Origin of the sequence: Thermosporothrix hazakensis (assembly GCF_003253565.1) — a bacterium.
Lineage (GTDB): Bacteria > Chloroflexota > Ktedonobacteria > Ktedonobacterales > Ktedonobacteraceae > Thermosporothrix > Thermosporothrix hazakensis.
The window spans coordinates 57,672-106,264 of record NZ_QKUF01000016.1 but is presented as its reverse complement, the minus strand read 5'-3'; the positions used below and the strand labels follow the sequence as shown (position 1 = coordinate 106,264).

32 protein-coding genes (1 of these 32 only partly in view) are annotated in these 48,593 nt (G+C 50.7%); 13 read left to right on the top strand and 19 right to left on the bottom strand.

Annotated features, from left to right (window positions below; translation table 11 throughout):
* Positions 1-2,813: NACHT domain-containing protein (locus tag EI42_RS19980; protein ID WP_146505388.1), on the bottom strand; the 2,813-nt coding region annotated here is incomplete at its 3' end.
* 2 nt (positions 2,814-2,815) lie between these two features.
* Positions 2,816-3,235 carry a hypothetical protein gene (locus EI42_RS19975; RefSeq protein ID WP_111324407.1) on the bottom strand — a complete coding sequence of 140 codons (420 nt, stop codon included), beginning with the start codon at positions 3,233-3,235 and terminating at the stop codon, positions 2,816-2,818.
* A gap of 1,037 nt (positions 3,236-4,272) precedes the next feature.
* Between EI42_RS19975 and EI42_RS31990 the strand changes: the two genes are divergently transcribed.
* Positions 4,273-4,590 carry a hypothetical protein gene (locus EI42_RS31990; protein ID WP_137686437.1) on the top strand — a complete coding sequence of 106 codons (318 nt, stop codon included), beginning with the start codon at positions 4,273-4,275 and terminating at the stop codon, positions 4,588-4,590.
* Positions 4,591-4,770: 180 nt separating this feature from the next.
* Positions 4,771-5,004 (top strand): zinc-binding dehydrogenase, encoded by a 234-nt coding sequence (locus tag EI42_RS19965; protein WP_170142768.1) that lies wholly within the window; start codon positions 4,771-4,773, stop codon positions 5,002-5,004.
* Between the two features lie 197 nt (positions 5,005-5,201).
* Here EI42_RS19965 and EI42_RS33375 read toward each other — a convergent pair whose 3' ends face one another.
* On the bottom strand, positions 5,202-7,103 hold the full coding sequence (locus tag EI42_RS33375; RefSeq protein ID WP_211326266.1) for an alpha/beta fold hydrolase: 1,902 nt from the start codon (positions 7,101-7,103) through the stop codon (positions 5,202-5,204).
* Positions 7,104-7,210: 107 nt separating this feature from the next.
* On the opposite strand from EI42_RS33375, the gene EI42_RS19955 reads away from it, so the two are divergent.
* A complete protein-coding gene (locus EI42_RS19955) occupies positions 7,211-7,828 on the top strand; it encodes a TetR/AcrR family transcriptional regulator C-terminal domain-containing protein (protein WP_111324404.1) in 618 nt (205 codons plus the stop codon).
* A gap of 319 nt (positions 7,829-8,147) precedes the next feature.
* Positions 8,148-8,624 (top strand): DinB family protein, encoded by a 477-nt coding sequence (locus EI42_RS19950; protein ID WP_111324403.1) that lies wholly within the window; start codon positions 8,148-8,150, stop codon positions 8,622-8,624.
* 412 nt (positions 8,625-9,036) lie between these two features.
* Here the strand turns inward: EI42_RS19950 and EI42_RS19945 are convergent, their stop codons facing one another.
* Positions 9,037-10,047 (bottom strand): phosphotransferase enzyme family protein, encoded by a 1,011-nt coding sequence (locus EI42_RS19945; protein WP_111324402.1) that lies wholly within the window; start codon positions 10,045-10,047, stop codon positions 9,037-9,039.
* A gap of 400 nt (positions 10,048-10,447) precedes the next feature.
* Between EI42_RS19945 and EI42_RS19935 the strand changes: the two genes are divergently transcribed.
* Entirely contained in the window at positions 10,448-10,786 is a 339-nt protein-coding gene (locus EI42_RS19935; RefSeq protein WP_111324400.1) for a cytochrome P450, read from the top strand.
* Between the two features lie 405 nt (positions 10,787-11,191).
* Here EI42_RS19935 and EI42_RS19930 read toward each other — a convergent pair whose 3' ends face one another.
* A complete protein-coding gene (locus EI42_RS19930) occupies positions 11,192-11,683 on the bottom strand; it encodes a DinB family protein (RefSeq protein WP_111324399.1) in 492 nt (163 codons plus the stop codon).
* Positions 11,684-12,018: 335 nt separating this feature from the next.
* On the opposite strand from EI42_RS19930, the gene EI42_RS19925 reads away from it, so the two are divergent.
* From EI42_RS19925 to EI42_RS19915, 3 genes are all read left to right on the top strand, one after another.
* Positions 12,019-12,243 carry a hypothetical protein gene (locus EI42_RS19925; RefSeq protein WP_111324398.1) on the top strand — a complete coding sequence of 75 codons (225 nt, stop codon included), beginning with the start codon at positions 12,019-12,021 and terminating at the stop codon, positions 12,241-12,243.
* A gap of 158 nt (positions 12,244-12,401) precedes the next feature.
* Complete coding sequence (locus EI42_RS32675) at positions 12,402-12,890, top strand: hypothetical protein (RefSeq protein WP_111324397.1); 489 nt, start codon at positions 12,402-12,404, stop codon at positions 12,888-12,890.
* A complete protein-coding gene (locus tag EI42_RS19915; protein WP_211326265.1) occupies positions 12,856-13,389 on the top strand; it encodes a hypothetical protein in 534 nt (177 codons plus the stop codon). Before EI42_RS32675 ends, EI42_RS19915 begins: the two co-directional genes overlap by 35 nt.
* A 5-nt stretch (positions 13,390-13,394) precedes the next feature.
* Here EI42_RS19915 and EI42_RS19910 read toward each other — a convergent pair whose 3' ends face one another.
* A complete protein-coding gene (locus EI42_RS19910; protein WP_170142767.1) occupies positions 13,395-14,006 on the bottom strand; it encodes a TetR/AcrR family transcriptional regulator C-terminal domain-containing protein in 612 nt (203 codons plus the stop codon).
* A 960-nt stretch (positions 14,007-14,966) separates the two neighbouring features.
* Here EI42_RS19910 and EI42_RS19905 point away from each other — a divergent pair.
* Together EI42_RS19905 and EI42_RS19900 are read left to right on the top strand one after the other, a co-directional pair.
* Positions 14,967-15,863 carry a CPBP family intramembrane glutamic endopeptidase gene (locus EI42_RS19905; protein ID WP_111324394.1) on the top strand — a complete coding sequence of 299 codons (897 nt, stop codon included), beginning with the start codon at positions 14,967-14,969 and terminating at the stop codon, positions 15,861-15,863.
* A 148-nt stretch (positions 15,864-16,011) separates the two neighbouring features.
* Complete coding sequence (locus EI42_RS19900; protein ID WP_111324393.1) at positions 16,012-16,332, top strand: GNAT family N-acetyltransferase; 321 nt, start codon at positions 16,012-16,014, stop codon at positions 16,330-16,332.
* A 9-nt stretch (positions 16,333-16,341) separates the two neighbouring features.
* Here EI42_RS19900 and EI42_RS32670 read toward each other — a convergent pair whose 3' ends face one another.
* From EI42_RS32670 to ltaE, 3 genes are all read right to left on the bottom strand, one after another.
* On the bottom strand, positions 16,342-16,509 hold the full coding sequence (locus tag EI42_RS32670) for a hypothetical protein (protein ID WP_170142766.1): 168 nt from the start codon (positions 16,507-16,509) through the stop codon (positions 16,342-16,344).
* Positions 16,510-16,650: 141 nt separating this feature from the next.
* The gene (locus EI42_RS19895) at positions 16,651-18,063 is read right to left on the bottom strand and encodes a cytochrome P450 (protein WP_111324392.1); all 1,413 of its coding nucleotides are present in this window, start codon (positions 18,061-18,063) and stop codon (positions 16,651-16,653) included.
* 131 nt (positions 18,064-18,194) lie between these two features.
* Positions 18,195-19,298, bottom strand: coding sequence for a low-specificity L-threonine aldolase (gene ltaE, locus EI42_RS19890; RefSeq protein WP_111324391.1), 1,104 nt, complete (start codon positions 19,296-19,298; stop codon positions 18,195-18,197).
* Between the two features lie 921 nt (positions 19,299-20,219).
* Here ltaE and EI42_RS19880 point away from each other — a divergent pair.
* A complete protein-coding gene (locus EI42_RS19880; RefSeq protein WP_111324389.1) occupies positions 20,220-27,362 on the top strand; it encodes a non-ribosomal peptide synthetase in 7,143 nt (2,380 codons plus the stop codon).
* A gap of 62 nt (positions 27,363-27,424) precedes the next feature.
* Here the strand turns inward: EI42_RS19880 and EI42_RS19875 are convergent, their stop codons facing one another.
* From EI42_RS19875 to panD, 9 genes are all read right to left on the bottom strand, one after another.
* Positions 27,425-28,480, bottom strand: coding sequence for an HAD-IIIC family phosphatase (locus EI42_RS19875; protein ID WP_111324388.1), 1,056 nt, complete (start codon positions 28,478-28,480; stop codon positions 27,425-27,427).
* Between the two features lie 26 nt (positions 28,481-28,506).
* The gene (locus tag EI42_RS19870; protein ID WP_111324387.1) at positions 28,507-29,640 is read right to left on the bottom strand and encodes an acyl-CoA dehydrogenase family protein; all 1,134 of its coding nucleotides are present in this window, start codon (positions 29,638-29,640) and stop codon (positions 28,507-28,509) included.
* A gap of 4 nt (positions 29,641-29,644) precedes the next feature.
* Positions 29,645-29,893 (bottom strand): phosphopantetheine-binding protein, encoded by a 249-nt coding sequence (locus EI42_RS19865; RefSeq protein ID WP_111324386.1) that lies wholly within the window; start codon positions 29,891-29,893, stop codon positions 29,645-29,647.
* Between the two features lie 16 nt (positions 29,894-29,909).
* A complete protein-coding gene (locus EI42_RS19860) occupies positions 29,910-30,770 on the bottom strand; it encodes a 3-hydroxyacyl-CoA dehydrogenase family protein (RefSeq protein WP_111324385.1) in 861 nt (286 codons plus the stop codon).
* Between the two features lie 18 nt (positions 30,771-30,788).
* Positions 30,789-34,115 (bottom strand): non-ribosomal peptide synthetase, encoded by a 3,327-nt coding sequence (locus EI42_RS19855; RefSeq protein ID WP_170142765.1) that lies wholly within the window; start codon positions 34,113-34,115, stop codon positions 30,789-30,791.
* 18 nt (positions 34,116-34,133) lie between these two features.
* Complete coding sequence (locus tag EI42_RS19850) at positions 34,134-37,145, bottom strand: type I polyketide synthase (RefSeq protein WP_428843956.1); 3,012 nt, start codon at positions 37,143-37,145, stop codon at positions 34,134-34,136.
* Positions 37,146-37,230: 85 nt separating this feature from the next.
* Entirely contained in the window at positions 37,231-38,781 is a 1,551-nt protein-coding gene (locus EI42_RS19845) for an asparagine synthetase B family protein (RefSeq protein ID WP_111324382.1), read from the bottom strand.
* A 59-nt stretch (positions 38,782-38,840) separates the two neighbouring features.
* A complete protein-coding gene (locus EI42_RS19840; protein ID WP_111324381.1) occupies positions 38,841-40,001 on the bottom strand; it encodes a hypothetical protein in 1,161 nt (386 codons plus the stop codon).
* A gap of 65 nt (positions 40,002-40,066) precedes the next feature.
* A complete protein-coding gene (panD, locus tag EI42_RS19835; RefSeq protein ID WP_111324380.1) occupies positions 40,067-40,486 on the bottom strand; it encodes an aspartate 1-decarboxylase in 420 nt (139 codons plus the stop codon).
* 504 nt (positions 40,487-40,990) lie between these two features.
* On the opposite strand from panD, the gene EI42_RS19830 reads away from it, so the two are divergent.
* Positions 40,991-43,522, top strand: coding sequence for an FkbM family methyltransferase (locus EI42_RS19830; protein ID WP_137686435.1), 2,532 nt, complete (start codon positions 40,991-40,993; stop codon positions 43,520-43,522).
* Positions 43,523-43,578: 56 nt separating this feature from the next.
* Here the strand turns inward: EI42_RS19830 and EI42_RS19825 are convergent, their stop codons facing one another.
* Positions 43,579-44,343, bottom strand: coding sequence for a thioesterase II family protein (locus EI42_RS19825; RefSeq protein WP_111324378.1), 765 nt, complete (start codon positions 44,341-44,343; stop codon positions 43,579-43,581).
* Positions 44,344-45,188: 845 nt separating this feature from the next.
* Between EI42_RS19825 and EI42_RS19820 the strand changes: the two genes are divergently transcribed.
* On the top strand, positions 45,189-48,593 hold the 5' portion of the coding sequence (locus EI42_RS19820) for a type I polyketide synthase (protein ID WP_111324377.1). Its footprint extends 1,263 nt past the window's final position; only the first 3,405 of its 4,668 coding nucleotides appear in the window; its start codon is at positions 45,189-45,191; its stop codon lies beyond the right edge, outside the window.

Below are 48,593 nucleotides of genomic sequence, written 5' to 3'. Positions count from 1 at the left end.
CCATCCTCATCCTTGAGTAATGGCAATAACTTCTCTACCTCTACTCTATGCCCTATTACTTCTACCACTTTTCTCCTCACATGCCCATCCTCATCATTACAAGCCATTTCTATCCATGTATCCGGAATATCATCTCGTTCCCCTAAAAAAGGGATTACAAAACTTCTTTTCCCTTTATCAGTTGAGAAGAAAGCGTCTTCTAATAAGGAGAATGAGACACATTTTACTATTTCTATCAAGGAAACCGAAAAAAAATAGTCCATATATCGTTCAAGTAACACCCGAAATACCTGATCCGCTGCACCAAGTTGAAGCGAAGCGTGAGCTACAAACAAAAAAGAACTAACATTGTTCTGTATTGAAGGTTCCTGCAACAACTGCTGTAAAGAGTTCGTCCATGCGGATCGTACAGCTTCAGGGAGACGCTTTCCTCCCTGAAGAGCTGCGAGCAAATGGTCTTGTTTCCCTGTACGCCGCTGCTCGACAGCTTCCCACAACTCCTGCTTCCACTGCTGAAAAACTCTTTCCCCTATTGGAAGCAGAGGTGCAGGAAATGAAGCCAGTTCAATAAGCAGTTGAAGCGCCTGAAGCAGGCATAGGTTCCCGGGGTCTCCCTCTGGAGTCTCCTGCTGTTCAAGCAAGTCTTCTAACCAACGTTGGATTACCGCCAGACCCACTTTCTTATGCGCTTGCAGCAATGTGACCGCCAGCAATTTGAACACCTCGCTCCAGCGGCTATATGTGCGCTTTTCCTGGAGCAATTGCCATCCGGCCTCTCTGGCACGCGGATCACGGCTACAGAGCTGGCGGGACAATGCACGAGCAGCACAATATTCCTGGAAGGTCAGATGCCGAAAGCCATACGTCTTGTTCGCTACGCTCTCTACCACCCCCGATTGCAGCAGGTTTCTGGCAATCTGTCCAACTTCAGTATCAGAACAGCCCTGTACCTCGCGAAAGAACAGAAGCAGCTCTTCCAGTGTAAACACCCGACCACGAGACTGATGCACCCACAGTGCCAGCTCTTCTAATCGAAACAGAACCAGTTCCCGAATGATAGGATCAGCGTTTCGGCAGGCAAGGACCGCCTCGATAGCTTGCTGATACAATTGGGCTCGATTGGAGGGCAAGCTTCCGCTTCGCACATAGACCGCTGCTGCCAGACTGAGTAGTAAGGGGTTCTCACACCAGCTTGTGACCTGCATATCCTGTGCTAGCTGATGTAGAAAGGTGTCGATATCTGGAGGTGACTGGCGCTGAACCAGAAACACACGCTCCAGCTCAGGAAATAAGCGTCTGAGCAGTTCTTTCTGATGGTTCTCGTCGAGTGGCTGAAGCTCCCACTCGGCAAAACGTCCTTGCTGAAACTGTCCTCCCTTGTATTCCGTGAAACGGGAACCTACCAGCCAGAGGCCTCCTTGCCTGGCACTCTGGTGATTGATCCACGCGATGAGTCTGGTACGATCCTGCGCTTTCACCTCATCCAGTCCGTCCAGACACAGGCACGCTTGTCCTTCCTCAATCGCCTGCCACAGCACCTCTGCAAACTCCCGCTCTATTCCATACTCTTTCACCATTTCGTTGAGATACTCGGAGATGGAAAGATTGATGCGAGCAAGTTCTGATAACGAAATGAAAAGAGGCAGCGGAGCCGCGCTATCTTCAAGCGCTTTTTGGGCAAAAACAGAGATCAGATACTTGAGTGTTGTTGTCTTTCCACTGCCGGGCCCTCCCAGGACAATGAGCCGACCCGAAGTGCTTTTCTCTAACGCCTCTTCAATATGAGCGACCACCACATGCTGAACAGCGAGTTCCTTCTGTTTCTTCGCTACCTGCTCATCTTCGTCTGGCAAAAAGCGCCGCTCGTCTCGTGACAGATCCTCAGCAGATCGAGAACTCGGCAATAAACGGAGTGGTTGATACAATGCATGTAAGGAGAGGCCATCAGGTCCAAATGGCAGTCTCACGTTTTCGTAGAGACGCTTCACGTGTTCGAGGTAACGTTGACGAGCTTGACTCAGATCTCGCCGAGCAACTCTTTCCTTCTTAGGCGGATCGGTCAGCCAGATTTCCCAGTTCCCCCCCTTCTGCTCACCAAAGAGCCACGGCTCAGGCAACAACTCGTGAATGCCATGTTTCTCTTTCACCTCTTTCACCTCCTGCAACGCTTGCGGCATCCATGCCCAGATATCTTGCAGCGAGAGTGACATCTTATCTGGAGAGACGCAGGCAAAGTGAGTCGTACAGGCAGCCCGTATCGCCCAGGAGAGAAACCCCGACCCTCCATCTAAATGCTCCAATTCTAAAGCCCTCTCTCTGTGGGAACAGGCTGAAAGAATAAAGTGAGAACAGCCATGAAAGAGAGATTGCAATGCAGCGCGTTCGTCAGGAACATCTCGATATATTCCTTGATGTGCCGCCCCGGCCCAGCAACAATCCAAAATGAGCGCTTTCGAGCGAGCCGAACAATACTCGATATATTTCTTGATTGCAGCACATTCGATCGCCGTAGCAACCGGGTCATTGAGGTCTGTCCCATTGCACACCAGATAAAAATCACCTCCATAGAGACAACCATGACCAGCAAAGACCACAATCACTGTATCTTCCGACCGACACTGATCTAAAAACGTCTTGAGCCCGGAGAGCACCTGTTGGCGACTCTCCGCAATAATGGACTCCACCGCGATAAACTGACAACGTTCCCCGCGAAACACAGCAGCCAGGCGTTCCACATCTTGTTCAGCATAGGAGAGGCGGCAAGAAGCTGGACCATTGGCCCCTATGAGATAGGCAAAGCGTCTATGGGTCATGACTACTGCGTCTTCTCCTCCTCTGAAGCCGGTAGCGTTGGCATCGATACAGAGGGAGGTGGCGCGATCCAGGGACGCTGCTCACCCTTGCGAACAATAGTTTTACGCATGATTGTTTCCGTTCCATCAGGACTTCTCGTGACCGTCTCTTCGATCTCCCAGGTCTCTTCCCGGTTAGGAGGGGTGATTTGGTTCATCAAACGAATCAAGAGAGGGGTAAGGCTACCTGCCACTGCTGCTGTGACAAGCAAAACGGTGGTGAGATCCCGACTCCCGACAGGCGCAGCCGGATCAGCCTGCAAACGCATGCGAAGGTTTGGCACTTCTTGCTGAAGCTCCTCATAGAGATCAATTCCCTGGTCTTCAAGTAACTGCTGTGCTTCTTCAGAAAGCTCCAAAATGACGATCGTTGAGTCCTCCATCTTCCAGGATTCTCCTTTTGTGGTGTTCTACATAGCTTCTTTCTACTTTACTAAACGCATCGCGACCTGTCAATTAAAAGCAGAGAAAAACAGCCTTTTTTGAAGAGAAAAGACAAGGGAGCTATGAAGGAGGGAAGAAACAGAACCCGATACTATTGCACAATAGTCATCTCAGATTCTGTCGAGGAGAACGAGAGATGTTATTTTGTTTTTGCACAGCATTCCTCTGTCAGAAATAAGTCAGCGACCTTCCCTGCACTCCGAGGAGAAACTACCATATCTCTATTCAAATAGTATCTATTTACTTTACAAGTATAATGGTAAATATAGAATGTTGTGTAATACACATTTATATTACTTGTTCCATATACCTTTCACACGGAATGAATTTATATCGCTGCTTTTGTTCCGAAGAGGAATGGAGATAGCATGGAATGGAGCGTAAAAGGCGTGGCATTTTGACAGCGACAGGCACATAGGAGGCTTCGCACGCCTGCTTTTTTTTTACCATACTGATCTCTCATAGCAACGCGCAGAAGATATCATGGTTCTGTTCAAATCGCGTATTCGATTTTGGTGCTCTCTTACCTTACTCCTTCTTTTCGCAGGGATGTTTTCTCTCGAGTTCAATATTACTTCTGCCCATGCAGCATCTATTGTAGCAAAAGCGTATAAAGTGAAAGATGGGACGATATCAGGCACGCTCACGCCGCTAGCACATCCGAGTCACTTTCTAACCAGAGCGACTGTCTTCGCTATTGATGGGCTCTTAGAATCTGAGGGCGTTCAGTATTTTGTGTTGCATGGAGTCCAGGAGAAGCAGGGATATAGATAGCGCTTTTTGCTGCATGCCAACAAAGAGAAAAAAGTGAGAGTTGTGGAAGTTTTCGCGAATACTGAAACGCATACCCAACTTCTCGCCGTTGGTACCCCGCCTGACAGCAAAATTATTGACTCCTCCTCGATCGAAGAAAGGAGCCTTGAAGCAGAGTTTCTCTACGGCTCATCTTCGCCATGCAGCTCGGTCTGGAAATTTCATGACAACATGGTGGGACCCCATCGATATTGCAGTAAACTGGGTACAAGATACTATTTCTTTTAACTACAATGGGAGCGTGGTGACCTCTTATTCTGGTAGTGATAATCGTTGGTGGCTTTCCGAGACTGGTTGGTTTGAGGCAAGTCATCGCATTGGAGATTCCTACGGACCAGGAAAGAGTTCGGCAACTGTCTGGACGGAGTCTCATATGCAGAATAACACGTTTTGTCCCGGTCAGACAACCAATGTCTATTATCAGGATAATGCAGTCTATGGGAGATGGCACTATCTCAGGCGAAACGAATACCTGGGATGATGGAGGATGTGCTGATTGGCTGCACTATACGGCTGCGCTGTCTTAGTCTTGTGAGGAAAAGAAAACACTCAGTCTCATCAGGCGTCAGCAAACTGTCCCGATCAGTATTTTCAGTTTCCCACTTGCAAGCTGATCGGCTGAATGAAGAATCCTTGGACTTGTGCCCTGGGGAGTGTCAATATGCCAATGGTGCACCCTTCCGGGGAGCAGATGGCACAACTCACACAGATAGCGGAAGAGGGGAAACTGAAAACATACCTGGATGGTGTTTTCTCGCTTCAGGAAGCCGGGCGCGCCCATACTCTGATTGAGAGCGGCCATGTTCGGGGCAAGCTCGTCTCAGGAACAAGAGAGGCACAATGGTGGCCTCCCTGGAAAGGGGAAGCCACCCACTCTATCTGGCAATTCCCCTGATTTCAAGCAAAAACTCCGGGCATACCTGTACAAAGGAGCACAGAAAGCTCCGTCCTTTCAACGCTGTCTTTTCCCCACACGTTCCGTCTGAGAGAAGAGGGAAATGGCGGGAAGTGACATTCTGAGAGAGAATCACCCATCCAGAAGGTAAATCAACACATCAACTACTCGGCCGATCGAGCGAAGTAAATTGCTGTTTATCGCTTCATCGGCGCAGAGGGAACTGCGACGCTGTTCAGGAATGTTCTCACCTGTGTCAGCACACGCTCAGGTTGCTCTCTCTGAGGGTGGTGTCCGGCCTGCGGGATCAGCTCAAAACGAGCATTGGGCAACGACTGAGCATAAGCACGCCCGTAGTCTGGAGGAACAAAGGTATCATGCTCGCCCCAAAGACAGAGCACTGGAACGTTGACGCGTCTCAGGCGGCGACGCAATTTGGGATTCCATAGCCCGCTTGGTCCAACATAGGCACGTAATGCCTCAAGATTTGCTGGCCATCCGCGAGCCGCCTCTGCCTGATTGGCTGTGTGCGGACGCATCATGGGTTGTGGTAGCTTGTCTACCTTGATCCCTGCTGCATCAATCAGGATAAGGCCACCCAGGCGCGTGGTACTGCGTACTGCCAGTTCGGCTGCAATCCAGCCTCCAAACGAGCAACCAATAACGACCACATCGTGCAGGTCGAGCCGGTCAAGAAGATCAAGGTAGGTAAATGCGAGATCGTCAACACTATTAAACCACTCCGGGCGCGGTTCACCCTCAAACCCAGGATGGGTAGGAACAAAAACATGTGCCTGTTCTGCCAGTCCTTCAGCCAGCCCGGAGACACTTTGGGGTCCTGCTGCGCCATGCAAGATGAGGAGAGGGCGACCATTCCCCTGTTCGTCAACCCGTAGTATCAGGTCGTCGGCAAAAGCCTCCCGGCGTGTCCTGGAAGGAGCAGAAAGAGCGGCAGGTTTCTGATCCTGAAAAACAGGGGGAAGATGATCGGCTCCATCGGGAGCGATTGCCTTCCTCAGGCCCTCCTCAGCACCACGTGCCGCAATCTCTGCGCGAGCAAACATCGCTTTTTCATAGGTCATCACCGCCTCTTCCAGGCTCTTGCATTCGCTCATCGCACAAGCAAGCTCGGCCGCGTCGCGCATGGCAAGGTTTACCCCCTGACCAGAAAAAGGTGACATTAAATGCGCTGCATCACCCAGAAGCGTTACCCCCGGATGGAACGGCCAGCGATGACCAACAGGAAGCATAAAAAGCGGCCTGACTGCAAATTGGTCGTTACATTCCCGAATCAAAGCAAGCAGGCTCTCGTCATAATCGGCAAACTGGTTAAGAAGCCACTCACGCGCCATTTGAGGTTGCTCAGGGGTGAAACCGGTTGCTTTTTCCCATCCCAGAGGAATACGAAGGCATGCATACACACGGATGTGCCCATGACCGTTACGCTGTGCCATCAGTCCTTTGTTCGCGGCAGGAGCAAACATACCTCCGTGCCCTACCAGTTGAGCAACAGCAGGATGCTGCTGATCCACATCGTCCAGACCGAACTCAAGAAAGGTGACACCTGTATACGTAGGCGTGGCACTTGAAAGGAGCGGACGAACACGGGACCAGGCCCCATCCGCGCCAATCACCAGATCAAAGACCTCTGTTGTCCCATGCGCAAACTGTATCTCGTAGGTTCCGTCGCCCCCTTGTCGAACTGACCGGACTTCATGCCCCCAACGCACCACACCAGGCGTGAGCGAGTTCAGTAACATCGCTCTCAAGGCGGTTCGGTCAACTTCCGGTCTGTTCTGTGATCCCTCATCTGGCTTGATTTCAAAGAGGACCTTGCCTTCTTTGCTCAGGCGGCGCATCCCCTGGTCTTCATAGCGTGCAATACGCTGGAATGGTTCATCGAGCCCGGCAAGGTGGAGGGCCCACTGACCGCCTTCCGGATGAAGGTCAAGCGATCCTCCTTGAGGCCGTTCGTCCGGGTGTTTTTCACGCTCAAAGACGGTTACAGGAATATGACGGGTTTGTAGAATGCGTGCAAGTGTCAGGCCACCCGGGCCCGCACCGATAATGGCAATACGAGCAGAGCTGTTTGGAGTCATACAATGTTCCTTTCTCATCTAAAGGGATCTTCTCTACCAAAAATTGAACACCGTTCAACTTGAACACTGTTTAATTTACACCAGGATATGCTATACTGTCAAGTGGTATGAAGATTTGCCGAGAACAGATTATTACAATAGCCCTCTCTCTTCTTGATCGCGAGGGTTTGGAAGGGGTCACGCTCAGAAAAGTTGCTGCTCAACTTCATGTTCACGCGGGAGCACTCTACTGGCATGTGCAGAACAAACAGGAGTTGCTTGACGAGCTGGCAAATGCGCTGCTCTCTCCCTATTTCGTGCAATGGGAAGGACGAACTCCAGAGCAGCCATGGTCGAAGTGGTTGCAAGCAACCTGTGAGCATCTACGAGAGGCAATGCTTTCTCATCGCGAAGGGGCTCGCGTCATTGCAGGTGCTGGTTTAGGCCGGGCTGTCCAGTTAGCGCAGCTTATGGAGTTGATCGTTCAAAGCCTGATGAGCGCAGGCTTCTCTCTCCGTCAGGCCTTTCTCACCTGTTCTACAGCTCTCTCCTATGTCTATGGATTTGTAATCGAAGAACAGGCAGCACCAACCAATGCTTCTATAAAGCAAGCTCGTTCCTCAGAAGAGACGCTTATCTCGAAAATCCAACATGAGAAGCGGATTCACCATTATACAACAGAGATGGACTTTCGGGCAGGACTGGAGCTCATCCTTGAGGGAGCAAAACAACAGCTTCAGAAGTAAACGCAGAGACCCGATCGCTTCTCTCCCTGTTGAGTATAGAAAAGTGGCTGTTTTCAGAATGCTTTACCTATTACCATTATTGCCGGAGTGCTCGGGTTCGTCTCTGTCCGGCTCTTCACGCAGGACAGCCCGTGGCAGATGGTAATAAAGCTAGAGGAGTGGGTGAGGACTCCTGGTTTCAAAAAGAATGACCTGCGTCTCTCTCCCAGGACACGCAAGCCTCCTTGCGCGTCTGTACACGATAGGAAAACCTTCCCCTCTCGACGAGAAGAAAATGGCTATAGTATAATCAGGAGAAAAAAGAAGAGAGAGAAGCTCAATGAAGTCAAAGATCCCATCTCGCGAGGCGAGCCTCTTCTGTCACTCCATTTTGAGTTCGCTCGATCGTCTGGTCAAATGCCTTGATGGGCTAAATGAGAACCAACTGAACTGGCGTCCTCCTGCTCCTAATACCAACAGCCTGTATGCCCTGGTTGTTCACACCCTTGCACATACAGAAGAAAGTCTCCTCCTCACGCTGTTTGACCAACCAAGTCAGCGAGATCGCGAGCAAGAATTTCAGGCGAAAGGCCAGTCCGCAGATGCCTTGATCGCTCAGTGGCAGTCCTTGCGTGAACGATTGCAGCAGACACTCCTGAACCTTTCTGCTGATGACCTGGAACGAAAACATCTCCATCCTCGTCGTGGCTACATCACGGGACTCGATATTCTTCTTATTGTTGCAACCCATATAGCTGAACATGTAGGGCACGCGGAATTAACTCGTGACCTGGCACTTGCTTCAACGCTTCAATAAAACACCTTGAAGAATAGGACACCTGCTCTCTGCCTTAAGCTCTGCACCGACGCGTAAAGGAGGCCACAACCCCAATTCGCAGCACGCTTCGATGCGAGCAGGCGTCGATCCAGAGCTCAAGGCAGTTCTTCTGAGGCAAGCAGGTAAGAACGCAGCAGTCCGTTTCTCACATGGGTTTTGGGGCTCAAGGAGCAGACAGAATATCAGAAAGACTCTCGCGGGATCTGGAAGCGCTCACATATACCACCGGTCAGGATCGCTATGGAAGGCCAGGAGATGGAAGCACATCGCTCATATCTTACCTCCCTGAGGTGCCGGATGGGACACCTGCAAGTAGCCTGTGTGACCTTCACCAGGATGGCATGAGGGATTCCTGTCAGGCGAGCAGAATCAGAACAGTATGTGAGAATACTCAGGCACGCACCGGGAAGCGCCGTTCAAGCGCCTCTACGACGTGCCGCAGGAACTCCGGTCCCCAGTCACGAAGATCGAGCGTTGGCCAACTCAATACCCAGTTGACCAGATCGATCTGACGTACCAGTTCAAAGAGTTGAAGCTGCTCCTCGTAGTCGTGAGGAAGCGCGCGTATCGATTGATATCCCTCAAGAAATGCTGCACGCTGTACTGCCCACTCCGCCTCGGTCACATTCTCACGCTCCAACGCCTCGCTGAACGTGGGCGCCATATCAAACAGATAGTACCCCCAACCACAGTCTTGAAAATCGATCGCACGCACCTCATCCCGGTAAAACAGGTAATTATACTGATGCAGGTCGGAATGGATCATGCCAAAGACCTCGGGCCCCTCACCAAGTGCCTCCATTCGCAGCCTGATATGCTCGGATGCACACTGGAAGAGCGCCCGCTCCTTGCGCGAAAAGACCTCCTCAGCCCGCGACGTGCCCAATGGCGCCTGCGGACCGAACAGCCAGCCCCAGTTAAGCCGAGGCCGCGTAAAGCCAGGAGGCGGCTGGAAGCGGCGCGAGTGCTCATGCAGCCCTGCCATAAACTTCCCCACAGCCCGGAACTCCTTCGCGCCCAGGCTGGCCTCGCGAATCGTCCCCTCAACCCAGTGAAACAACACAATCACGCGCGGCCCGGGCACCGCATCACTCGTCACCTCGGTAAGCAGCTCGCCATCGCGGTTCGTCAGCGGCAAAGGCACAACAATCCCAAGATCACGATGCAGCGCCAGGAGCCAGTGCAGTTCAGAACGCAGCTCATCACGCGAGAGCTGCGCCGGGTCGTGGATGCGCAAGACAAAGCGGCCAGCCGGCACGTCGACCCGCACAATCGGAGTACTCACATTGTTCAATAATGTCAGTTTTGCCTGCTCGAATCCATAGCGGGTAAGCGCCTGTTGCGCCATAGCCCGGAGTCGGCGATAGCGTCCTTTATGTGTAAGAAGGGTATATGGTTTCATGTGCTCTTCCTCTTAAAATCTGAAGCAGCCTGAAAGCAAACTGACTCACCTCATCAGTGCTCTTCCCTGGCAACGTGAGCAGCACCGTGTCAGAAAGTCGTGCCCGCCATTTCAGTGCAGCCAGCACCATCCCCCCGCTTCGCTTGTCCTCGTTTTCCACAAAGGAAGCAGAGAAGGTGGTCATATACCTGATTTTTCTTTCACCTGGCTCCCTATAGTATACCTTGAAATGAGTATATTTTCGGAAAGCGATGCTGCAACACTGCACACTTTTTTCTCCCTTCCTGATCACGACTGCCCTTGAAAGACCAGAGAAGCAAGGCGCCGTATCCTGAGATCCAGTGACTCAAGAAACGGCTCAGGATCGCTGACATGCTCCAGGAGCCACCCATCCGTTACGATGGAATGCACAGCCCTATTACAGGCACATATTGCCCGCGCTGATGTAACCCTGAGCGGAACCACGATCCACACCGGTGAGGTGATGATGCTTGATATCCTTGCCGCAAACCGGGATGTGTCTGTTTTTCCTCATACACATGAGCTCAACTTTGATCGGGTGCCTAATCCGATGGTGACGTCTGGATGCGGCATTCACGCCTGTGTGGGGCAGCAGATCGCGCATATGGAACTGCGTGTGTTACGGTCGACGTTGCTGCGACGCCTGGCGGTTTCGCCTGAAGAAGTGCCCTGGAGGCTAAACGATTCGGCAACTTTTGGTTGGTTCATCTTCCCATGACCTGGGAATTCTTTTCTCTGTCTGTTACCTCTCTTGAGGATGGCATTTCGCTCCTTTTGGAGCGAGCTTACCATCCTCATGCGAACGTTTCTGCTCTCAAGCTCACTTAACATATGTTATGCGACACAGTGTGTCAGGCAAACGGTATCCGTCTATTGATTGCATAGAATCCCCTGGAACGATAGGCACCCCTGTTGACACTCCCCGCATCAAAGGCGAAGGATTTCAAACCGCTTGTCCGCCCTCGGCTTTCGAGAGCGCGTAGAGGCTATGAAAGGGCGGAGCTTTCTGAGCCATTTCCTGGTAAAGCTTCTCACACGCTTCTCGCCGACGTCACTTTTTCTGGCCGCTCACAATGCTGGAGGGGAACATGAGAGCTTGCTTCCCTCTATCCAGCTAGCAACCTCAGGCATGCTCCTGCTCGCGCCAGAGCTGAACGTTTTTGCGCATCTGCTCTATATGCACAAGCACATGCTCCGTATATGTTTGTAGCAGGTCATCCAGGCTGAGTATGCCACTCTCAGGATGCTGAACTGTGTTGCTCCAGGCGCTTTCTGGCAGGAGCGTGAGCAGTTGATAGGTCGTTTGGCGCAACAATCGGAAGAGATGAAGCACCTCTTCAGTATTCTGCTCATGATAATACAAACGTTCTGCATACCGATCCTGGTCATAAACACTGATGGGCGAGCCCGGTTCAGCAAGAGCGGTGCGAATACGGATAAAGCCATGCACTTCGGCGTCTGCGAGATGAATAAGAATCTCATGAATGCTCCATTCATGAGGAGCTGGCTTAAAGTGCCAGGAGTGGCGAGGAAATGTTTCCAGTGCCTGCTGAACCTCAGCATATGCCTGTGAATACCGCTGAAGAAGTGCCTGTCGCTCTTGTATCGTTGCCATGTGATTTTCTTGCCTTTCTCAAATTGTTTCTGACCTCTTCTCCCAGAAAAAAACAAACGGGCACGATATCCCCATAGGGGTGCACACCCTGCACACATCCTATCTCTTTCCCGATACCCCTGGCAAATGAACAGGACCACCGGATAGGGCCCTTCTTTACCGGCACACCTCACCAGACCTTTTCTTATCTCCTTCTCAAAGAACCACCTATCAGGAGGATGTTGCATTGCTGCCACCCGAATATACTGCAACAACAGTGCACACAAAGCATGGTACTCCACATGGTCATGTGGCTTCTGAAGTGGATACATACCTATTAAAGAAAGGCATTGGTTATGGCTCTAGTGTTTCTCATTCTCGGTCAGCTTTCGTTCATTCTAGGACTGGGAGTGTTTCTGAATACTCTGAGAGGAAGAACAGATAACTGGTTTAACGTGCTTGGCTTCCTTCCTCACGAATTCCAGCTCCCTGGAGGTGTCGTTCTCCTGCTGGTGGGGCTGACAGTGGCACTCATCAGCGGCTTAATTCTATGGAAATCGAAGAAACAGCGAGCAGCTTAGAGGCAAGGCCGGTAAAGCTGATGTAGTTGAGAGGCGAGAAAAGAAAAACCCGAGATATGTTTGCTGCCTCGGGTTTCTTTTTTCGACTCCAACAGAAATATGCTATACTTGGAGGTGTTGGGTAACACCATATCCCTCTTTTTCTGAAAGGATACTCCATGCCCAGATACATTCCTTATCAAATCAAGTGGTCTGAGCAGAATCAACGCTATGAGTTTCTGCTTGATGGCCTTGCGGATTCATGGGCCCTCAGGTCAGAATGGCTTGAGCAGATTCCGTCATTTTCCTTTCAGAGTCGCTCCGGGAGCCACTATACCGCACGCAAGGAAACAAAACAGCGAGGCGGTACCTATTGGTGCGGTTATCGTCGCACGCAAGAGAGAATCATAAAACGCTATATCGGCAAATGTAGCTATCTCTCTTTATCGCTCCTGGAAGACATCGCGCATAGTTTCGCGAAACCAAGTCGTCCAGCCTTGCTGTCCTCATCTGCCGAATCTCAATCATTCCCAAAGCTTGAAAGGCAAACAAACCGGCTTCGTGCCCCTTCCAGAACCACTCCTCGTCGAGCTTCCTTTCCTCTTCTCCTGTCCAAACTCTCACCACAGCTTGTTGAACGCTCGCGCCTGCTTACCCCGGCTCAATGAGGCTCTTTCGCATCCAATCACTCTGATTCAGGCGCCAGCAGGCTTTGGCCAAACGACCGCGGTCCTTCAATGGATGAACCGGCGCCACAGGACAGCCACAATAGCCTGGGTCTCGCTCGACACTCAGGATAACGACCTGCACCGCTTCTGGCGCTCTATCATTGCCGCATACCAGAGCCTGAATGAAAGCATAGGACGAGCCGCGTTAGCTCAACTTTCCGCCATTACACGCCCGCCTTTTGAACAGATCTCAATAGAGGTTATCCTGACACACTTCATCAATGATCTTGCCCAACAGAAGCAGGATGGTCTTCTCGTGAAGGACCACGTGAAACACATCCGTCAGAAGCTCGGGGTCAACAACCGCCTTCAGGCAAGCGAGATTGCACGCCGTCTCCACCTCAACACGCACCAGGCCGTTTTGCAAATACTCTCTCAATCCGCTTTTCTCAGAAAGAATGGTGCTCCTCTTTTTTATTGCAAGGGATGGAGCACATAAGCCTGCTATCTGTGCTGTTTCACTCCCTCAAGAATCAGTTCCAATCCAGCCAGAAAGTCCATATCAGCCGTGTAATTGTTGGCCTGATGCTCCTTCCAGGCAGTAGACAAAATCGAGCCACCTGACCCCTCGCACCTGTTTGCATCGTCATCGCCTGGTGCAGCCTGTTCTTCAATTACAAAGCCATAAACATAAGAGAGAATGGTATTACAGGTGATGAAGGCCAGGCGGGAAGGAAAACCCGCGACGAGCAGATTGTGAATGATCGCCTCCACCAGCCTCTTTAACGTAATGGCACGAGCAAACCCTGCTCCTGCAACCACCCGTGCGCCTTCACGATGTGCAAGCATCGCCTGCCGTAAACGCTGGCATACCTCTCGTAACCAGTCCTCCCAGTCCTGACCCGACGCCGGCTCTTCGTGCTGCGAGAACTGTTCGGATAACAGTCTGTTCGCCATCTCGTCAATCAAATCCTGTTTGTTGCGCACATGCCAGTAGAGAGCCCCGGTGTGAACATGCAGATCTGCGGCAACCTTCCTCAATGTGACCCCTTCCAGACCGTCCCGATCGAGCAGGGACAGGGCAGTTTCAATGATCTGTTCTCGGCATATTTTCATAACTTTCCTCTCCAAAAAACCCAGAACACAGCAAGCTCCAGAAAGTGCGCGGGCTGCCTGCTGGTTAGTACTCTGCCTATGATGCCTTGACATTATAGCATAGCATCGGGTAGAATTGGACAGTGTTCAATTGAACAGCATACAATTTTTATGTCCGTAATCTAATGGAGGTTTTTTTGATGACCACACGAACGTCTCCTCGTATTAGCATCGTTGGTGGCGGGCGGATGGTCTGACTCTTGCGCGCTTGCAGGATATGCGCAGGATTCCTGTAACAGTTTTTCTATGCTCAATCATTGGGAAGTGCACGCTTTGAACTGATCCTGAACGCTGGCCATATACCTCCGGGCTCATCAGCCCGAGCGCGTGTCTGCTCTGTGAAAGAGTTTATGAACAGTGTTGCTGTTTGGTGAGTGTATGATCATGTGAGCTACGCCAGTGTGTATGCGTGCCCGTCCGGTTCGCAAAGGGGCCAATGGAAACGACTCAGTTTCTGATACCTTGTCAGCGGCCTACTTTGTGTCTCTGACGCCCGAACCCTCATCCTCACAATGATTTGGGTGGTGCTCAGAGAATGTTGAGATTTACACACCTGATACTTGATGTATATGGGAAGTCACAAAGTAAGCAAAAGGTGGATAAACACACTCTCCTACTTTTGCTTTTAATGTAGCGCCAGGTAAGAGCTATTCTCGTACTGCTATCAAGAGGATACTGGCTCAACACAGAAGGGAACGTATTTTTTACATTGACCACGTGCACTCAGGCTCCTCACCGAAGCATTCAGGTGGCACTTGCCGCCAGATAGGAATAATGAAGAGAGGTATACCGAATCACCTGCTGACCACTTGTTTTTAACCAGTCAAGGCCTGTTCCTCATATCGTCTTATGTAGAGAAAGTTTTACGGTAACCAATAGTGAATATCCCCATTGAGGAGATAGAAAAAGCAAGGAGTGCTCATGAGTTTTTTTCGTCGTCTTTTTTCCTTCTCTCTCATCCAGCTCGTCATTGAACTCATTTTTCTGGCAATAATTGGTGTATTGGCCAGTTTTATTGTCTCCATGCTGAACACCTCACAATTAATCGGGCAAACCATAGGAGAGAGCATACTTGTTGTAGGAGTGGCAGCTACGTTCTTACTTGCACGCTTTTGGGTTGAGCGTCGTCCTTTTGCTGAACTTGGACTGTCCGGCCGGCATCTGGTGCGCAATCTTCTCCTCGGTTTCGTGTTGGGGTTGCTCTTGCAAGGCACGACTATTGGTATCCTCGCTCTGGCCGGGTGGTATCGCATTACCTCTATCGCCCCTGCTCCGGTCGCAGTGACCCTGATATTGCAAGGATTGGGGATCCACCTGCTGGTAGCCCTTTTTGAGGAAGGAGTCTTTCGAGGAATACTCTTTCGTCTCCTGGAGCGCTCGCTAGGATCATGGATCGCGATCATTCTCAGCGCGCTCTTTTTCGGTTTGGGACATCTGCTTAACCCGGGTGCGACCCTGTTTGGGGCGCTCGCTATTGCGCTCGAAGCGGGAATCTTGCTGGGAGTCGCGTATATGCTCACACGCAGTCTCTGGCTAGCAATTGGGATTCACTGGGCCTGGAATTTCTTCGAGGGGCCGTTCTTTGGCGCAACGATATCCGGTGTTGATCCTAGCGGAAAAACAGTTATCACCCCGACTATCAGCGGGCCAGCCCTCTGGACGGGAGGAAACTTCGGACCTGAGGCAGGGGTAGTCGCACTCCTGGCATGTCTTGTAGCAAGTGCCATTTTCCTGATCCTGATTGTAAAGCGCAAGCAGGTGATCGTGCCTTCGTGGCTCAGGAGCCGATCCAGTCGCGCTGCTGCTGCAAATAGGTGATCGCTTGCCGCAAAGCTGATACCTCAGGAGCCTGCAACCCGGCTCCTGCTGTCAGGATTGACGTACCCCTGTATGAACGCGGGGGTGCGTCACCCTCTTGCTTGCATTGCGCTCATAGGATCAACGCCTTCAACGATATTTCCCCTGTTTGGTTCTTGCTTCGCTCGTCTGGCATCTTACAGCGTATCAGGCAGCCTTTCGGGAGCGTCCGGGCTTCCCGGGATGGAGCGAGGAACAATGGGGCCGCTGGACCGCCGATGATCCCGCCTTCCGGCCTGAACTCTCCTTTCTTGCGCTGATAGACGGACGGGCGGCGGGCTTTGTGACCAACGCCGATGATGAAGAAGCCCCGCAGGATGGCTATCTGATTCAAGTGGGCGTTCATCCTGACAGACGCGGTCAGAAAATAGGGCTGCGCTTGTTACCCGCTCTCTGCGCGCCTGGCAGGCGGACGGAAAGGAAGCGATGATGCTGCATGTCAATAATAATCCCGGCGCGATTCGCCTCTATCATCAACTCGGTTTCGTCTCCGTAAGGCGTCGAGGCCGATTCCGCCGCCTTTCAGCGCATTAACACTGCCCTGGACTTCTTCCTTCAGCCGGTATGGGTGCGAGCCGCCACTGCGCAACGCCCCATAGCGGCACACTGTCCAGAAACGTACACCTTATAGCTCCTCCAGGCCTGAAGACAGGAGGCTGAAAGTCCTGTTTGGCAAACACTCAGGCTGCCCCCGACAGCACCAAAATTCCCAGATAGCCTGTGCGAACAGTGCCAGGGGCAGCAAAAATCACATCTCATGATCAGAGATATCAACCAGCTCTAGAATTCGCCCCCGTACAGGAACCCGCTCAAAACGCCTATCCTGCGGCACAGCCTTTACCTGCAACCTGTACTTTGGCTGCATCCTTACTTTGGGCTCAACCTGCGTACCCGGAACAAATTGCAGGCGATATCGTTGAAGGAGTACCGAGAGAATGATTTTCATCTCATAGATCGCAAAGCCCGCACCAATACACATATGCTGCCCCGCCCCAAATGGCAGATACTCATAGGGAGTACGTTTCAGGGTCAACCAGCGCTCAGGTTTGAAACGGTTCGGTTCGGGATAGAGTTCAGGCATTCTATGCGTCACAAATTGACTGTACAAGATGTTTGTGCCTGCTGGTATTTCGTAGCCTTCAAGTTCACAGTCAGTCATGGTCACCCGAGCACCTACCGAACCCGGGGGAAGCAAGCGCAGGCTCTCTTTAATCACTCCATCCAATAAAGGCATTTGAGCAATCTGTTCGGGCGTCGGTGCATTCCCCTGCAAGATCCCTTCCAGCTCATCGAGCAAATCAGAAAGGATATGTGGATGCTGATGAAGCAAGAAGAGCACCCAGGTTAGCGATGTCATCGTTGTTTCAAAACCCGCAAGGAAGAGTGAAGCCGTATTGCTTAGAAGCTCGTCCTCACTTAAGAAGCTCCCGTCTTCATCATGTGCATGAATGAGTGCAGCCAGAACGTCAGTTGCTTCTGTTTGTGAGCGTTTCTGCTCTATAAGCTTTAAAAAGAACTGCTCCAACTCTTCCCCTAAACGCAATGTCTGATGATAAGGAGTCCCGGGCAGATTCACGGGCAGGATCAATGCCAGGGGCACTGCTTTATTTAATTGAAATATGGTCGTACTGATCCTCTCCAACTCCCGTTCATCATAAAGGCCAAAAAGAGCTTTGATGATGATTCGCAAGGTAATGCGCTTCATCTCCTGATTCAATTCAAACTCATTTTGCGTTTCCCATCGCTCCAGCACATATTGCGTCATTTCCACCATATTATGATGATAGCAGGTGAGCATCTTGCGATGAAACGCGGGCTGCATCAAGCGGCGCAGGCGACGATGCTCTTTCCCCCTTTCCATTGCAACATTGCGCAGCATCATACGACTAAAAGCGGAATCTGCTGGCATACGTTCCAGAATTGTTCCTTTGGTCACTTCAAAACAATCTGGATTGGAGAGCACTTTAAAGTTATTCTCCGGTCCAAAGACAACGACATAGGTCAGGTTACCGGCAGCCAGCGTGGCGATATTCCCATACGTTTTATGTAACCAGGGAAGATAGAAGAAAGGGGTATAGAACGCCTTGACCAGATTCGATCTCCAGCCAAGCAAAGGAAAAACCTTCGGGCCAGGAATGGAGCGAGCAGCGAGAGTGGCCATCTGCAACCTCCTGATATCTTTTGCACTACATCGACAGAGAATGGGAACCTGAATCATCAATACATTGACAGTCATCTATTTACACAGCAACCATGAAGCATCATGAACTGATTGCTCGCTTGCTCTCTATTTCACAGGCTCACTCTTGTGCCTCCGGGTGGCTGTTCTGTTCCTCGGGAGAAAGCGGGCGGAGAGAAAACAGGCGTACTAACGATAGATTGAAATACTGTTATCGCCCGCTCTATATGGACTTGTCCAATATCCTTATGCGTCACCAACCTGATAGCCCGGGAGCCAAAAGCTAAGGCCAGCACTCCACGCGCTTCTAATTGAGCAAGAAAATCATGGACTGTTATCTTCTCGTCCTTGAGTTGCACAATTACAATATTCGTATGTACGGATTCTGAATCTACATGAATAGCTGGTAGACCGGCCAGACCCTCTGCCAGCCTGCGAGCGTTCTCATGATCTTCCTGCAAACGTTCAATCATATGTTGCAAAGCATAAAGCCCCGCAGCCGCCAGCATTCCCGGCATATGCATAGCTCCACCAAGCGTTTTACGCCAGCGCCGCGCATGACGAATAAACGTTGTAGAGCCGCAAAGCATGGCCCCTGAAGGGGCTCCGAGTCCCTTACAAAGCGAAAAAGCGACCGAGTCCGCCGGAGCAACCAGATCTTCTATCCGACAATTCAAGGCGACCGCAGCATTAAAAATTCTTGCTCCATCAAGGTGTAACGCGGCCCCCCTTGCATGAGCGATATCTGCTACCTGCTGCGTATGTACAATATCAATGGGGGCGCCTGAGCAGCGATTCTGTGTGTTTTCCAGACATACAAGAGTTATAGGAGGAAAGAGCGGCCCCGACGCGCGAAAACTCTGGCTTAAAAGCTCCATCGGTAAAGAGCCATCTGGCAGGTTGGGAATCAGACGTGCCTGTACGCCTGCAAGCGCAGCCGGTCCTGCTAATTCGTAGTGGAAAATATGCGCTTCTGATCCCAGGATAATCTCATCTCCCCGCTGACAATGCACCAGAATGGCAATCAAATTGGCCTGCGTACCGCTAGGAACAAAGAGAGCAGCTTCCTTTTGCACCAATGTAGCTGTATATTCCTCCAGAGCCTGCACTGTGCGATCATCGCCTAGCACATCATCCCCTAATTCTATCTGATACATGACTCTTTGCATTTCAGCGGATGGGCGTGTAACAGAATCGCTTCTCAAGTCAACAATCATTGTGTCATTCTCCTTAAAAATCTACTCAGAAGCAGATAATAAAATGATCAATATGGTTCTTTCCTCAACTTCTTTGCTCGAAAAGCACAATGGATGCTGTTTACTTCTTTTCCTTTTTACCGGTATGAGAGAAGGGGAAATATAAGTGTTCCTCCTTCCTTTTACAGGAAGAGATAAAGCGTCTAATAACACCACATGCGTAAAAATCAATAAATAACAGGGGTAACTATGTATCCCCGCTTTCCTTCTATAACAGTTTTCTACAAACAGATTAAACAACAAAATAGGCTTTTAAAAGCGTAGACGTAAAAATATATTTCATAATGCTAACTTTTTTTATAATTGCCTTTTCCACTTGACTCTTTTTTGCTTTTCATGATATATACATAATATACATCATACTTACTTTCATCATACAATCTTTTGCCATTCTTACGCAAGAGTAATTGAGAGCATGGTAAAATAATCTATATTCCTTCTCAAAACGAAAACCCATTAAAAATCGGCTTCTGTGCTTTTTGAAGAGGATTGTGGAGTATTCCAGGGAGGGTATCATCAAACAAAGGAACTGTCGAGCGCTCACGGGCAGCATTCTTTCTCTGCGACACCAATCGACCAACAAAAAACGAACACCGTTTTTCGCTTTTCTGAACTCCTGGCTCAGAAATCTCACTTCCCCACTTGCATTATTGCGACCGATATTGACACAAGCGTTTTGTAACATGTTCTTTCGCCTGGAAATAGCTTCAAAAGCCTCTCGCTTTCAGGCGGAAACAGAGTGGATTGCGCGCTCTGTCTATTGCAGCTATCCAGTGCTGCATTCAAGATTATTCCAGCAATATCAACACCTGATAGCATCAATAGTGTTTGTGCGTCGTCTCAGATGCAGCCATCAATAAGAACCAGGATTGGGAGGCCTGTATGTCTGAAGAACAAAACCTTTCAACGCGCAAGGCCCATCTGTCTCCAGCGAAAAAGGCGTTGCTTGAACGCTGGAAACAAGGTGTTGCTCCTTCCACAAGCCAGCTTACTGGCATTACCCGTCGCTCTGAAGCAAACTTTATTCCCCTCTCCTTCTCACAGCATCGACTCTGGCTGATTGACCAGATTGCCCCGGGAGGAATTAACTATAATATCCTCTTTACTGCTCGTCTGCTCGGCAGGCTCGATATTGACGCATTACAGAGAAGCCTTCATGAAATTGTTCGCAGGCACGAGGTACTACGTACGACATTTGCCGATATAGATGGCAAACCAATGCAGATTATCGCTCCCAGAGGAACTATTTCACTGGCCATCCATGATCTGGAGGCATCTTCCCCGCCAGAGGAACGTGAAAACGAGGCACGGCGACTTGCTCGCGCAGATGCCCAGACACCGTTCGACCTTTCCCGAGGACCATTGATGAGGGCTCATCTGGCGCGCATCAATAACCATGAGCATATCTTTATTGTGACAATGCATCATATTATTACGGATACATGGTCACTTGGTATTTTCGCCAGAGAGCTCGCTGAACTCTATTCCGTCTATACAGCCCAAAAACCCTCTCCCCTGCCAGAACTCCCTGTGCAGTACGCAGATTTTGCCCTCTGGCAACGGAAGCGTTTCCAGGGGGACATTCTCACCAGGCAACTGCAATACTGGCGGGAACAACTGGCAGGCGCTCCCACCATTTTAGAACTTCCGACAGACTATCCACGTCCCACAACCCAAACCTTTCGGGGAGCCTTGAAGGCATTTGTAATAGAACCTCCCCTCGTTCAGCAACTACACGATTTCTGCAAACAGCACGATTGTACGCTGTTTATGCTACTCCTCGCAACCTATAATGTTCTTCTGTATCGCTATAGTGGACAGAAAGATATTCTTGTTGGCACGCCTATTGCCAATCGGTCACAGGGAGAAATAGAACAGCTTATCGGATTTTTTGCGAATACACTGGTATTACGCACAAAACTTCATGGAAATCCGACATTCCTGGAGCTTTTACACCGGGTACGTGAAACGACACTTGGAGCCTATGAGAATCAGGATGTTCCTTTTGAACGTCTGGTAGAAGAGCTTCAGCCCAAAAGAGAGTTAAGTCATAGCCCTCTCTTTCAAGTCATGCTCGTGCTTCAAAACACGCCTATGCCCGAGCTTCAGTTTGGCGATGAACTGACCCTTCAGATACTTGAAGGCGTTGAAAGCGGAACCTCCAAGTTTGACCTCTGGCTTTCGGTCATGGAAGATGGCGAGCGCTTATTCTGCGGCCTGGAATACAATACAGATCTGTTTACCTCACAGACAATGGAAAGGCTCATAGGACATCTTCAAACGCTCTTACAGGCGGTTGTCTTTCAACCGAAACAACGTATTTCCGATTTCAACCTGCTGACCGATGCAGAAAAACACAGAATTCTCCTGGAATGGAATGCAACTGATATCGCCTATCGGCAGGGCGTTTGCCTGCACTGGCTTATCGAGGAACAGATTGAGCGTACTCCCGATGCACCTGCGGTCATCTACAAGGATCAGCAAATCTCCTATCGAGAACTCAATAACCGGGCAAACCAGATCGCTCACCGTTTACGAGCGCTCGGCGTGGGGCCAGAAGTGCGCGTCGGCATCTGTATGGAACGCTCATTAGAGTTGGTCCCTGCGCTTCTGGGAATTCTTAAGGCAGGAGGCGCATATGTCCCGATCGATCCGACCTATCCTCGGGAAAGACAGGCTTTTATGCTTGAAGATGCTCAGGCATCAATTATTCTGACACAGCAGCATCTCCTGAAACAGCTTCCTGCACACAGCCTCCCCGTCCTTTGTCTGGACACAGAAGACCTTACGCACGAGTCCACAACCAACCCGGTGCATACTACCGTTGAACTGAATCTCTGCTATATCATTTACACCTCTGGTTCCACAGGCAAGCCTAAAGGAGCGATGACCACGCACCAGGGCCTCTGCAATCGGCTCTTCTGGATGCAAGACGCTTACAAGCTCAGTACAGATGATCGCGTCTTGCAAAAGACCCCTATGAGCTTTGATGTCTCCGTCTGGGAATTCTTCTGGCCGATTATGGTCGGGGCTTCTATTGTTATGGCGAAACCGGAGGGCCATCGTGATAGCACCTATCTGATCCAGACCATTCAAGAGCAGCAGATTACCACCATCCACTTTGTGCCGGCAATGCTTCAGGCATTCCTGGAAGACAAAAACGCCGGCCTCTGTACCTCTCTGAAACATGTCGTGTGCAGCGGTGAGGCGTTGACACTGGAGCATCAAAACCGCTTCTTCTCCTGCCTTGATGCGGAACTGACAAACCTGTGTGGCGCAACCGAAGTTTCTGTAGACTCAACCATATGGTATTGTCAGAAAGGGGATGACAACCGTGGGTGGGGCATTATACCGATTGGACGCCCGATCAGCAATACCCAGGCCTACGTATTAGATGTGTATGGTAACCCGGTCCCGGCAGGTGTTCCCGGCGAGCTGTACTATGGTGGAATCGGCCTTGCGAGAGGCTATCATAATCGCCCGGATCTCACCGCCGAAAAGTTCGTCCCTGACCCATTTAGCAAGGAACCGGGTGCTCGCCTCTACAAGACCGGCGACCTCGCGCGTTTTCGTGAAGATGGCACTCTGGAATTCCTGGGACGGATAGATCATCAGGTAAAGATACGAGGATACCGCATTGAACTGGGAGAGATTGAAGCTGTGTTAAGTCAGCATCCGGCAGTACAGGCCGCTGCTGTGCTGGCACGCGAAGATACTCCCGGTGAGAAGCGTCTGGTCGCTTATGTTACCCTTGAGGATGCGGAGCATGAGGCACAATCCCCGGAACAGCATTTCTCAGAGGAGCAGGTTTCTCACTGGCAGGAGATCTTTGACGATACCTATCGCAACAGCGAAGCAGAGGGTGACCCCACCTTTAATACATCGGGATGGAACAGTAGCTATACAGGTCTCTCAATTCCCGCTGAGGAGATGCGTGTCTGGACCATCACGACTGTTGATCGCATCGCAGCCCTACAACCACAACGCATTCTGGAAATCGGGTGCGGCTCTGGCCTCCTGCTGTTCCGCCTGGCCCCACACTGCTCGCGCTATCATGGAACAGATATTGCACCCTCCGTTATTGAGCGACTGCAACAACATATTGATGCGCAACATCTGGCCCATGTTACCCTTGCCTGCGCGCGTGCGGATGACTTGAGCAGCCTCAATAGTGAAAAATTTGACACCATCATTTTAAACTCGGTCGTTCAGTACTTCCCAAATATCGAATATCTGCTCCAGGTAATTGAAAAGTCCATACAACACCTGCAACCAGGAGGTCGCATCTTCCTCGGAGATATTCGTAACCTCCCGCTACTCACCATCTTCCATACCTCTGTAGAGATAGAGCATGCGGCACCTGATGTCCCTGCTGCTCAGTTGCTTGCCCGTATTCATAAGCGCTGTGAACAGGAAGACGAGCTTGTTCTAGACCCTGCCTTCTTTGCGGCCCTCAAGAAGCGTTTCCCACAGATCTCCTGTGTAGAGGTCCATCTGAAACGCGGGTATGATAACGAGATGACTCGTTTCCGTTATGATGTCACGCTCCATCTGGAACAGGCCAATCTGGCTGTACTGACTGATGTTCCCTGGCGCTCCTGGAATGCGGATCTCAGCCCGATCACGCTTCAGGAAGAGCTACAACAGCACAATCCCTCTTTGCTCGCCATTACAGGGATACCAAACGCTCGCGTACAGCGCGATGTTTTCCTTTATCAGCAGTTGACCCAATACTCGAAGCAGACTGTGGCGGAACTCTTTGAGCAGTCCACTGCATATGACTATGAAATAGGAATTGATCCTGAGGAATGGTGGAGTACAGGTGAGGCATCTGGCTATCATGTGATTATTCAGTGGACGCCAGACAATAACGAAGGCTATTATGATGTCGTCTTTGTGCGAAAAGAAGGCGAGCGGCCTGTACTGGATTACAGCCCGGCTTCCCTTCAGCACCTTCAACAACCAAACTGGCAGCAATACGCAACCATGCCCTTTCAGGATAAGCAGAAACAACAGCGTATCAACGACTTACGAGCGTATCTACAGGAGCGGCTCCCTGAATATATGGTTCCTGTCAGCTATATTCTGCTTCCAGAATTACCACTGTCTCCCAATGGCAAAGTCGATCGGCGTCAGCTCCCTGCTCCCGAAAGTGTGGCTTTAGGCATTGAAGCAACCTATGAGGCACCAACAACGCCACTTGAAGAAGAGCTGGCTCGAATATGGGCGAGCGTTCTGGGCCTGGAACGGGTAGGCCGAAGCAATAATTTCTTTGAGCTTGGGGGCGATTCTATTAAAGGGATTCAGGTCGTTGCAAGAGCAAACGAGGTCGGCATCCATATGGAGCCCAGGCTGATGTTTCAGTATCAGACCATTGCCGAGCTCTCACAGGCACTGCTTGATACCCAGGAAACAACTCCTCCCAGGGAGACCGAACAGGCTTTCTGGCCCCTGACTCCCTATCAGCAGCAGCTTCTGGAACAGGAGAAGCATCGTCCATACGAGTTGCTCGTCAAAACAAGCACCGCATTGAACCCGGTCATTGTTCGGCAAACGGCTCAATATCTGCTGATCGCGCACCCTGCGTTACATACGCGCTTTGTGGAGACAGCCGACGGCTATAAACAGGGAGAGGAACGAGGCGATATCAGCCAGTTCTTTGTGCACTGGCAACGTCCTGATAGCAGTGAAGCCGAGATCATAGAGGAGTTGAATACAGGCGAAACCGCTCTGAGCCGAATCACGCTCATTGAGCAGCATGAGGTAAGCTATCTGCACTTCTCTTTGCATCCGCTTATCGCTGATAGCCGTTCTCTGAGCGTGCTGATACACGATTTTGCGCAGGCATATCAACGGCTGGCCCAGGGAGCAACGCCTTCTACTTCGCAGGTTCCATCCTTCTTCCAATGGGTACAGAGCTATAGCAACTTCTGGCCAAAAGAGCTTCAGCCGGTTGGCAAAGGGCACACACATGAACAGGGCGAACAGATCCACCTTCAGTTCAGCCTGACCCGGGAAGAGACACAGGCTTTCTTCAATGCTCAAAAGGCGTATCGGACAAGGCCACAGGAGTTCCTGGTTACGGCCCTGCTGCTCACGCTTCAACAAACAGGCAATGGGCAGCTTTTCACCTTTGCCCTCTATGCGGACGGACGCAACGCGAGTTTCGACGAGGCTGACTATACACAAAGCCTCGGCTGTTTCACAATACCTTACCTGTATCATTTCCAGACCAAAGAGAGGTCTCCTGGTGAGGCCATCAAACTTGTCAAAGAGCAACTGCGTCACGTTCCTCAGCCAGATAAGACACCGCTTTTCGATCATACGCCGTTTGCTCTCCATTATATGGACGACCCAAACGCTCAAGGGGAGCTGTTCGCGGAAACTGTTGCTATCCATCTGGCAGAAGCAGAGAGCAAGGAATTTCCTGTTCTCATTGCCCGGTTACAGCAGGATACATTGTCTATTAGCTGGCACTTTGATTCAAAGGTATACGACCCGGCAACAATTCAGGGCTATGCTACCTCATATCAGAGGATGCTCATGCAACTGGTAGAGCACTGCACTACCCCCGGCGTTTATGGCTACACGCCCTCAGACTTCCCTCTCGCCCGACTCACCCGAGAACAGATTGATCGTCTCTTTGGAAAGAACCCGGCTATTGAGGATGTCTACCCTTTAACGCCCATGCAGCAGAATATGCTTTTCCAGCGGCTTCACCATCCCCAGGATGGACTGTATGTGATCTATCAGTGTCTCACGCTTGACAATATCAACCTGAACATCAACGCGTTTGAGCAAGCATGGCAGCACACTATACAGACTCATCCAGTTTTACGTACATCCTTTATCTGGGATGATCTGGACCAACCATTGCAGGTTGTTCATAAGCAGGTTCGAGTCGTCCTGGAGCAAGAGGATTGGAGAGCACTTGACGAGCACAGCCAGCAGGAGCGCCTGACCCGGCGTATTCGTGAGCTTCGGCGCAAAGGATTCAAGCTGAACGAGGCTCCACACTCCTCTGTAGCCCTCTTCCGCGTTGCCGAGAAGAAGTACCTCTTCCTCCTATGCTTTGATTATATGCTACAGGACGGTTGGAGTTTTCCGGTAATCCAGCGAGACTTCTTTACTGCCTATCAGGCTCTTGATATGGGACGAGAATTCCACCTGGAAGCGCCCCGGCCCTATCGTGATTTCATTGCCTGGTTACAGCGCCAGAATCAACAGGAGGCTCAACGCTACTGGCAACATACCCTGCACGGCTTTACCCGACCAACACCGCTGGCTCCAGAGCCGAGAGACCTCGATCCCGTCAATTATCCCGATCATTATGTAAAACAATTGAGCTTTGTAGCCGCAGCGACAACGACCCGCTTGAAAACACTGGCACGCCAACATCAATTAACCCTGAATACACTGCTTCAGGGAGCCTGGAGTTTACTACTCAGTCGCTATACACAACAGACAGATGTGGTGTTTGGCAATGTGATTGCCGGGCGTCCCACCACACTTACCGGTGTTGAGCAGATGGTTGGTCTTTTCAATAATCAGCTACCGGTACGTGTCCAGGTCACACCCGAAGCGTCATTACTTCCGTGGCTCCGCGATGTACAGGGGATGCTGGTAGAGATGCGTCAGTACGAATATAGCTTACAGCCTCATATGCAAGGATGGGGTGAGCTGCCACGTTATAAGGCCTTTTTCCAGAGCTATGTTGTCTTCGAGAATTTCCCCTGGAATACGGCAGCGCTTGAATCATTGCGACACTGGAACGTAACTGATGTGCGCTCGCTCGGCCAGACTGAACACCCTTTACGCGTCGAGATTATGCCCGGCACGTCTCTTGCACTCTCGCTCGCCTACGATCGCCGCTACTTTAGTGATCGTATGATTGCCGGTATCGCGGAGAATTTCCAGCAGGTGCTTACTCTGATGGCTTCGCAGCCGCATCAGTCTCTCAACCATTTCCTTCAGGCTATAGATCCGCAGCGCGAAATCGCCCGGGACATGAAGGCATCCATCTAGCAGACAGAAAACGGACCGGCTACAGAGCATGCTGTGTAGCCGGTCTTCCTGTATCTGGCTGGCTAGAGTTCCTCGGCGATTACCTGCACATAATCGGGGAAGGCTGGAACGACATCTGAGGAATACTCAAAGAGCGTGAAGTTCCCATCCTGCTTGATCGGCTTAAAGCCATGAAATTTGTAGGTCACCAACATCATGCGATTTCGATCATTCGATATAAACTCCGCTCGCAACTGGACCCGCGCTCTTCTGGCAGCCTGAATAATATAGCTCAACAGAATTGAGCCAACGCCTCTCGAAATAACGCGGCAGGACATCAGGAGCAACTTAATCGTCCATATCTTTTCTTCGCACTCCAGAAGCACCAACCCGATTTTTCCATATGAGCCATATTTATCTTCTAACTCCGCAATAATAAGCCGATGTCGAGAAGAACCGAGCAGTGCTCTTAGCTCCTCATATGAATAGGTATAGCCGGTCGTATTTAACTGATGCGTACGGACTGTAAGCTCCTCTGCTCGCTTCAGATCCTGCTCGTGGGCACGGGAAATGGTGAAAACCATTTTTAACGTTGTCAGAAACTCCTCGTTTGTGCCAGTAAAATCTTTTTCAGCTTTTTGCCTTTCTATCTCACTGAGGTACATCAAACGCCTGCGCCGTGCATCTGCGGTGATCGTGTCAGGGAGCATTTCAGCCCTGTCCACAAGGGTTGCAATCTGCTGTGCATCAAGGCAGAGGACATCCGGTAACGCATAGGCGACCTCGTCGCGCTCAAACGCCTGATCATCAATAAAGGCCAGGGTATCAATGCCTATATTGAGCAGCCGGGCAATATGTTGAATGGAGGTGGATTTTGCCTGCCAGCTAATTTGAGGATAAAGAAAGTAATCGTAGATTCCCAGTTCCTTCAATTTTGAAACGGCAGTATCATGGTCGTTCTTGCTGGCAATCGAGTGCAGAATACCGCGTTCATCTAGCTTCTGAAGCACAGAAAGCAGCTCAGGACGAAGAGTGACGGCTTCATCCTCTAACAGGATGCCATCCCATAGTGTATTATCCAGATCCCAGACCACACACTTGATCTGTTTGCGTTGGACTATCTGCTGCTCACTTCCCATGTGTTTCTATCCTTCGCATTTCCTGCTCATCTATTGGAGTACCCATAACGCGCTATCATAATCTGCTGAATCTGGGTGCTTCCCTCTATAATCTCCATAATGGTGGCATCCCGAAGATAGCGCTGAACCGAATGCTCACCACTACAGCCGCTCGCGCCGTGAATTTGAACGGCAGCTCTGGCAGCCTTTGCGGCTATCTGTGCAGCAAAATATTTCGCCATACAGGTAGACATAATAGAGGCGGGATCGCCTGCATCTTTGAGATATCCCGCCTGATAACAGAGGAGCCGCGCAGCTTGCGTTCCCGTCAACATGTCCGAAATCATCTGCTGAATAAGCTGGTACTCCTTCAAATAGGAGCCAAACTGCTTTCGCTGGCTGGTATAGCGAAGGGAAGCATCCAGACACGCCTGAGCGATTCCAACAGCGCCACAGGCAACACTGTATCTTCCGAAGTCCAGACAGGAGGTAGCAACCCCCTGAAGACCAAAATTCTGCTTCCCTACCAGGTTTTCCTGTGGTATCGAGCAATCCTGAAACGAGAGTTCAGCCAGCATAGAAGCTCGCGTCCCGAGCATCTCGGTGATGGGCTGAACAGTCAATCCGGGCGTCTCACGTTCTACCAGAAACGCCGAAACCGTTCCTTTATATAGTGCAAAGACAAGGAACACGTCAGCAACCTGACCGTAGGTTATCCATTTCTTGTGCCCATTAATGAGAAATGACGTGCCTTGAGCAGTAACAGTCGTTTGAATGCTCTGCGCATCGCTTCCTGCGTCGGGCTCACTCAGGGCAAATGCCGCGATGATTTCTCCCCTTACCAGTCGGGGAAGCCATTGCGCTTTTTGTTGTTTTGTCCCCCAACGGCATAAAGCATAGATCACCATACCGTGAACGGTTAGCAAGCTGCGAAGAGAGGAGCACCCTCGACCAAACTCTTCATGGAGTATGCCGACAGTCACCATATCCATTCCTTGTCCACCATATTCCGTCGATACAAACGGGCCCAGATACTGATTACGGGCAATCGTGCGGATAAGCTCGACTGGCGTCTGTTGTTCCCGATCCAATGTATCCGCGACAGGCTGTATATGCTCCTGCACAAAGGAACGACAGGTGTCTTGAATCGCCTGCTGTTGGGGTGTCAGTTCGATCTTCATATGCTCAGCCCTGAATATGCGCTTTTTTACGCGCCACCAATTGTGCGATGGCATTCACGGAGCGGAAATTATCAATATCCAGATCGTCATCTTCAATACTGATCTCGAATTCTTTCTCCACGAATAGCACAAGCTGCATGGCAAAGAGAGAGTTTACAAAGCCCTGCGCAAAGATATCCTGATCGTCATCCAGTCCCGCTTGAGCTACATGCCTGTGCAAAAACAAGCGTATTTTCTCTTTTATTGTTTCCATGAAGCACTCTCCTGGTTTAATTCGCGGTATAGGTATAGAAACCTCGTCCATTTTTCCGGCCGTAGAGACCTGCATCAACCATTTTCTTCAAGAGAGGACAGGGCCGATACTTGCTATCGTTGTAGGCTTCGTAGAGGACCTCTATAGAGTAGAGAATAGTATCCAGGCCGATCAAATCTGCTGTCTCTAGAGGTCCCATCGGATGGCCAAAGCATTCTTTAAAAATCCGGTCGATATCCTCAGGACTCGCCACCTGATCCTGAAGCAGAAAGATTGCTTCATTGATGGTAAGCATCAAAACACGATTTGAGACAAACCCCGGCATATCCTGAACAACAACCCACTTTTTCCCCAGAGACTGTAACAGTTCCTGCGTGATCTGAAGAGTCTCCTCGCTGGTATGGTAACCGCGAATAACCTCAACGGTCTGCTTCAAGGGGACCGGGTTCATAAAATGAGTTCCGATCACTCGATCTGCGCGGTTCGTCAAAGAGGCAAGGCGCGTAATCGATATGGCGGAAGTATTGACCGCGAAAACACAGGATGCGGGACAGATACGATCAATTTCGGGATAGATGCTTTTCTTCATCTCCCATTTCTCTGTTATGTTCTCAATGAGGAACTCTACCTGTTGAAGCGCCTCATACTCCGTAGTCAGGCTGATACGCTCCATACAGTCGTTCACTGTTCCGGAGAAAGCTGTTTTCTGAAGCATGCGCGCGAGGCGAAGAGATCGGACAATGGTCTGTTGGGCATGCTGAAGCTGTGCTTCGGAGATATCAACCAGAATCACTTTTAATCCTGCCTGTGCCAGATTCTGTGCTACCCCACACCCCATCACTCCGGCTCCAATAACTCCAACCAGTTCAATAGTCACAAGTATCCTCCTGTATTCTTATTGCATCTTTGTCGCTCGTCTCTGTTCACGCCCCTGCCTGCGCTGACGCTGAGCCTGTAAACGGGCCTCTGCTCTTCGGGCGCTTTGTTGGAGCAGAGCCTTCCCTGTCTGTCGTTTCTGAGAGTCGAGAAATTGTGCAAAGGCCTGGATTGTCGGGTACTTAAACAGATCCAACAGGCGAATCTCCTGCTGAAGCACCTGCTGAAGTCTGTTATGGAGCCGTGTCATCAGCAGGGAGTGGCCACCGAGCTCAAAAAAATTGTCGCGAATACTCACCCGCTCTACACCAAGCACTTCCTCCCAGTGGTGAGCAAGCATGAGTTCCAGATTGTTTCCCGGTGCAATATACTCCCTTTGTGTTTGCACCTGCACTTTGTCCATTCGCGGGAGCCTTTGCCGGTCAATTTTTCCTGTTGGTGTCAATGGAAGCGTATCAAGCACAAAAAAGGCTGATGGGACCATATAATCAGGTAATTGTGCCTGAACATGCTGCCGCAATGCTCCGCTATCCAGTTGGCTGCATTCCTTCCTGGCAACAATATAGGCGACAAGCCGCTTATCTCCCTGTTCCTGCTCTTGAGCGACAACAACCGCCCTCGCGATATCAGGATGCTGCTCCAGTACCGTTTCGATTTCGCCGGGCTCAATCCGAAAGCCGCGAATCTTGACCTGAAAATCGACGCGTCCCAGAAACTCAAGCGTGCCATCCTGTCGATAGCGGGCCAGGTCTCCAGTCCTATAGAGACGTGCCCCTGGCTCGCCACTGAATGGGTCGGGAATGAAGTACTCTGCTGTAAGCTCGGGTCGATGAACATAGCCACGTGCAACCCCGGGCCCGCCAATACAGATCTCTCCGGGTACTCCAGCAGGAACAGGATAGCCATAAGTATCCAGAAGATAAGCCCGCACGTTCAGTATAGGTCTTCCAATTGGAAGGGGGTCAGTCTCTCCGGGGACACATTGTCCAATGGAGACAAAAATGCTTCCCTCGGTTGGTCCATATGCATTGTAGAAGTGATGCTTTTCGCCCCATTGTTGCACTAGTGTTGCCTGACAGGCTTCTCCTGTGGTTGCAATAACGCGTAAATCGGGCAACTCAGCCAGCGGAAGTGTAGCCAGAGCCGAGGGAGCCAGTGCGGCAACGGTGATCCGTTGTTGAAAGAGCATCTCTGCCAACGTCGGGCCAAGCAACAGCGCGCTTGGGGCTTCCAGCATGTGGAGGGTTGCCCCGCAGCCAAATGACATCAGGCACTCTGCAATAAACATATCAAAACTGAACGAGGAGAATTGCAAGATACGGTCATTGGATGAGAGGCCGAATATCTGCTTCTGCGCTTCCAACACGTTGAGAAGCCCCCGGTGCGGAATCATGACTCCTTTCGGCTTACCGGTTGAGCCCGAGGTATAGATGATATAGGCGATATTCTCAGGCGAAAGATGGGGCAAAGGATTGGTTCGCGGCTCCATTTCAAGCCGCGTATGACTCTGGTCAAGGGCGATCACAGTCACTGGATCTGACAAAGAGAAGATCGCTTTCAGATGCTCCTGAGTGAGCAGCACAGAGATATGAGCGTCGGTCAGAATAAATGCCAGACGTTCGCGGGGATAGGTAGGATCAAGGGGCACAAAGATCCCCCCGGCCTTCAATATAGCCAGAAAGGCGATAACCTGCCAGGGTGAGCGCTCAAGACAGACTCCCGTTGCGACCTCGGGGCCGATTCCTGCTCTCATCAAGGAATGCGCCAACTGGTTTGCCCGCTCATTTAACTCCCGATAGGTGATGCGTTTCTCCCCCCACACCAGCGCGGGTTTATCTGGCTGCTGTGCAGCGAAGGCCTCAAACGTGGCCTGAAAAAAGGACGGATCCAGTTCACAGGCTTCTCCTGCACTCCATTGCTTGCAAAGGCGCTCTCGTTCCTGCTCGCTCAATAACGCAAGCTCAGAGAGCCGTATATCAGGGTTTTCCAGAATACACGCCAGGATATTCTGAAAGTGTGCGATCATCTGCTGCACGAATGCCGCACTGAAGAGATCTGTGCTATAGACAACCAAACCCTCAAGCTCATGACCATGCTGGCGCAGGTTGAATTCGAGATCGTACCGGGTGATATCGTGCTCTATTTCCAACGGCGTTACGGAAACCCCTGGCAGGCTGACGGTCGCAGTTGGCGCATTTTGCAGCGTAAAGATTACCTGGAAGAGCGGGCTCCGATTCAGGGTACGATCTGGCTGTAGCTCCTCAACAAGCTTTTCAAAAGGGACATCTTGATGAGCATATGCTTCAGTGGTAGCAGTTTTGACCTGCTGAAGCACCTCACGATAAGAAGGGTTCGCGGGCAGGTTGCACCGGATAACCAGACTATTGATAAAGATACCAATGAGTCCTTCTAGCTCGTAACGCGTCCGGTTTGCAATCGGGGTTCCTACCGCGATATCGCGCTGTCCCGTATAACGAGCCAGGAGCATTTGAAAAGCCGCCAGCAACGTCATATAGAGAGTGGCTTCTTCTTGTATACTGAGAGTTTCCAGAGCTCGACAAAGCGCGGGGGCAAGCGTAAAAGAGAGCGTGCTTCCGTGATAGGTCAATTCTGCGGGCCGGGGATAGGTTGTCGGCAATTCGAGCGGCGTACTTCCGTCGAGCTGCTTTCGCCAGTATGCAAGGAGCTGTTCCAGGCGTTCTTTCTGCAACTGCGAGCGTTGCCACCGAGCAAAATCAGCATATTGAGCGGAAAGTGTGGGGAGCTCAGGCGTCACCCCCTGGACAAAAGCGCTGTAACAGGTCACCAGTTCCTGCACAAGCACCCCCATAGACCACCCATCAGTAACAATATGGTGCATATTGAGCAGCAGAAGCCAACGTTCGTCCGCAAGAGAGAGCAAAACGGCCCGTAGCAGAGGTCCCTTATCCAGCGAAAAGACATGCTTTTTTTCGCGCTCAATAGACTGCTGTACCTGTTGCTCGCGCTCTTCAGCGGGAAGAGTGCTCACATCCTCCTGAAGAAGATGAAAATCCAGCGTGGGCATAATGACCTGTACTGGCTGATCGTTCAACAGGGTAAAGGTTGTTCTCAGGGTCTCGTGCCGCTGGATAATGGTCTGAAAGCTGCGCTCCAGCGCCGAGACATCAACCCTGCCTTTGAGCTGTACCCCGGTCAGCACATTATAAAGCTGCTGGCCGGGCATCAGTTGTTCAAGAAACCAGAGCCGCTGTTGCGCAAAGGAAAGCGGGAAAAAACGGATACCTTCCCGTTTCTTCTGAAGGAGCTGCTGTACCAGCAGACGTTTCTCTTCGGTGCTCCTGGCGCTATCTGACCGGGCATCCATATCCATTCTCCTGTTTTCCTATGAGAATAATCCCTGGATTGTCTCTTCTGATAGGTCATCCTCAGGCAAGCTTTCCAGACTCTCAATCATTTTTTCTTCGACAAGCTCGGCTAGCTTTGCGATGGTTAGCGTCTCAAAAACACTGCGTAAAGGCAGCTCAACAGAGAAGAGTTCCCGTAAACGGGTTACTACTTGCGTAGCGAGCAGAGAATTGCCACCCAGTTCAAAGAAGTTGTCGTGAATACCGATCTGCTTGACCTCTAGCAGATGCTGCCATATATCACAGATATTCTGCTCAATTTCATTGGAAGGCGGCTTATACAGACTGGTTAGAGCCGGACGTTCATAGGTCGTTAGAGGGGCAGCATATTCCTGCACCTCATTGCTCTGCTGGCTCGCCAGTGCAGGAGAAAAGCCACGCTCTGGTGGATCAATCCAATAACGCTGTCGCTCAAATGGATATGTTGGTAAGGGCACACGCCTTCGTTTTTCTGGATGATAGACCTGCGCCAGATCAATTGCAGCGCCGGCCAGCCAGAGCTTGCCCAGGGCCTGTAAGAGCATATACACATCTGTTTGTTTCTCCAGACCATGTCGCATAGAAGGAATGATAGCTGCGAAGCGTTCGGGGGCGGCCTGTAGCTTTGCATGAATACTTAACGTATTGCCCGGACCAACTTCCAGCAATAAGAGGAAAGGATCCTTCAATAGCTCACGAATACCCGCTGAGAACTGGACTGTATGGCGCAGATGGCGCACCCAATACTCAGGGTCAGTGGCCTCCTCTTCGGTAATCCAGGTGCCTGTGACATTTGAGATAAAGGGTACTTGCGGCGCATGCAGCTCACACTGTTTGACGCCATCTCGAAATGCATCAAGGATCTCTTCTACATGCGGTGAGTGACCGGCAACATCAACAGGAATCCGAAGGTAATCAACTTCCTCTTCATCCAACAGCGCTACCAGTTGTGCGATAGCCTCCCTGGTTCCCGAAAGCACACAGGAAGAGGGGCCATTAATGGCCGCCAGGGAAACATGCATGTCCAGAAACTCAGCAACCTCTTCGGCTGAAAGCGAGACACTCAGCATCTCGCCACCCGGTAATCTATCGAGCAATTGCGCCCGTAGCCAGACTAACCGTAAAGCCTCTTCCAGCGAAAAGACGCCGGAGACACAGGCCGCGACATACTCCCCGAGACTATGACCGATAAGAGCTGATGGCGCTATTCCCCAGGAAAGCCAGGTTTGGGTCAGGGCATACTCGACCATAAAAAGCGCCGGCAGGCTGTACAGCGTCTGTTGAAGCTGGCTGGCCTGCTGCTCAGGAGAGGGATACACAATTGATAGGAAATCGATACCCGAGAGCGGTTTCAAGATATCGACACATTGATTCATCGCGTCTCGAAACACCGGGAGAGTACGATAAAGGTCGGCTCCCATATGGAGGTACTGTGAACCGCTGCCAGGATAGAGAAATGCTATCGGCCGCTTTCGCCCATCCTGATACATGGTCAACACTCTCGATGGCTCCCGTTTCGCGAGGGCCTGTGCCGCATCGAGAGGGTCAGAAGCCACCAGAACGCGACGGTAGGAAAATTCGCGCCGACCGACCTGAAGCGTATAGGCCATATCTGCTATTGGGAGCTCCTGAGGCTGCTGGCACCAGGCGATGAATTGTTCTGTTGTCTTTTCCAGCGCTGTTGCAGTGCGGGCCGAGAATACCAGTAAGTGATAGGGGAGCGAGGAACGCTGTGACGCAACCGGTGGAGCTTCTTCAAGCAGAATATGCGCATTCGTTCCCCCGATACCAAATGAGCTGACCCCGGCTCGTCTCGGTGCCTTCGGGCTTTTCCAGTCAGCCAGGGAAGTGTTGACATAAAAAGGGCTATTCTCAAAATCTATTTGAGGGTTGGGATGTTCAAAGTGCAGGCTTGGCGGAATCTGTCTATGCTTGAGAGAAAGCACTACTTTCAACAAGCCGATGATGCCCGAGGCTGTATCCAGATGCCCGATATTCGACTTGACGGACCCAATTGCACAGATGCCTTTCTCCTCTGAATATTCTCTATACACTCTGTTCAGGGCCTCTATCTCGATCGGATCGCCAATCGCGGTCCCGGTACCGTGAGTCTCCATATACGTCACAGTATCAGCGTCAACCTCAGCGACGGCAAGAGCACTGGCAATAACGGCAGCCTGACCCTCAACGGATGGAGCCGTAAACCCGACTTTGAAAGCTCCATCGTTGTTCACAGCAGAGCCCCGAATGATCGCGTGAATGATATCTCCATCCTGCAATGCATCGCTCGCTCGCTTCAGGACAACAACACCTACACCATTGCCTTTAACGGTGCCGGTTGCCTTCGCATCGAAAGCCCGACAATAGCCATCTGCCGACAGCACACCCTCTTCCTGATAGAGATAGCCCTGCTCTTGCGGAACCTGAATAGAAATACCGCCAGCCAGGGCAATATCACACTCGTGATCCAGCAAAGCTTGTGAGGCAACATGGACCGCCACCAGCGACGATGAACAGGCGGATTGAATCAGGTAGCTCGGCCCACGCAGGTTCAGTTTATAGGAAACACGAGTTGTGAGATAATCTTTATCGTTCCCCTGCAAAACTGAAAAATATCCTGTCTGGGCTAACTTCTCCTGATGAGGAAGCAGATGGGTAATCAGGTAGCTGCTGATAGAGGTACTGGCATACACACCAATCAGGCCGTTGTAGCGTTCAGAATCGTAGCCTGCATGCTCAAGCGCTTCATAAGCGCATTCAAGGAACAAACGGTGCTGTGGATCAGTGATTGCAGCTTCTTTTGGACTGTAGCCAAAAAAAGCCGCATCAAAAAGCTCAACCCCCTCCAGAACACCATTCGCTCTTACATAACGGGGATTCTGGAGAAGTTCCTGTTTTTCCCCTGCCGCCAGCAATTCTTCATCAGAAAAGAAGCGGATTGCATGGCTCCCTTCCCGAAGGAGCTGCCAGAATTGATCTATGTTCTGAGCGCCAGGGGTACGGCAGGCCATACCAACAATCGCAATACCATGCTCAAGAATTGCGGGATCAACCAACTCGTATACTCCTTCTTCCGCTGTAGACGCACTTCCATCATTACAACTCACTTGCATGTTCCTGTCTTACCGCTGTAATAAAATCGAAGTAACCGTGTGGGGAGAAATCTAATCCAGCTTTCTTATAACGGTCAACTGGCACAGGGAAGCCATGTTTCAGATAGTGCTCCAGGAAATAGGCGCCATCTGTCGGGCTCATAAACAACTGCGCAAGAATCGAGGGATCGACGTTTGTTTGCTGCTTGCTCGCAAAATCGAGTAGCTGATACTGTAGGCCTGAGCCATCCGGCATCCGAACTTTGGGCCGATGCACAATGTAATCGGGTAAAATATCCCGAAATGCTTCGCGCAAAATCCATTTATGGACAGCATTCCGCAGCTTCATATCGAAAGGAATGCTATAAGCAAACTCCATAAATGCTTTGTCGAAGAAAGGGACACGCGCCTCAATACCATATCTTGCACTACAGCGATCAATCCGCTGTAAATCGGTTCGATGCTCATTATTCAGACGATAATCCATCAAGTATTGAGGATCAGGATACGTCTGGAAGAGATCATACCCTGCCAGCAGCTCATCACTTCCATCACCACAGAGCACCACCTTGATCCCCTGCGCGCGGGCAAGGCGGAAGGTTGGCATCACAGTGCAGGAGTCCATAATGTTGATTGGTTCAAAGACCTCACAATAGTAGACCGTTTGCGGAAGATCCTGCACCATCTCTTCCAGCGTGAGCTGACTCACAAAGTGAGTGATATTGTGCTCCCGGCAGTATTGACGAGCGATCTCGACATCTGCTGCCCCTGCAAAGCCAGTCGAGAAGGCAACCACCTCCCTGTTTTTCGCTCTGGCAACATGTAAAATGATCGCGCTATCAATGCCTCCGCTGAACAGAACTCCAAAGGGCTGGTCCGAGGGTAGCTGCCTTTCAATCGCGTGAGTCAAAGCCTCTCGTAAAGAGACTTTGACCACTTCTACATCTTCCGACACCTTCGATGCCGATAGATGAAAGTATTGCTGAACACCATGATCCGTCAGGTAATGGCCCGGCGAGAGAGTCGTGATGTTTTTCTTTAAGGGCAGCAAAGACTTCAACTCCGAAGAGATAAAGTAGCAAGCCCCATCATAGACGTAGTAGAGTGGCTTAATGCCGATATGATCGCGGGCTGCGAGAAAAGTATGCTGTTCTCTGTCGTAAATGAGAAAAGCAAACATCCCTTCAAGGCGCTGTGGAAGATCTTCACCCCATTCTCGATATCCATACAGCAGTAACTCGGCTTCCGCTTCCGTGCGGAACACATAACCACATCCTTCCAGGGACTGGCGCAGGGCCGAGTAGTTAAAGATCCTGCCATCCAGCACAGCAGCAAGCCGCTCTCCCTCATCAGTGACAGGCTGAGGCACCTTATCGCCATCAGTCACAAGCAGGCGATTGCACCCAAGCGCTGCCGTCGGGCATATATGCATTTCTCCAGCAGCCTGCTCATCCCCACGATGGGTAATGGCCTGGAGCATATGAAAAAGCTGCTCCTTCAGGCTCACAGTTCGTTCAGCCTGCAAACGATCAATGATACCGGCAATACCACCCATAAAAAAACGACTCCTCTCCTGCAAAAAATGGTAGTAGGGCTGCAAGCGCTTCTAACGCATTATTGCTCACCATCGACAAACTGAAGCATCGCTTCGTAAGGAGTTTTGCCCGTCTCCTGCGCTGTAGCAAGGATCTCGCGGGTTAAGAATTGCACCACTGCATACACGATAGCGTGAGCAAGTGGCTTATCGAACGCCTGCTTCGGTCTGGATTGCCGCCAGAACCACTCAACTCGCGAGGTGAGAGCACCTCCCAGAGTAAGTAACTGTCCGGGCAATGCCAGCACTCCTTGTTTCTGAAGCTCCTGCATCAAATGCAGTCCGCGCTCCCCTCGTGGGATCGCGAGATTATGTGCAAGAAAGAGCCTGGTTCCAGGAGGAATAAGCTGCCAATTTGAATTTTCAAGTTCTTCTCCGACCGTTGTGGCGACAATAGTTCCTCCACGCTGCAAGCAGGCATCAGTAAAACAATGATTCTTCGCGGATAGATGCACGAACGAGGAGGGAGCCGTGACGGTTGCTTCGGCCTGATCGTACACCAGATCGCAAACCACGACATCTTCAAACATTCTTTCCTCGAAATAGCGAGTGATATCGCTCCCCATCGCACCCGCTGCACCGATCAGGGTGACTGCCTTCTGCGTGTAATCAGCAATATCCAGAAGCTCAAGAGCAGCTATCACCCCTGTACTGGAGTAAGAAGACTTTCCTCCGCATCCTCCATCCGGACAACGGATACCGAGGACATGCGGCGTATAGGTAGCCAGTAGGTCAGCAAGACCGGCAAACCGTCCAAAATCCGGGGTGAGCTTGATCCTTCCCTGTTGCTCATTGAGAAATGCCCCGATCTCAGCAAAGATAGGAGAAAGCTTTTCATAAAAGGCTGGATGCTGCGGGTCGGTAAGAACTGTATATGTTTCCTGATCTCGGGGCACGATGATACAGCGTGCTCCACCAACAACACTTTCACTCAGCCCCTCCGGCAGACGATCTTGAAATGTGTCCAGCACTCCCCGGCGTAAGGCTCCATTGATCAGGCGATTCTTAAACAGGCTCTCATCCCACATCAAGCGTTTCAGCATATCCTCAATCTGTGTAGATTTCCTGGACGGATCAACCATCCTGGTTCCGCCATAGGCATAACAGGTATGCAGTTCTCCATCAGCCGCAATCCATACGTCTGCATACTCATGTGTGAGTGTATATATTTGTATTGACAAGGTGTGGCTCCAGTATCTGATTACAAACGGTACAGCAGAAGAGAGAAAAGATCGAACCCCGCTTCTTACAGGTTCGTGGATGGAATAAGAGGATCAAAACTATCCGAAAGCATTTCACTCAATTGAACGTGCTTCACTTCGGTTATTCGGTTATTCTCGTCTACAAAAACAAGTTGAGGAACAAGCGTGCGGATTTCTTCGTCAGTACAGAATGCGTAACTGATAATTAACACTATATCTCCTTCATTGTTCAAGCGTGCGGCGGCACCATTCAAACAAATGACACCAGACCCCCGCTCTCCGGGAACAGTGTATGTCTCTAATCTCGCTCCATTCGTCACATTGACTACCTGTAATCTTTCGTAGGGAACCATCCCTGCCGCATCCAGCAAATCCTGGTCAATTGTAATACTGCCTACATAGTTAACGTTCGTCTGGGTAACAGTTGCACGATGGATTTTTCCACGACACATCATTCGGAACATGCCTGGCTCTTCCTTTCCCTCGTTATTCTTCAAACGAGTACTACTTGTAGTTCACCATTTATCATACCCTGATATTTCTTTTTCAGCTTATTAACTATATAGTATTCTAAGCTTACTCTGTATTATATAAATACAAATAACAAGGTATGTTTTCGATGATCATTTACTTAATAACCTCTTTCATTAAACTAGTATAAAATGATGAAATGCCAAATGTCAAACAACTGTATTACCAAATTCTTCCTCTCTATACTATATCTTCGCCGAAGACGAAAATATATCTTTATGGGAACAGTCTCAATTGACAATGCTAACAATGGAAAAACGGCAAACTAGTATGTTATATTGGTAAAGTAATTTTGTAATTGAACTTGTATTTCTTCTGTCTCTGTAATGCAATTTGTCTATTTATCCTTTCTCACGAGAATACCTTTTCTACTCATATATCCCGTTTTCTGCATGCATCACAACAAAAAGAAGGTCCGAAGAATGGAGGAGAAAGCGATGATAAAACCACCTGAACGATGGTATCTGCTAGCATTTTCTGCTCAAACTCACCATGATCTGGATACACTGACGGAAAAGCTTGCTGCTTTGCTTCAGGAAAATGCTGAACTGGCCCTTGAAGAAGTCGCCCCTGCTCTTATCGCCAGCTATGGTGAAGACAGCATAAGGAGAACATTGGTTTGCCATAATCGACAGGAAGCGCTTGAAACGCTTCGTCTGCACGATACCGGGAAGCTCCTTACAGGTGAACCACAAACAAGACACAGACCAATTGCTTTCTTGTTTCCGGGTCTGGGAGAACAGTATGAGCATATGGGTCAGCAATTATATCTCACAGAGCCAGTCTTTAGAAAGTACATCGATGACAGTGATGAGCTGCTTCGCCCTTTTGGGCTCCAGTTGAAAGAAACGCTCTACCCCACAGACACACAGCAGGAGCACACCCCATCTCAGGAAAAGCTTGATTTACGCAGGTTGCTTCGGCGAACAGCCAGCACGTCGCGACTCAATCAAACTGCCCTGGCACAGCCGGCAACTTTTGCCATTGAATACGCATTAGCCCAACTTCTCTTCTCATGGGGCATTCACCCCCACGCTCTTCTGGGCTACAGTATCGGGGAATATGTCGCGGCCTGTCTTGCCGGGGTGTTCTCCTTTCCTGATGCGGTTCGGCTGGTTGCAGCCCGAGCTCAATTGATAGAGCGTCTTCCTCATGGCTCGATGCTGGCAGTTCCGCTCTCAGAACAGGAGATCACGCCTCTGTTGGGCAACCACCTTTCCCTTGCGGCTTTAAATGGCGATGCCCTCTCAATTGTTGCTGGACCCTCTGAGGCAGTTTCCGAACTTGAGCGACTCTTACAGCAGAGGGATATAGTCACTATTCGGCTGAATACGGCTCATGCCTTTCATTCACATATGATGAAAGCAATTGCCAGTGAGTTTGAAGATGTTGTACGCACCTGTACGTTACAGGCTCCTCGTATCCCCTATCTCTCGAATGTAACCGGAACCTGGATCACCCCCGAGCAAGCGACTGACCCCGGCTATTGGGCTACACATCTCCATCAGCCGGTGCGCTTCGCAGATGGCCTGCAAGCGCTCTGGAAACAGCCCGAAATGGCATTACTGGAAGTTGGTCCCGGCCAGACGCTTTGTAGCCTGGCACTCCAGGCCCGGCAGAACCCCGAACAGGAGAGCGTTACCTTGCCAACCATGCGAGCCGCTTTTGAACACCTGGATGACAGGGCTTTTCTCCTCAACACGATAGGAAAACTCTGGCTTACAGGCGTGCCGCTCAACTGGAATCAGTTTTATCAACAAAAGCCAGACTACACCCTCCCTCAGCTTCTCCGGACCACTGTTGAGCCTCCCGAACAGGAAACGAGCGAAGCAAGAAAAATGAGCCGAAGGCGGAAGCCCAAACAAAAACGCACCCGTCCCTGGCTCACGACAGACTATGTTCCGCCCTCCGGAGAACGTGAACAGGCTCTGGTTTCGCTCTGGCAACGGATTCTACACATCGATGGCATCGGGATACATGACAGTTTTTTTGAATTAGGCGGACATTCCCTGCTCGCTCTCCGTATCCTTGAGGCCTTGAAAAAAACATATGGGGTAGAGCTTCCTCTTAGCTCTCTGTTTGAAGCCCCAACGGTAGCCCAGTTCGCCAGAGTGCTGGACGATGCGCTGCGTGGAGAGCACCACCAGCATAATGAAGCACAACCTGCTGCTTTCACTGGACCTGCCCTGCACTATCAACTTCCCAATGGGCTGAAGATTATGCACCAGAACAAAGCGGAAACGGACCATTTCTATGAAGACATCTTCGTCCATCGCGCTTATACCAGCCATCTACCTGAATTGCCACAAAACGCCTGCGTCTTCGATGTAGGAGCAAACATCGGTCTGTTTACGCTGTTCTTGCACTCCCTGAACAGGGGAATCCAGATATACGCCTTTGAACCCTCGCCCCCTACGTTTGAGGTTCTCTCTCGCAATATAGCTCTCCATAAGGTCAATGCCCGCCTTTTCCCCTTTGGTCTATCCGACACTGCCAGAACCGCAGAGTTCACTTTTTATCCCTTTTCTACGGGCATGTCGTCTTTTTATGCCAACCGGGCAGAGGAGGAAGAGGTATTAACCAGTATTCTCCAGAACCAGTACCAGCAAGCCCGGCCCGAAATGGAGCAGGTGATGCGCTATGCTGGCGAGCTCGTCGAGGAGCGCCTGAAAAGCCAGACATTTGTTTGCAAACTGCATCCTCTCTCGGCGGTAATGAAAGAAAACGCTGTTGAGCGTATCGACCTGCTAAAGATCGATGTTCAGAAAAGTGAGCTCGATGTCCTGAGAGGCATCGCCGACGAGGATTGGAACAAGATACACTCCATTGTGGCAGAGGTGCATAACCTTCATGGCCAACTGGACACGATCACAAACCTGTTGAAAGCGCATGGCTACACGCTCACTGTGCAACAGGACGAACTCTATAAGGGTTCCGTGATTTATCTGCTCTATGCCAGCCGGCCCTGAGTGCTCTTTTGACAACATTCAGAGGAGTTGATAGCCCCTCTGAATGCTCCAAACTCTTAGAAGCGGAGAGGCAGATAACGGTACAGATCTTCTGTGACGGCTGCGAGGAATGGTTCTACCTTGTTCTGAAGATAGAAATGATCGCCCTCATAGAGTCGGATTGTGACTGGATGCGGCGTCTCGGTATACCAGGCACATAATTCAGCATAGTTTACCTCGCCGTCATCCAAACTTCCGAATACAGATATAGGGCACTTGAGCGGCTCTTGCTTCTCATACTGGTACGTTTCACAAATCGCAAAGTCAGCACGGACCAGTGGAGCGACTAACGTCATAAGCTCTTCCTGCTCAAACACTTCAGGTGGAGTTCCATTCAAGCCTCGAAGTCTCTTTTCAAGGGCCTGCAAAGAGGCATTATGGATTTTCATATGTTTATAGGGCAGATGTGGGGCTCGATGAGCCGAGATGAGTAACAATCTGGGCATATTGAATTTGCGCCTTTGCAGATAGCGGGCCATTTCAAAGCTGATAAGCGCTCCCATGCTATGCCCGAAAAACGCAAAGGGTTTGTTCAGAAATGGGATGATCTGTTTCGCCAGCGCCTCCACCAGAGGCGTCGTATGCGTAAAAGGCTCTTCGTGAAGTCGGTTTTCTCGACCCGGTAACTGTAATGCGCATAGCTCTAGCCCGGCAGGCAAGTACTGAGGCCAGGTACGAAATGCCGAGGCTCCACCACCCGCATAAGGGAAACAGAAGAGACGTGCTCTGGCTGTAGGGTTAGGTTGTGGACGGACAATCCAGGTATTTGTTGATACGGACATGCTTTTTTCTCCTCTTTCTCTGTCTCTTTCGCTATCCTTTCACTACTATTTTACCATCTATTTTTGGAGAAGAAAGTTGTTTTTTATAAACAGAATAGTATGAAACTTCTCGTTGTCTGCAACGCTTGTTCTGCAAACTTGTAAAACGTACTCATCTCTTAAAATGATGTATACAAACAGCTATGCAAAGTTATATAAATTGCTCATTCCCGTTTGAAAGAATATTGCCATCAGATAGACTTCATCTCACACAAGTATCACTTTGTTTGCCAAAATAGGTATATATACACTTGACAAGGCTAGAAACCATATGTTATTGATAATAGCAGACGTTTCAAAAATATATTGTAATGCTCAATTTTGTAGCATTGAACATATGACAAAAGCCTTGTAATATTTTTTCATATAAGATCATCAAAGTACTTTACTATTATCCATTCAGCATGTCACTTGTCATTACAGCAAAAGTTGATTTTTTAACTCCAGAAAGGAGATAGGGGCAAACACAACAATTTACAGGTTACCCTGCATACTTTCAAATCAAGCTGTTTTACGCAGCGTTCCATCTTTACACGTTTTTCCCAAAAATTCCATAATGATACTCTCTCTTTTTTATTGAGTAGCGCAAATCGGATGACAAAGTGAGGGGAGAAAGCAATTTGGCAACTCATACTCCAGACAACGCTATGAGAAAATGGGGTCTGCTCGTTAGAGCTGTACTTCACTGATATTTCACTGTTGTTTGCAGCGCAACAGTACAGTGACGATCAGAAATCGTGCCTGAAACTGGCAAGGATGCTTTCACAGTAGAGCCGGTTGACTTTTAGTATGAGGATAGGATTAAGATGAGTGAAACGCGCCATCATGATGATGGTCCAAAGCAGTTAACGCCGCTACAGCAAGCTTTACTGACTATCCGCAATCTCCGGAAGAAGTTAGAGACGATAGAGCAAGTCAGGAAAGAACCTATAGCAATCATTGGGATGGGCTGTCGCTTTCCAGGAGGAGGAAACTCACCCGAGGCATTCTGGAACTTGCTTGAAACCCGACAAGATGCCATAGATCTGATCCCTGATACACGTTGGAACCCGGAGACATTCTATGACGCTGATCCCGATACTCCCGGAAAGATGAATACACGCCGAGGTGGGTTTCTGCAAGATATCGAGCAATTTGACGCTTCGTTCTTCGGCCTTTCTCCTCGTGAAGCAGTCCATATGGACCCACAACAGAGGCTCCTACTCGAAGTTGCATATGAGGCGTGCGAACACGCAGGCATAGATGCTCTGGGGCTCAGCGGCAGCCGCACAGGTGTCTTTGTGGGTGTCCATAGCCAGAGCATGGACTATTTCCTTATGGAACTATCCAATCCCTCACAAATCGAGGCATATAGTAGCACTGGCACGGCACACAATGTCATTGCCGGGCGACTTTCCTACTTCCTGAACCTGAAAGGGCCAAGCATAGCAGTAGATACCGCCTGTTCCTCCTCGCTCGTGGCGCTCCATCTGGCCTGCCAGAGCCTGCGCACGGGCGAATCTGATCTGGCCTTTGCAGGGGGCGTCAACCTCATCTTACGTCCCGAGGTCAGTATCTGCTTCTCGAAACTGCATATGCTAGCCCCGGATGGCAGATGCAAGCCATTCGATGCACGAGCCGACGGCTTCGTTCGTGGCGAAGGCTGCGGCGTCCTCCTCCTCAAGCGCCTCTCCGACGCTATCCGCGATCATGACCCTATCCTCGCCCTCATTCGCGGCTCCTCCCTCAACCAGGACGGTCGCTCCGCCGGCCTCACTGCCCCTAACAGCCTCTCCCAACAGCAGGTCATCGCTCAGGCTCTCGCTCACGCCTCTCTCTCTCCCGCTCAGATCAGCTATGTCGAGACACATGGCACCGGCACCTCCCTCGGCGATCCCATCGAGATAGAAGCTCTCGCTCAGGCCCTCGGCACGGTTGGCCCTCCCTGTCTGTTGGGAGCGGTCAAGAGCAACATCGGCCATCTGGAGGCCGCTGCTGGCATCGCTGGCTGCATCAAGGTCATTCTGAGCATGCAACATGAGCTGATCCCTGCAAACCTGCATTTTGAGCGGTGTAACGAGCATATCCATCTGCAAGGCACCCGCTTGCAGATCGCACAAGAAGCAACCCCCTGGAAACGTGGCGACACACCTCGCTTCGCTGGCGTCAGCTCCTTTGGTTTTGGAGGAACAAACGCGCATGTAGTGCTTGAGGAAGCCCCGGTTGTTCGTGGGATGACTCCAGCCTCATCTATGGAACACTATGTGTTGCCCATCTCAGCACGAACTACAGCGGCATTGCGGGCAGCAGTTGCACAATACAAAGAACAAATAGCTTCCTGGTGCAAGAACGATCACTCTCTTTACTCCATCTGTTATACTGCCGGGACGCGTAGAAGTCACTATGAGCGAAGAGCCGCCTTTGTCGCCTCAACCTGGGAAGAGCTAGCGGAGCAGCTCGCCGCATTTTCACAGCCGCCAGAAGCAGAGCGCCATTCCCGGGAGTCATCCAGAGGAATCGTCTATGTTTTCTCAGGGCAGGGAGCACAATGGCCCGGGATGGGACACGAACTCTATACAACGGAAGCCGTATTTCGTGATACCTTCCAGGAATGCGATACCATCTTTCGTCGCTATAGCGGGTGGTCCCTGATTGATACCCTTATGGCGTCACCAGACAGTTCACGCTTAGACGATACCTCAATTGCACAACCGATGATCTTTGCAATTCAGGTCTCGCTTGCGGCGCTCTGGCGCTCCTGGGGAATCATCCCATCCGCAGTTGTCGGGCATAGTATTGGCGAGGTTGCAGCCGCTCATCAGGCCGGTATCCTCGATCTTGAAACCGCGCTTCAACTGGTCTTTTATCGTGGCAGAATTATGCATGCTGTGGCAGGGAAGGGGAAAATGCTTTCAGCGAATATTCCGCTATCACAAGCAGAAGCCCTGCTAGATCGCTATAAAGGAAGGCTCTCCCTTGCAGCACTCAATGCACCCTCTATGGTCACCCTGGCCGGTGATACTGCACTCCTTGAAAAGATCGAGCAGGAGATGCGTGAGAAGCAGATTTTTGCACGGATGATGCCTGTAAACTACGCCTTTCATAGCTATCAGATAGCACCTCTGGGAGACGAGCTACAGGCCGCTCTCCTTCAGCTTCACCCTCAATCTGCCCGGCTTCCCTTCTTCTCGACGGTCTTTGGTCGCAAAATCGAGCCAACTGAAAAGCTAGATGAGGTCTACTGGAAACGTAATATGTGTGAGCCAGTGCTTTTTCAGCATGCCATTATGGAACTGCATAAGGCAGGATATCGCACCTTCCTGGAGGTCGGCGCACATCCAGTACTGGCCCCCGCGCTCCGTGAATGCGTGCAAGAGCAGGGGCTTATTCTTCCGTCGCTGCGGCGCGGGCAGCCCGAACGGCGTCTTCTTCTCCAATCGCTGTCAACGCTCTATAGTTGCGGCTATCAGCCAAACTGGAAGGCACTCTATCAACAGCCCTGCCTCCCTGTGGCGCTTCCGTCGTACCCGTGGCAGAGATCCTATTACTGGCTTCCGTCAGGCAAAAAGCCAGCCGCATCAGCACAGCCACCACTTCAGAAATGGCTCTACGAGGTATGTTGGCAGCCCTATTCAGTCCCATCGACACCAGGGAAGCAACAGGATTGGGTCCTCTTTACGGATAGTTCAGGCGTGGGCGAAACTGTAAAGCATCTACTCCAGGCCAGCGGCCAACGATGTATTACGGTGGCCTCAACTGCACACGCTGACGCCGATTATGTGCTTGAGAGTGCGGAACCATCGGCATACAGGGAGATCCTGAGTGCTATTATGCAGCAGCTCACCACGCGCTCGCTGAATATTCTCCATCTCTGGAGTCTGGATCACTCTGGCGAACCTCCTCACTTCCAGCACGCTCAGCACTCGGGCTGCGAGAGTGTGTTACTGCTTGTTCAGGCACTTGCACACTTAGAGCTGGAACATGACACAGCGCTCTGGTTGGTCACAAAAGCCACTCAGGCTCTCGACACACGCTACTTCACGCCAGGGCTGATGCAGGCACCGCTCTGGGGACTCGGAAGAACGCTCAGACATGAATTTCCTTCGCTCCGCTGTATGCTGGTTGACCTTGATCTTCAGCCGGAGCAGTCCGCATTGCAGACCTTGACTGCACTCCTTACAGAGGAGCAACTTACCGAGGATGAATTCGTCCTGCGTGAGCAAGAGTGCTAT

Bases quoted from the DNA above. Each gene is read 5' to 3' on its own strand.
- EI42_RS19865 (WP_111324386.1), bottom strand. From the start codon at position 29,893: ATGGAAACAATAAAAGAGAAAATACGCTTGTTTTTGCACAGGCATGTA.
- EI42_RS19880 (WP_111324389.1), top strand. From the start codon at position 20,220: ATGTCTGAAGAACAAAACCTTTCAACGCGCAAGGCCCATCTGTCTCCA.
- EI42_RS19850 (WP_428843956.1), bottom strand. From the start codon at position 37,145: ATGGCCTGCCGTACCCCTGGCGCTCAGAACATAGATCAATTCTGGCAG.
- EI42_RS19825 (WP_111324378.1), bottom strand. From the start codon at position 44,343: ATGTCCGTATCAACAAATACCTGGATTGTCCGTCCACAACCTAACCCT.
- EI42_RS31990 (WP_137686437.1), top strand. From the start codon at position 4,273: ATGACAACATGGTGGGACCCCATCGATATTGCAGTAAACTGGGTACAA.
- EI42_RS19945 (WP_111324402.1), bottom strand. From the start codon at position 10,047: ATGAAACCATATACCCTTCTTACACATAAAGGACGCTATCGCCGACTC.
- EI42_RS19910 (WP_170142767.1), bottom strand. From the start codon at position 14,006: ATGAAAATATGCCGAGAACAGATCATTGAAACTGCCCTGTCCCTGCTC.
- EI42_RS19830 (WP_137686435.1), top strand. From the start codon at position 40,991: ATGATAAAACCACCTGAACGATGGTATCTGCTAGCATTTTCTGCTCAA.
- EI42_RS19875 (WP_111324388.1), bottom strand. From the start codon at position 28,480: ATGGGAAGTGAGCAGCAGATAGTCCAACGCAAACAGATCAAGTGTGTG.
- EI42_RS19845 (WP_111324382.1), bottom strand. From the start codon at position 38,781: ATGGGTGGTATTGCCGGTATCATTGATCGTTTGCAGGCTGAACGAACT.
- EI42_RS19975 (WP_111324407.1), bottom strand. From the start codon at position 3,235: ATGGAGGACTCAACGATCGTCATTTTGGAGCTTTCTGAAGAAGCACAG.
- EI42_RS33375 (WP_211326266.1), bottom strand. From the start codon at position 7,103: ATGACTCCAAACAGCTCTGCTCGTATTGCCATTATCGGTGCGGGCCCG.
- EI42_RS19935 (WP_111324400.1), top strand. From the start codon at position 10,448: ATGGAATGCACAGCCCTATTACAGGCACATATTGCCCGCGCTGATGTA.
- EI42_RS19965 (WP_170142768.1), top strand. From the start codon at position 4,771: ATGCCAATGGTGCACCCTTCCGGGGAGCAGATGGCACAACTCACACAG.
- EI42_RS19955 (WP_111324404.1), top strand. From the start codon at position 7,211: ATGAAGATTTGCCGAGAACAGATTATTACAATAGCCCTCTCTCTTCTT.
- EI42_RS19930 (WP_111324399.1), bottom strand. From the start codon at position 11,683: ATGGCAACGATACAAGAGCGACAGGCACTTCTTCAGCGGTATTCACAG.
- EI42_RS19855 (WP_170142765.1), bottom strand. From the start codon at position 34,115: ATGGATGCCCGGTCAGATAGCGCCAGGAGCACCGAAGAGAAACGTCTG.
- EI42_RS19870 (WP_111324387.1), bottom strand. From the start codon at position 29,640: ATGAAGATCGAACTGACACCCCAACAGCAGGCGATTCAAGACACCTGT.
- EI42_RS19905 (WP_111324394.1), top strand. From the start codon at position 14,967: ATGAGTTTTTTTCGTCGTCTTTTTTCCTTCTCTCTCATCCAGCTCGTC.
- EI42_RS19925 (WP_111324398.1), top strand. From the start codon at position 12,019: ATGGCTCTAGTGTTTCTCATTCTCGGTCAGCTTTCGTTCATTCTAGGA.
- EI42_RS19895 (WP_111324392.1), bottom strand. From the start codon at position 18,063: ATGGCCACTCTCGCTGCTCGCTCCATTCCTGGCCCGAAGGTTTTTCCT.
- ltaE (WP_111324391.1), bottom strand. From the start codon at position 19,298: ATGATTGTTGACTTGAGAAGCGATTCTGTTACACGCCCATCCGCTGAA.
- panD (WP_111324380.1), bottom strand. From the start codon at position 40,486: ATGTTCCGAATGATGTGTCGTGGAAAAATCCATCGTGCAACTGTTACC.
- EI42_RS32675 (WP_111324397.1), top strand. From the start codon at position 12,402: ATGCCCAGATACATTCCTTATCAAATCAAGTGGTCTGAGCAGAATCAA.
- EI42_RS19950 (WP_111324403.1), top strand. From the start codon at position 8,148: ATGAAGTCAAAGATCCCATCTCGCGAGGCGAGCCTCTTCTGTCACTCC.